This is a genomic window from Streptomyces sp. WP-1 (genome assembly GCF_030450125.1).
Taxonomy (GTDB): Bacteria; Actinomycetota; Actinomycetes; order Streptomycetales; family Streptomycetaceae; genus Streptomyces; species Streptomyces incarnatus.
This window is the reverse complement of record NZ_CP123923.1, coordinates 6,605,001-6,661,541: the sequence shown is the minus strand read 5'-3', so window position 1 is coordinate 6,661,541 and position 56,541 is coordinate 6,605,001. Positions and strand designations below refer to the sequence as shown.

Here is a 56,541-nt window from a genome sequence, read left to right as displayed (position 1 = left end):
GACCGCCGCCGAGTGCCGCGCCCGCGCAGCAGCCGGCGCCCCGCACGGACGGCAGCGCGTCACCACGGGTGGTGCAGGCACCGGCCCGCGAGGCCCTGGAGATGGTCGGCCCCTCCGGGGACCCGGCCGCCTCCCCCAAGCCCGCCGCACCCGAAGCCCCCGGCCGCCACGCGCCCGGCCACTCCCCCGCGCGTGCCTTCGCTCCCCCACCGGCCCGGCCGCCCCAGGCCCACCACCCCGCCCAGGCCCCGCCACGCACCTCCCAGCGCGTGCCCGCGGACGTCTGCGACCTGGGCCGCGAGTACGGCGGCTGGCGCGGCAACAGCCCGGAGTCGGAGATCTGCGAGCGGACGTACGGACGACACTGAACGGGCGGCGCCGGGACGACCGGCGCGCCCGCCGATGGCATCTCGTGCCGATGGCATCTCGTGCCGGTGACACCTCGCAGCGGGGGCAGCACGCGCCGGTGCACCCCGCACTGTGACATCCCCATGGCGGTGGCGTTCCCGGCGGCGAGCACCCACTGCGCTGGGCAACCGGTGCGCTGGGCAACCGGTGCGCTGGGCAACCGGTGCGGTGAGCAGGCAGCTTCAGCGGTGGGCTCCCCCGTGGCAGCATCCCCGGCAGCCGATGTCCTTTGCGGCGGGCAGCCCGGACGGCTGGCACCGCCAACGGCTGCCCCCGGTAGCAGAACAAGCATCCGCCACGGGACACGCCCGGCCGCCACACCATCACCGACCTGCCTCGGCACCCGCCCGATCCCACGACCGCACATCCACGCCGCCCGCCCCTCCCCCGGCATCGACGGGACGGCGCATCCCCCCGCACCCCATCCCGCCCCCTCAACTGGGCCTCTGCCTGGGCGGTCCCCAAGTCCCCCCGCCTCCTGGTCCCCCCGGCCCTCCTGGTCCACCTGGTCCCCCTGGCCCCTCTGGCCCCTCTGACCCACCCTCCTCCAACCGCGACTCCAGTCGCCCGATCGCCGCCCGGACGCCCTCGCCGTAGCCGTCGTCCGTGAGGGCGTCCGCGGCCGTGCGGGCATGGGCGAGTTGGGCGCGGGCGGCCTCGGTGCGGCCCAGCTTCACGTAGTCCGCGGCCAGGTTGAGGTGGAGGGAGGGGAAGAAGCCCGGCACGCCCCGGGGGCCGCCGTCGGGCAGTTCCCGGGCCGCCGCCAAGGCCCGCAGGTCCCAGGCGAGTTCGTCGGCGGGGTCGTCCTGGGTGTCGGCGAGATAGTGCGCCAGGGTGCACCGGTGCAGCGGATCCCCGTCCTCGCCGACCTCCGTCCACAGGTCGAGGAAGCGGCTGCGGGCCTCCTCGCGGTCACCGGCGTGGTGCAGCATCACGACCTGGCCGATCCGCGTCAGCACCTCGTCCAGGGCCGTCTGTTCCCGTCGCTCCGCCACCGCGTCCTCCGGCGATCGTCCGCTGTCGTGCACCGACGCTAACCGGCGCCACCCGGATTACCGGTCAGGCGGCGCCGACGCCACCGTCAGCCCAGGTTCGGGATGCGCCAGTCGATCGGCTCGTGGCCCTGGCGGGCGATCGCCTCGTTGATCTGGGTGAAGGGGCGGGAGCCGAAGAACTTCTTCGCGGACAGCGGGGAGGGGTGCGCGCCCTTGACCACCACGTGCCGCTCCTCGTCGATCAGCGGGAGCTTCTTCTGCGCGTAGTTGCCCCACAGCACGAACACCGCCGGGTCGGGGCGGGAGGCCACCGCGCGGATCACGGCGTCGGTGAACTTCTCCCAGCCCTTGCCCTTGTGCGAGTTGGCCTCGCCGGCCCGCACGGTGAGGACCGCGTTGAGCAGCAGCACGCCCTGCCGGGCCCACGGCATCAGATAGCCGTTGTCCGGGACCGGCAGGTCCAGTTCGGCCTGCATCTCCTTGTAGATGTTGCGCAGCGAGGGCGGGGTCTTCACGCCCGGACGGACCGAGAAGCACAGCCCGTGGCCCTGGCCCTCGCCGTGGTACGGGTCCTGGCCGAGGACGAGGACCTTCACCTTGTCGTACGGCGTGGCGTCCAGCGCGGCGAAGACCTCCTCGCGCGGCGGGTAGACGGGGCCCTTCGCCCGCTCCTCCTCGACGAACTCGGTCAGCTCCTTGAAGTAGGGCTTCTCCAGTTCGTCGCCCAGAACCCCGCGCCAGGACTCGGGCAGCATGGCGATGTCGGTCACGTCAACGTCCTCACGATGTCGATCAATTACCGCGTGCGGTCACTTCAGGATCCCGAACCTACAGGCGACCACTGACAACGGGCCCCGCAGGTCCGCTCCCCACCGCTCACCAGCTGGTTTTGCGGTGCAGCATCCACATCATCATGATCGTCGAGGGGTCGAGCGCCTGCTCGCCGCCGGATATGTCGTCGCTGGCCGCCACGTACTGCCGCCCCTGCCACAGCGGCAGCAGCTGGGCGTCGCCCGCGATGATCCGCTGGGCCCGCTCCATGTCGCCGACGGTCTTGGCGCGATCGCTCTGCGCCCGCGAGTGCGGCAGCAGCCGGTCGGTGATGTCCTTGGCCGGGTAGGGCGTGCCGAGCGCGTTGTGCTCGCCGGTGAAGGGCGCGATGAAGTTGTCCGCGTCGGGGAAGTCCGGGGACCAGCCGCGGCCGAACACCGGGTACTCGCCCTTCTGGTAACCGACCACATAGCTCTTCCAGGGGCGGCTCTCGAGCGCGACGGTGAACAGTCCGGAGCCCTCCAGCTGCCGCTTCAGCTCCTTGAACATCAGGGCGGTCTCGGAGCCGTAGCGGTCGGTGGTGTACCAGAGGGTCAGCGGGACCTTCTGGTGGATGCCCGCGTCCTGGAGGGTCGTCCGGGCCTTTCTGGTGCTCGGGTCGCCGTACTCGTCGAAGAAGGCGGTGGTGTGGCCGACCAGGCCCTTGGGGACCATCGAGTACAGCGGGTCGACGGTGTCCTTGTACACCTTGTGGGCGATCGCGCCCCGGTCCACGAGCTGGGCGATCGCCTTGCGCACGGCGGGCCGCCCGGCCCAGGGGTCCTTGGGGTCGAACACCAGGTAGCTGATGTCCGTGCCGGCGCCGTCCACGAGCTGGAGGTCGGAGTTGCCCTGCTGCTGGAGCGCGAGGATGTCGTCGGCGCCGAGACCGCGGTAGGTGACGTCGATCTGCTTGTCGCGCAGTGCCTTGACCATCCCGGCGGAGTCCTGGAAGTAGCGGATGGTCACCGCGTCGTTCTGCCGCCGGGCGAAGCCGTGGTAGTTGCCGTTGCCGGTGAGGACGGCCTGCCGGCCCTCCTGGTACGACTGGAGCTTGTACGGCCCCGAGCCGTCGGCCACCGGGTCCGTGCGCAGGGCGCGGGCCGGGTAGTCCTTGGGATCCACGATGGACAGGGCCGGGGTGGCCAGCACGAACGGGAAGGTGGCGTCGGACTTGCCGAGGTGGAAGACGACCTCGCGGTCGCCGGAGGTCTCCACGCTGTCGAGGCTGCCGAGCAGTCCCGCGGGTCCGGCGGGCGCGTTGATGGCGCGGATGCGGTCGACGGAGTACTTGACCGCCTCGGCGTCCAGCGGGTCGCCGTCGGCGAACTTCAGTCCGGCGCGCAGCGTGCAGCGGTAGGTGCGGCTGGAGGAGTCGGCGAAGGAGCAGCTCCGGGCGGCGTCGGGCTGGGGGGTCGTCGCGCCGTTCGGGTAGGCGAGGAGGGTCTGGTAGATGTTCCGGTACAGCTCCCAGGAACCGTCCCAGGCTCCGGCCGGATCCAGTGTGCTGGGCGCGCTGGTGGTGCCGACCACGATCGGGCCCCCCTTGCCCGAGTCCCCGTCGGACAGCAGACCGCAGCCGCCGGCGACCAGCGACACGGACGCGATCGCCGCGACTCTCCGCAGGAATCGGTTCCGGTTGAACACGCGCACGCTCCTCGATCCGCCTACCAAGGTCGGCAGACCTTACCGCAGCGCCAGCGCGCCCAACCTCCCCTGGAACATGGCCACTTGATCGAAAAGGCGATGACGTCGTTGTCATCCCGCCCGGTGTCCGATGGGCGGTGTCCCGGGCGCCGGTCCGTCCGGATTCCGGCGCCCGGGAGCTGGTGTCACACCCCGGCGTTGAGGAAGAGTCCACCGTCCACGACGAGGGTCTGACCGGTGACCCAGTCGGACTGCGCGGAGGTGAGGAAAGCCGCGGCGCCGCCGATGTCGGACGGCACGCCGAGCCGGCCCAGCGGGTAGGAGGCGGCGGCCTCCTCCTCGCGGCCCTCGTACAGGGCCTGGGCGAACTTGGTCTTGACCACGGCCGGGGCGATCGCGTTGACCCGCACCTTGGGCGCGAACTCGTGCGCCAGCTGCTGGGTCAGGTTGATCATCGCGGCCTTGCTGACGCCGTAGGCGCCGATGAACGGCGAGGGCGCGAGGCCCGCGATCGAGGCGATGTTGACGATCGCGCCGCCGTTGTCCTTCTGCCAGGCGTGCCAGGTCTTCTGGGCGAAGCCGAGGGCGGAGATCACATTGGTCTCGAAGACCTTGCGGGCGACGTTCAGGTCCAGGTCCGCGATGGGCCCGAACACCGGGTTGGTGCCCGCGTTGTTGACCAGGTGGTCGAGGCGACCGAAGGCCTCCATGGTGCGCTCGACGGCCTCGCTCTGGTGGTCGAGGTCGTGCGCCTTGCCGGCCACGCCGATGACCCGGTCGGCGCCGAGCTTGTCGACGGCCTCCTTGAGCGCGTCCTCGTTGCGGCCGGTGATGCACACCCGGTCGCCGCGTGCGACGAGGGCCTCGGCGACGCCGTAGCCGATGCCGCGGCTGGCGCCGGTGACGAGGGCGACCTTGCCGGACAGGGGCGGGAGTTCTGCGGAAGTCATGTGCGGTGTCCCCTAGTCGAGCGGTCCGCCGGCGACGTACAGCACCTGGCCGGAGACGAATCCGGCCGCCTCGCCGGTGAAGAAGGCGATGGCGTTGGCGATGTCCTCGGGCTCGCCGACGCGCTGCACCGGGATGGCGCCCGCGGCGGCCTTCTTGAAGTCATCGAAGCCCATGCCGACGCGGTCGGCGGTGGCCTTGGTCATCTCGGTGGCGATGAAACCGGGGGCGACGGCGTTGGCGGTGATGCCGAACTTGCCGAGCTCGATGGCGAGGGTCTTGGTGAAGCCCTGGAGACCCGCCTTGGCGGCCGAGTAGTTGGCCTGGCCGCGGTTGCCGAGCGCCGAGGAGGAGGACAGGTTGACGACACGCCCGAAGCCGGCGTCGACCATGTGCTTCTGCACGGCCTTGGTCATCAGGAACGAGCCACGCAGATGCACGTTCAGGACGGTGTCCCAGTCGGAGACGCTCATCTTGAACAGCAGGTTGTCGCGCAGCACGCCCGCGTTGTTGACCAGGATCGTCGGGGCGCCCAGTTCCGCGACGATCCGGGCGACGGCGGCCTCGACCTGCGCCTCGTCGGAGACGTCGGCGCCGACCGCGATGGCCTTGCCGCCGGCCGCGGTGATCTTCTCGACGGTGTCCTTGCAGGCGGCCTCGTCCAGGTCGATCACGGCGACGGCGCGGCCCTCGGCGGCCAGCCGTACGGCCGTCGCGGCACCGATGCCGCGCGCGGCGCCGGTGACGACCGCGACCCGCTGTTCAGTGGTGGACATGTGCTGTTTCTCCTCGCCCTTGAGAGATCCCGTCCGGCCCTTCGGGAGGACCTTCCGGCGCGGTGAGCGACCGCTTAGTATCTTCAGCCCACACGACGCTAGAAGCCCTGACACTCGGTGTCAACGGCTCATCCGGCCGTTGTGATCCATTACCTCACCAGGAGGTCCAGCAATCGCTCCGTCTCGGCGGCCGGGTCGGCGGTCAGGCCGGTGTGCACCGGGCCGGGCTGGACCACGGTGGAGCGGGGCGCGATCAGCCAGCGGAACCGCCGCCCGGCGTCGTCCCCGGCCGCCTGCCCGGCCTCCGCGCCGCCCGCGCAGTGCCGCTCGATCGCGCCGAGCGCCGCCCTGATCCCGGCCGCGTCGGCCGCCGGGTCCAGGGCGCGCAGCCGGTTCTCGTCCAGGTGGGTGCGGGCGCCGACGTAGCCCCGGGCGCGGCAGTAGACGGCCACGCCCGCGTTCAGGCACTCCCCGCGTTCGATCCGGGGTACGACCCTGATCAGCGCGTACTCGAAGACGTCCCGGTCGCCGCCCTGGCCGGCCCGGGTGATGTGGCGCTCGGTCACATGACCGGCCATGTGGATATGTGTCTCGCTCACTTGTCCTCCTGGATGCCGGTGCCGGTGCCGGTGATGCGCTCGGCGATGACGGCCGCGCGGGCGAGCAGCGGGCGCGCGTAGGCCCGGCGCAGCTCGTCCGGGGTGTCGAAGCCGGGTTCGCCGGTGAGCCAGGCGTCCGGGATCTCGGCGGTGACCTCGGTGAGCAGGTCCTCGGTGACGCGGGGTGCGAGGTCGGCGGCGGCCGCGGCGAGGTCGGGGGCGAAGCCGGCGAGGGCGTGCTCGGCGGCGTCGTAGGGGCGGGCCGCGGACTTCTCGGCGGCGGGCCAGTTGTGGTGCCAGATCATGGTGGCGCCGTGGTCGATGAGCCACAGCTCGCCCCGGTGGACCAGGAGGTTGGGGTTGCGCCAGGAGCGGTCCACGTTGTTGATCAGCGCGTCGAACCAGATGATCCGCCCGGCCTCCTCGGGGCTCACCGCGAAGGCGAGCGGGTCGTAGCCGAGGGCGCCGGAGAGGAAGTCCATGCCGAGGTTGGTGCCGCCGCTGCCGCGCAGCAGGTCCTGCACCTGCTGTTCGGGTTCGCCGAGTCCGAGCACGGCGTCCAGTTCGACGGTGACCAGGCGGGGCGTGCGGAAGCCGAGGCGCCGGGCGAGTTCGCCGCACACCACCTCGGCGACCAGGGTCTTGCGGCCCTGTCCGGCTCCGGTGAACTTCATGACGTAGGTCCCGAAGTCGTCGGCCTCGACGAGCCCCGGCAGCGAGCCGCCCTCACGCAGCGGCGTGATGTAGCGGGTCACGGTGACTTCCTTGAGCATCGCCCCAGGTTACTGGGGCCGGCCGCGGCGCGGGGGCGCGAGGCGGCCGAGCACCTCGTCGGTGGTCGTGACGGTGGCGACCAGGGCGAGGGTGTGGCGGATCATCGCGGCGGTGTAGTCGGCGGGCACCCCGGCGATGGCGTCGGCCGGGACGACGGCGGCGTAGCCGAGGTTGACCGCGTCGAACACCGCGTTGGGAATCGCCACGTTGGCCGAGACGCCGGTGACGACCAGGGTGTGGCAGCCGAGGTTGCGCAGCAGGGCGTCGACGCCGGTCCCGTGCAGCGGGGACAGCCCGTGCAGCCGTCGTACGACGAGATCCTCCTCGGCGACCTCGATCGGCGGCGCGACCCGCACCGCCGTGCTGCCGGACAGCTGGTGCACGGGCAGCCGTTCGGCGGCGCGGAACAGCCGGGCGTTGCGGCTCGCGCCCCGGCCGTCCGGGCGGCGCTCGGCGATCGCGTGGATCACCTGGACACCGGCCCGGTGCGCGCCGTCGACCAGCCGGGCGACATTGCCGAGGGCTCCCGAGGAGCGGGCCGCGCGGGCGAGTTCGGGCAGGGCGGCGTCCGGTCCCACCACACCCCGCTGGCACTCCACGGTCAGCAGCACGGTGCGCGCGGGATCGAGGAGGTCGCCCAGTCGCTCGTACGCCGCCACCGCGTGCCCTTCTCCGAAGCCCGGACGGTGAGGGTAACGGCCGCGCGCGGGCGAGGGAAGACGAGGGGGCCGGGCTGTTCCCTTTCCTGATGTCATGTCAGAGGATCACCGGCGGAAGGGTTTTCCGGTACGACGACGAGGGGGCCGCATGTCCGTCACTCCGCAGCGCCGGGGCCGCAGGATCATGATGTCGCCCGGCGAGCTGGACGCGTTCCTGGCCGAGGAGCGCACCTGCCGGGTCGCGACCGTCTCCGCCGACGGCGCCCCGCACGCGAGCGCGCTCTGGTTCCTCTGGGACGGCGGCGCGCTGTGGCTCTACTCCCTGGTGCGCAGTCGGCGTTGGACCCAGCTCGGCCGCGATCCCCGGGTGGCGGTGGTGGTCGACACGGGCGAGGTGTACGGCGAGTTGCGGGGGGCCGAGCTGGCGGGCCGCGTGGAGTTCGTCGGCGAGGCGCCCCGCACCGGGCTGCCGTGCCCCGAACTCGCCGCCGTGGAAACGGCGTTCGCCCGCAAGTACTTCGGCCTGGACGAGCTGCCGCACGACGGCCGGCACGCGTGGGCGCGGCTGGTGCCGGAGCGGATCGCCTCCTGGGACTTCCGCAAACTCGGCTCGCTGTGAGGCGAGTCGGAGGCTTGTAGCCCCTCCGGAGCCCGGTCAGTCGACCTTCCGCGCGGCCGTGCGCAGGGCCTCGGCCGCCGCGCGGATGGAGGGCCGGCGGTCGGCGTCGGCCCGCCAGACGACATAGACGTGCCGGCGCACCCGCTGGGTGAGCGGTACGAGGACCACGCCCTCCGGCACCGGGTGGCGTCCCAGCAGCGGGGCGATGCACACCCCCAACCCGGCCGCCACCAGCTGGAGTTGGGTGTGGGTCTCGCCCGCGCGATGGCCGACGATGGGCTCGACGCCCTTGGAGCGCAGGGTGAACATCAGCCACTCGTGACAGAACTCGCCCTCGCCCCAGGTGATCCACTCGTCCTCGGCGAACTCGGCGAGGTCCACCTCCTCGCGGCCGGCGAGCCGGTGTCCGGCGGGCACGGCGACCTCGGCGGGATCGTCCAGGAGCGGCGCCTTGACCAGTCCGTCGGGTACCGGCATCGGCTTGTTGTACCAGTCCAGGACCACCGCGAGATCGAGGTCGCCGCGCACCACGGCGGCGATGCCCTGCTCCGGTTCCAGCTCGCTGGAGCGCACCCGCAGCCCCGGGTGCTCGGCGCGCAGCGCCCGCAGCGCCACCGGGAACAGGCCCCGGGCGGCGGTGGGGAACGCGGAGAGCCGCAGCTCGCCGACGACCTGCCCGCGGTGCGCCTCCAGATCCGACTCGGCCAGCTCCACCTGCGACAGGATGCGTGCCGCGTGCTCCGAGAGCAGCCGTCCGGCGTCGGTGAGCCGCACGCCCCGGCCGTTCTTGGCGAGGAGCTGCTGGTCGATCTCGCGCTCCAGCTTGCCCAGCTGCTGGGAGACGGCGGACGTGGTGACGTGCAGCGCGTCGGCGGCGGCACTGACCGAGCCGTGCCGGGCCAGGGCGTCCAGGGTGCGCAGGCGTTCCAGGTTCAACATATAAGCGACCCTACGAGATACCCGGTGAGATTTCTCGATTGTGCTACGAGGTATGGTCCCGCATGGTTGTCGTCATGAGCACGGTCGCCGCATCCCGAACGCAGTCCCCCGCCACCCCGGAGACGCAGTCCCCCACCACCCCGGACCAGTCGCCTCCCCGCCCCCGCCTCGACTGGCGGCTGCGCTTCGGCGCCCTGTCGCTGATCTGGGGCTTCAGCTTTCTGCTGATCAAGGTGGGGACGAGCGGGTACGCGCCGTTCCAGGTCACCCTCGGTCGGCTGGTCTTCGGCACGGCGGTGCTGGTGGCGGCGATGGCCGTCAAGCGGGAGCGGCTGCCGCGCGGGGCCCGGCTGTGGGCGCACATGGCGGTCGCCGCGTTCTTCCTGAACGCCCTGCCGTTCTCCCTCTTCGCCTACTCCGAGCTGACCATCCCGTCCACGCTGGCCGGTATCTGCAACGCCACCTCGCCGCTGTGGGGCATGGCGCTGTCCGTGGTCGCGCTCTCCGAGGACCGGCCCACGCGGGTCCGGGTGGCCGGGCTCGGTCTCGGGTTCCTCGGGGTGCTGACGGTGCTCGGCGCCTGGCAGGGCTTCCACGGCCTCGACGCCACCGGCACGGCGATGGCCCTGCTCGCCTCGCTGAGCTACCCGGTGGGCTGGATCTACGTCCGCCGGACGCTGGCGGGTACGGGCAACTCCCATCTGTCGATGACCGGTGGGCAGTTGCTGGTGGCGACGGTGCAACTGGCCGTCGTGACGCCGTTGTTCACCGGAATGCCGAAGCACTTCGCCCTGGTGCCGCTGCTGGCCGTCGCCGCGCTGGGAGCGCTCGGCACGGGGCTCGCGGTGCTCCTCCAGTACGGTCTGGTCGCCGAAGTCGGGCCTACGACGGCGCAGATGGTCACGTATTTCATTCCGGTCATCGCGACCGCGGCGGGCGTGGCGATCCTCGGGGAGTCGCTGCACTGGAACACCCCGGTGGGCGCGGCGATCGTGCTCGCGGGCGCGGCGCTCACACAGGTGCGGGGGAAGAAGCGCGCCTGACGGGGTGGGGCGCGGGGGCGGCGCGCGCGGGTCGTGGGTGGCTCGCCGCGCGGTTCCCCGCACCCCTCCGGGACGCGCCGTCAGCCGAAGACACGTGACGGTGACGGTCGTACGGCCGCCTCGATCGCCCCCGCCAGCGGTTCGATGTCCGCCGGGGTCAGCGGGGACACCGTGATCCGGACGGCCGGGGGGCTGGCCAGGCGGAAGCGGGCGCCCGGGGCGACGACCCAGCCGGACTGGAGCAGGCGGGCGACGGCGGTGGTCTCGTCCGGGACCGGGATCCAGAGGTTCATGCCGGTACGGCCGCGGGCCTCGATGCCCCGCGCGGCCAGGGCGTCGATCAAGGGCTGCCGCCGGGAGCGGTACGACTCCGCCACCGCCGTACGGTCCACCGCTCCCTCGCTCCACAGCTGGGCAACCGCCCGCTGGAGCAGCAGGCTCACCCAGCCGGGGCCGAGGCGCTGCCGGCCGCGGACCCGGTCGACGGTCACCGGGTCGCCCGCGAGGACGGCGAGGCGCAGATCGGGGCCGTAGGTCTTGGCCGCGGAACGCGCGAAGGCCCAGTGCCGGGTGGTGCCCGCGAGGGGGTGCGGGGGCAGGTCCACGATGCCGTGGCCGTGGTCGTCCTCGATCACCAGGGTGTCCGGATGCGCGCGCAGCACCGCGCGCAGGGCACGCGCGCGGGCGGCGGTCACGGCCGCGCCGGTCGGGTTCTGGGCGCGGGCGGTGACGAGCACCGCGCGGGCCCCTTCGGCCAGGGCCCGGGCCAGGTCCTCGGGCGACGGCCCGTCGTCGTCCACGCCCACCGGGACCGTGCGCAGCCCCAGCGCCGGCATCAGGTCGAGGGCGCTGCCCCAGCCGGGATCCTCGACGGCGACCGTGTCACCGGGCCTGAGGCGGGCGGCGAGGACGCGCTCGATGGCGTCGAGGGAGCCCGAGGTGACGGCGAGGGGCCCCTCGGGGACGCCGTCGGCGTCGAGTTCGGCGCGGGCGACGCGGGCCAGGCCCGGGTCGACGGGGTCGCCGCCGTAGAGGACGGCCCGCCGGTCCCCCGCCTCGGCCGCGGCCGCGAGCGCCGGGGCGAGCCGGGGCAGCAGGTCCGGGTCCGGGTTGCCGGTGGAAAGGTCGCGGGCGCCCGGCGGCACCTCCACCCGCAGCTGATCGCGTCCGGTGGTCACCGGCTTGGCCCGCACCCGGCTGCCGCGCCGCCCGGCCGTCTCGATCACCCCGCGCTCGCGCAGGGTGCGATACGCGGCCGCGACGGTATTCGGATTCACCCCCAGCCGCGTGGCCAACTCCCGCATGGGCGGCAGGGGTTGGCCGGGACGCAGCTCCCCGGTACCCACCGCGCGTTCGACATCGGCCGCGATCTCAGCTGCGCCGCGGCCCTCGATCCGATACTCTCCTAGCACAAAACCTATTATGCACTAGTACAAACGCGATCGCCTGTCGGCATCGCATTGGAGGGACCGCCATGCCGGGCACGACCGCGCAGACCCAGCCCATCGCCTACACCCCGACCGACCGCACCGTGCCCACGCGCGGCGCGGACCGGGCGTCGTACGACAAGGAGGTGGTGCACGCGATATTGGACGAGGGGTACGTCTGCCATCTGGGCTTCGTGCGCGACGGCGCCCCCGTGGTGCTGCCCACGCTGTACGGCCGGGTGGGCGAGCGGCTCTACATCCATGGCTCGACGGGTTCGCGCCCGCTGCGGATGACCGGCGCCGCCGACCCGGGCCTTGAGGTCTGCCTGACCGTGACCCATGTGGACGGTCTGGTGCTGGCCCGTTCCGCCTTCCACCACTCGATCAACTACCGCTCGGTGGTGGTGCACGGCGTCGCGCACGAGGTCACCGACCCCGAGGAGCGGCGCCGCGCGCTGGACGCCCTGGTGGACCATGTCGTGGCGGGGCGCGCCGCCGACTCCCGGCCCGCGAACAAGAAGGAGCTGGCCGCGACGGCGGTGATCCGCCTGGACCTGGACGAGGTCTCCGCGAAGATCCGCACCGGCGGCGCCAACGACGAACCGGAGGACCTCGCCCTCCCGGTCTGGGCCGGCGTCGTCCCGCTCCGCAAGGGGTACGACGCCCCGATCCCGAACGCCGACCTGGCGTCCGGGATCGAGCTGCCGGACTACCTCGCCGGGGAGTGACTCCCCTTCGGCGCGGCCGGGTCGTCACCGGGACCCGCCGGACGGCCGCCCCCGCGCGGCGCCGCCTCGCTCACGGTCAGGCCCGCGACCGCCGTGAGCATCAGCAGGGTGCCGGCCACGGCGGTGACCGTGAGCCGCTCGCCGAGCAGGAGCACGGCGAGCACGGCCGCGGTCACCGGTTCGAGGAGCATGATCACGGAGACGGTGGCGGACCGGACGACGGACGCGCCCGCGAAGTACAGGGCGTACGCGAGCGCCGTGGGCACGGCGGCGATGCAGCACAGGAGCCCCAGCAGCCGGGCCGGGTGGCCGGTGTGCGGGAGCAGTCCCTCGTGCAGCGCGAACGGCAGCAGGCACAGGGTGGTCACCGCGAACGCCCGTACGGTGGTCTCGGCGGCGCCGTCGTCCCGGCCCCACCGGCGGGTCAGCAGGGTCGGGCAGGCCGGTGGAAGCACTCGATTCCACGATCGCGTTCGAGTTCGAGTTCGAGTTCGACAAGGAAGTTTCTCCGCAGAACGCACCCGAGCGGTGCGGAAGTTCGGGAGCGGCCCGATCGATCGGGTCGCGCTGACTTCGTCTGCGGGCAGCACCGTCCGGCCCGGCGCCGATCGCGCCGGGCGGGTGTCCCGGAGGCCCGCCTCAGGCGGTGGGCGGCGGAAGGACGAGCGTGGACGGCATGACCAGCACTTCAGGCGGAGGTGCGCGGCCCGGACAACGCCCTTTCCGGGCCGCCGGCGGCCACCGGTTCCAGGGACCCCTCGGCGGGCGTCGCGGACTGGGCGATGAACGCGCCGGCCAGGACGACGAGGCCGCCGAGGACCTGCGGCGCGGACAGGTGCTCGCCGAGCAGCACCCAGGCCAGCACCGTCGCGATCACCGCCTCAAGACAGGCCACCACCCCGGCGACCTGCGGGGAGAGCCGTCGTACCGACAGCACCCCGGTGACGTAGGCGACCACGGTGGCGACGAGCACGATCCAGACGAGCAGGGCGAGAGCGGGTACGGCGGTGCCGTCCATCCGCGCCGAGCCGGTGAGCGCGGACCAGTGGATCTCCCAGGGGCGGGCGACGGCGGTGAGCACGAGGGCGCCCACGATCAGGCCGTAGGCGATGACGCCCAGCGGGTCCGGCGCCCGCGTGCCCGCGTCGCTGCCCTTGTCGGACAGGATGAAGTAGCCGACCTGGCAGCAGGCGGCGGCGAGCGCGTACGCCAGGCCCAGCGCGTCGAAGCTCAGCCCCGACCAGACCTCGACCACGCAGGCGAGCCCGCCGGCCGCGAGGACGACACCGAGCGCGGCGGCGCGGGTGACGGGCCGCCGCTGCACGAACCGCACCCAGCCGAGCACCAGCGCGGGCGCCAGGTACTCGACGAGCAGCGCCACGCCCACGGGTATCCGGGAGAGGGCGGCGAAGTAGCAGGCCTGGACACCGGCGACGGCGAAGAGTCCGAATCCGAGGAGCAGCGCGGGGCGGCGGCGCGGCAGGGCGCGATGGCGCCAGGCGAGCGGCAGCATGACCAGGGCGGCGCCGGTCACCCGCAGCCACACGACGTGCAGCGGGTCGAGGCCCGATTCGATCAGCGGCTTGGCGGCCACTCCGGACCCGCCGAAGGCCAGCGCGGAGACGAGCGCGAGACCCAGCCCGACGCCTCTGCCGCCGCTGTCACTGCTCTCAGAGGTACGCACCGGCACATGATGACAGGCGGCGACAGGAGCGTCATCCTCGTTGACACCTGTCTCAGGAGATGGACGCCGGAAGGGGATCCGCGCCGGTTCGGCACGGCCTCAGAAGGCCGCGCCCTGCGCGAACTCCCCCGGACCGTCCTCGATCGGGGTGCCACCCGGGCCGAAAGCCCGCTCGGCGCTCCGGTCGGTGATCAGCGCGGAGATACGGCCGGACAGCTCGTGCGCGTCGATGCCCGCGCGTTCGAGTACCTCGACGGCCCGGCAGTCCGGGTCGGCGACGAGCGCGGCGAACAGCTCGGGCACGTCGGCCGCGTACCCGCCGCTCCGCCGCGCCCGCTCCCGGGCCCGGTGCAGGGCGGCGGCCGCCGCCGGGGACCAGTCCCCCGCGTCGCCCGTGGCGGGCCGGGGTACGACGGGAATCGCGCCCGAGTCCTCCACGCTGCCCTGCCAGCGCAGGCCGTAGCCGATGCTGCGCTGCACCAGGTAGCCGAGGAGCCGGGCGAGTTGGGGCGGCCCACCGACGACGGAGCGCACCTCGGGGTCCTGTTCGAGGAGCGAGTGCAGCAGATGGGCGGTGTCGATCTGCCGGTCGCCGTCCCGTACGGCCCGGCGGCGGGCACCGGCGACCACCGTCGCGAGCTCGACACCGAGCCCCGCGGCGTCCTGGTGCGACTGCGCCCCCTGGGCGTCGGGGGCGGGCGGACGGGCGGTACGGGAGTGCACAACCCCACCCCATCAGCCACAACGGGCCGAGTCATCCTCGAGCGGAACCATTTGGGCGTCCCACGCAGAGTGGACATCGCCGTCGGCGATCTCATCCTTGGGGAGGAGATTTCGGCCGATCCACCTCGGGGGCGCGCGCCGGTTTGCGCGCCACCACCCGCGCAACCGCCGTACGCCGTCGTACGTCACTCAGAACATGGAGGGCAGGGGCGGGTGCTGGCTCGTCGCACTGCCGGCGATCGACGGCAAGGAGTACGTGTACCGGGTCTACGCACCCCGGGACGCGCTGCTCGCCGACCTGTTCTGGCAGGCGTGGCACTGCCATGACGAGAGCGCCCTGCCGCGCGCCGGGGACCTGTTCGACGCGGCGGAGTTCCGGCACATCGGCTGACGAGGCTCGCGCTCTCCCCGCATCCTGACGGTTCATCAGTATTGAATGTTCACGGCCCTGCGGTTACGTTCCGCGACACCGTAGCCGGATTCGCCCGAACCGAAGGGGTGGTCGCATGGCCGAAGTCAGCGCGGAGGCACGCATCGAGGCGCCGGCCGACAAGGTGTGGGCGCAGCTCACGGACTGGTCGTCGTACGGGGAGTGGAACGCCACCCACACCGGCTTCCCCGCGGGCGGTCCGCAATCGCTCGCCGTAGGGGGCACGTTCCGGGAGAACATGAAGCTGATGGGGTTCCCGGCCGAGGTCGACTGGACGATCGAGGAGCTGGAACCGGCCCGGGTGTTCGCGATCCGCGGCAAGGGCCCGATGGCGGTCACCGTCGCCACCCGCTACACGCTCATCCCGGACGGAAACGCCACGCGTCTTCGCGTCGACGGCGAGTTCACCGGCGCCGCGGTGTCGCTGACGGCGGCCCGGCTCAAGGACTCGGCGACGACGGCCCTGACCGAATCGCTGCGCAAGCTGGAGGGGTTGGTCGGCTGAGACGGGCGAGCGGGCGGGCGGACGGCGGAGACACGGAGGGTGCCCCGCGGAAGCGCTCCGCGGGGCACCCGGTTCCCGTCCTCTTCTTCTCCGAGTTCTCCGAGGGCCGAGACCCTCGTACGACGGCTCAGCCCTCGTCGGCGAGGATGAGGTACAGCTTCTTGCGGGCCTCGTTGACGACGGCCAGCGCCTTCTCGCGCTGCTCCTTGGTGCCGGTCTTCCAGACCTGGCCGAAGGCTTCCATCAGCCCCATGCCGGCCTGCCGGATCTCGCCCAGTGCCTCCCAGTCGACCCCGCGCGAGGCCTCCTCCCAGGGCGCCTCCGGACCCTCCTCGGCAGCGGTGCGGCCGCTGTCGGTGAGGGAGAACAGCTTCTTGCCGCCCTCGCTCTCGCTGGCGATCAGGCCCTCGTCCTCCAGCATCTGGAGGGTCGGGTAGACCGAGCCGGGGCTGGGCTTCCAGGCGCCGCCGCTGCGTTCGGCGATCTCCTGGATCATCTCGTAGCCGTGCATGGGCCGCTCCTTCAGCAGGGCCAGGATCGACGCCCGCACGTCACCGCGCCGCGCCCGCCCCCGGGGACCGCCCCGCCCCCGGTGCCCCCAGGGTCCGAAGCCCGGACCAAAACCGGGCCCGCCGAACCCGGGCCCACCGGGCCCGAACCCGGGTCCGCCCGGACCACCCCCCGGCCCGCCGGGCCCGAACGGCCCGAACGCGGCCCGCCGCGTCTCGAACCCGCCCATGCCCCCGCCACGCCGGCCGCGACCCTCGTGCCGCTCGAATCCATGTCCACGCATGGTGATCACTCCATTCCATCGCTGATCTATTGCGTCTGCATCGCGTATCGTTCGCGATGCGTCAACGATATATCGGAACCGATCGGCTTGCCAAGCCCTCCTCGCGAAATCCGTGACCTGTGACAGCGAACGTTGATCGACTGCCAGAAAGGATTGATCAAAGTTCGTTTGTGCCTGCGATGAGTGACCACATGGCATTTTGTGTCAGCTCAGGCTGACCGCTGCGTGTTTGACCTCTCTCGGTGAAGGTTGATCGCCTCGGCGACCGTCTGGGACCGTGGTCGAACGCCTGCTAGGCCGTGCTTCAGAAGCCGATCACTTGGACTCGGCGAGGCGCGGGCTGGCCCTTGCGGCGGCGCAGAAAGCGGTGGCTCCGGAGAGCCAGAACCGACAGGATCCAGGTATGTCAGACGAATGGCCCCCGCCCGGGCACTCCTTCTATTACCGGATGAGCACCCAGCTGGACGGTGGACCGTCTTTCGACCTGGACATCACCACTCCCAGAGCCCGGTCGAGCGTGGACATCTCCACCTTCAGGGTCGGGCGCCACGGAGGGCCGGACGAAGCCGACCTCGCTTACCGTGAACGCCTCTACGGGCTGATCGGCGCCATCGTGGTCGCCGGCGGCCATGTCGAGGCGGCCATGAAGCGGCTCATACTGCTACTGAGAGACGAGCAGGGCGGCTTCTCGCTCGTCGACAAAACATGGTCCGACCTTCACAAACTGCTGGTGGCGCAATCCCGCAGGAGCATTCCACAGGCCACCGCACTCGCCGAGGTTCTTCAGTGGGGCGAGGTCAACGAGCTCAAGCGCCGCCGCGACGATGCCGTTCACGCTTCTTGGTGGAACTGGGACGGCGTGGGCGTCATGCGCTCCCGCTTCTTCAGGAAACAGGATGGCGCCAACATCGTCTGCACCCTTGAGGACCTCGAGGAGGATGCGAGGCTGCTCTTCGCGTACGCCGAGAAGCTCGACCTCCTTCTAGAAGCGGATTGGCCGCAGGCGAGACTGCCACGCCGGACCTGAGCACCTTCTCCTGCTGTTTCCGGTCGGGCCAGACCAGGGCACCTACAGGGAAAGCGCCACCACCCACGGGTGGGGGCCTGTCAGGCTGTGAGTCGTTCGGGCAAGCGGCGGCGGTAGCGCGCCCGGAGTACGTCGCCTGGTTTGGCCGACTCGCCGGGGGTGCCCGTGTCCATGCCGGAAGTATCCATCAGGTGTTGCCGAGCCGGCAGTGGGATCGCCGGTGCGTCTGCCGCCGCCCGCACCCGCCCACCGATACCGGTCTCTTCGGCGCCGCACGTCCGTTCGCTCGGCTGGGTGTCTGTGCCCGGTGCCGGGCCGAGCCTTGGACGCGGAGTCAGTCCAGCGTCTGGTTTTCGATGCGGGTCACACGATCGGGGCCCGGATGATCGACGCCGGGCACCATGGGGTTCTCGTAGTCGAACTCCACCTTGCCGAAAGAGTCGCTGGTGATTGGCGGAGGGTCGTTGTCGGCGATGATCAGTTGAAGGCGCTCACCGTATGCGTCGGCCATCGTCCGAAAGCGGCTGTAGATATCTGTAGCGCGTTGCCGGTCGGAGTCGTTGTTGCCGAAGGCCTTGCGGGGCGAGTCGATAACAAGGAGGGATGGCACGAGAACGTCGGCGTGGTCGAGACCGAAGGCAAGAAGAGTCAGGCTGTAGGCGAGGCTGACGGAGGTGGCGATGCCGCCGCCGGAGGCCTGCAAGCTCTCGAAGGGTTGTCCGTTGACCACGGGCAGGTAGGTGTCGCGGTCGATGACGGCCGTGTCGACCCACGGCAGGTTCCAGCTGGTGAGCAGTTGCCCGAATTCGGTGCTGAGGTCACCGAGCAATGTCTGGCTGGCCTTGAGCTGCTCCGACTTTTCCTTGATGTCCTTGTTGACCTGCCGCCGCTCCGCTCTGATGTCGCGGATGTCCTTGTCGATGGCGCGTACCCGGGCCCAGGAATCCCGCAGCTGGGTGATGGCGTCGATACTGGCTTTGAGCGTGGCAACGCGCGTGCTCGCATCGGTAATTGCGTCGAAGCGTGGAGCGACCGCATCGCGGGTCTGGGCGTCAAGCTGCCGACGCAAGCTGGTAACAGCGAAGTTCAGCTGCTGCGACCGCTGCCGTGAGGCTTGCAGGTGCGCCTCGTCCGACTGCTCGATGTGCCGCGCGTCCTCAAGTTGTTGCTGCAGGGCAGTGCGTGTTTCTTCGATGGCCGCCGGGTCGACGTCGGCCTCGGCGGGATCGGGCTGGAGGCAGACGATGCAGTGGTCATCTGCCACGGTCCGTGTGGTCAGGGACTGCATACAGCGCGGACAGACGACGAATTCGAACGGGGACAGCTGGTCGATGGCGGTGGCCGACCGTGCGAGACGGGATAGGTCGAGCTGGACTTGGGCGACCACCGCACGTCGTGCCTCTACGAGGTCGGCGGCCGCGGAGACTTCCTCCCCGGCCTGCCGTGCGGCGTGGATCGCGGCCTGCAGTTCCTCCCGCAGTGCGCTGTCGGCGGCCGTCTGTTCCTCCAGTTCGGTGCGGAGACTCGCCAGCGCGGACTTGGCCCGTCCCAGAGTGTCGCGCAGCTGCGCGAGCTCGGCCCGCAGCTCGTCGTCGCTGCGGGGATCGGAGGCGGCCAGGAACTGGCCGACGTTGTCGTGCTCGGCGGTTCGGGCCTTCAGCCTGTCCGTGAGCTGGCCCGCGGTGCGCTTGAGCTCCAGCAGCACGCTGTCGGTCAGCGCGAACATCAACCGGAAGAGCTCTTTGCGCTTGGGCTCGAACCAGGAGTCCAGGTGGCCGACGACCTGGCGGTCGATCTCGCGCGCCTGGAGATAGACGTAGGTGTACAGGTCGTTGAAGGTGAGGTTCTGCTGCCGCGATACTCCCTCACGGCGCGCAGCGATCTGTACGCGGGGAAAGCCAAGAGCGTCCAGCAGGTGGTCGGAGAGCGTTGTTCCACCGCTCTCCGTGTTGCGCAGGGGCAGGGTGCGCTCAAGGGCGAGGGAGTGCGGGTCAAGGAGGTCGACGGTGTCGACGGTGTCACCCCCGATGGTGCGTCGCAGGACGATGCGTTCGGTGCCGGCCACGACCTCGGCCTGGACGGACAGGACGTGGTCGCGGACGGCCGGGGTGAGCATGGCGGTGCCGCCGAGGGCGTGCTTGAAGAGCATCAGCAGGCTGGACTTGCCGGTCCCGATGGGGCCGGTGATCACGGTGGCCGGGCGGTTGAAGCGGTAGGTCTTCTCCGTCTCGGCGGTGGTGACCGTCAGGGAGAGGATGCGCAGGTCGACGGCCATGTCAGATCTCCGTCCGCCAGGGTCGGTCCACCGCGTCGGGCAGGCGGTCGTAGATGAGGTTCTTCAAAGCCGATCCTGTTTTGTTGAAATGCTTCTTGAGTAGCTTGATCCGGCTGGCGACTACTGCCCATTCCGGCGTGGCGGCCAGGGCGGCAGCGGCAGTGGCGCCTTGCTCGGTGACGCGGAATTCGGCTCGGGCCGTGTCACCGTAGGTGATCAGGCCGCGGGCGGCGAGGGAGCCCAGGATGCTGTAGTAGCGCTGGTCCCAGGGCCCGTACTTGTAGCGGGTCATCCGGCTCTCCACCGCCAGACGCTCCTCCGGGGACGGGGCGGTTCCTTCGGGCCAGGAGGCCTGACCGGCTGGCAAGAGACGCTCCAGCATGGCCGGGTAGCGCAGCAGAAAGTCGAGCTTGGCGAGCTTAGTCAGACCCGCGAGGCAGCTCTTGGCGGTGGTGAACTGCGCAATGAGCAGGAGAACTCGCGCTTCGTGATACTGGCTCTCGCGCTGCTCGGCCTGCCGCTGCCGGGTGCGCATGCGGACTGCCGCAGCCTCGAAGTCGGCGCTCGGCGTCATGACGCTTCACCGTCCGCATCGAAGTTCTCGGAGAAGTAGAAGAGGCATTCGTCGCACAGCTGGTAGGCCAGCCCCAGCAGATGCTGGTTTTTCACCAGGAATGGCGGCGGCGTGGACAGCCCGTCGACTTTGAGTCGCTGGGTGAGCAGGTCATTCATGGTGCTGCCGTACGCGCTGCCGTCCTGGATCTGTGAGCGGGCGTGGCGCTTGCACTCGAAGACGACTTCCAGTACGTCCGTGGACAAGTTCAGCAGATCGGTGTCATCTCCGGCCAGGCCGGAGCGCCGCTCGGACCATGTGGCGTACCACGCTGAGCGGAGCCGCTCCGCGAACGCCGCTTCATCCGAGGGGACCAGGCCGCGCAGCAGCTTGCGGTTGAGCTTGGCGCCCCCCGGTGCCACCAGGGGGACCTGGCCCCGTGGGAACGTGGCTAGTTGGGCCGATGCGTACGCTATCTCTGCACGGAGGACGTCGCGGGTGATGCTCCGGCGCCCAATGCGCTGCTGCATCTGCGTGCTGTAGCGGACGCGGCTCGGATCGGCGATGTAGGCGGCAAGTTGGCCGCGGTCGCTCTCATCGCGGTTGGCGCTCTCGATCCGGTCCACGATGTTCCGGTAGGTGGCCTCCGTGTCGACGTGCGCCAGCTGCAGTTGCTCGACGGCGGGTACCAGAAGACTCTGAATGTTGACGTCGGTGATGTACGCGCGCTGCGGCGGATCACACGAGATCTCTAGGACCGTGAGGAATTGTCTGACCTTGTCCGCGAAGCCTGCCGGAATCTGGATGTCTGCGAGTGGCACTTTGGGCGTTTCAGGGACGTTGTCATAGGGCTCTTCCCAGCGCACCTTCAACATCTGGCGGGCGATCGTGTCGACCATGGCCGACAGGCCGTCGGTGATTTCAGGCCCCGGCCCGCACATCCGAGTCAGGCGGTCGGCATTGTCCTTGGCTGGGCTCATGGCCGCGTTGGTGGCCAGCCGGAGCCGCACGTTCGCGGCGCACTCGCAGGCGCACCAGCGGTCGAAGAGATGGGTAAGACCGCCGCTCTTGCACAACTTGACGAGTGTCCAGGTGCCTTGGTTCTCTTCGCGGTGCTTGACCGATACGAGTTCCACGGAGCCGTCGGTGAATGCCACCACGAAGTCTTCGTGCCATTCACAGACGATGAAGTCGATCGCGTCTTGCGTGAGCATGGCCAGACAGTCCCGCGCGGCTACTTCCGCTTGGTAGCGGTAGCGGCCCAACGTATCCGAGCCGCTGTCTTCGCCCGGGGCGAGCCTGAAGATCGCGTGCGTCGAACCGTCCGGACCCGTGGCAGTTGCAGGGCGCTCGGCCCTGGTGGCTCCGCCCGACGCATCGACCATCAACGTCCCCCGCTCCCGCCCCGTATGAGGGCGCGTTCTTTTCCACGTCCACTCCGCCAACAGACGTGAAGATCCCTACCCGTATCACACTCCAGGGTCGCCGCGTAACTGTCCGTCGCGTGATCGTGTGGGAGATGTCATTTCGCTCGCCCCGCTAGCCGGTGTCCTTCAGATGCTCGCTCCAGCGATCAAGAAGCTTGCGCCACGCGGACTTCCTCGGCGCCTACGAAGGGGCCGTGGTGAAGCAGGCTCGACAGAGCGCCCTGTTGGCTGACCCGTCCGCCGACCTGGCCCCGGCGCGCGGCTGGCGACTTCACGGACGACGTACCGGCCGCTCAGGTCCGCGGGAAGCGAGGTCATCCGGCCACGTTCAGAGCACGGCCTAACTTCGTCGCGGCTGCTCAGGCCAGCCGCGGGACAACCGGTAGCACTTGCGCGAGCACCATCGCCGAGTCCAGCCGTCCTTGCGGCGGTCAATGGGTTTCTGGCACTGGCCGCACGACACCGGCCCAAAGAAGATGGATGGGTCAGTACCCCCAGACGACCATGTTCGGCAACGGCGGCTGCACCAGCGGCGAGGGGGATCGGCTAGCGACTTCGCTTCTATCGGTATGCCGCAGAACACGCATGTCCTGGAAGGCAAGGGAAGCCCGTCCCTCTCGATCAGCAGGTCCCAGCGGGAGACCTGCAGTTCGCATGTCTCCGAGCAGGTACGCTTGGCGATTTGAGGGGCTGGCGGCATGGGACCTTCGCAAGCGGCGCAATCGCGGAATGGCTGCTGGTCAGCCGCGTCCTCTTCGCGGGAACGACGTTCGATGTAGGCCACTCTGCGGCAGGCAGAGGAACAGAGCCGGTGACGTTGACCGAACTGGATCTTCATCGGCTGCCGGCAGATTCGGCAGGGTTCCACGACTGGATGCTTCTGAGGGACGCGGCATCGAGTCGAGCAGTAAACGGGCATGACGCCGAACGTGCGGGTGACCGCGAAGTCGGAGCCGCATCTCTTGCACTTGACGGTGTCAAGCGTCTTCCGTAGCTGTTCGGGGTCACGGCCGGTGACGGCGGCGATCCGTGCCCAAGTTGGACGGCCCTGATATCTGGGCGGTCCTGCGAGGAAGCGCCGCAGGTAGGCGGGCGGAAGGCAGTTGGCGCGGGCAAGGCGGGCGACGAAGGGGTAGCAGCCTTCACCGGCAATCGGCCGGACCTGGAAGGGAAGCTTGGTGATCGGCTCGCTGTCCACGGTGGGGTGGGTCACTTGTCCGCGTCCGAGAGGCCGCCGGGGTGCCTGCCACGGGAGGCGATGTCCAGGTCGACCGCCAGCAGGCCGGGCTTGGTGATCTTCTCAGCGCCGGTGAGGATGGCATCCACGGCAGCTCCGCGGAGTTGATGGGAAAGGGTGCCGATCATGCCGCCTGTTCGGGTGTGCAGGAAGCGGTCCAAGCGAGTCAGGGTGCCACGTGTGTGCTCGTGCAGCAGCAGGTTCGCCTCCATCTGCGCGACCAGGCCCTTCCATTCCTTGTTGTACGGGAAGGGGTGGGTGGCCACCGAGGTGAAGCGGGCGGCGATCTGGTCGCCGCGGGTACCGGACAGCAGGCCGCTGCCTTCGATGTCGATGCCGGCGTAGGCGAACGTCGCGGGGATGCGCTCGGAGAAGTACTTGAGTGTGTCGGACGCCTCGGCTCCCGTGCGGGTGTGCAGTGAGGTGTTGTGGATCTCATCGACCAGGACGAGACCGGTGCGGGCCTTGGTGCAGACTCCGACCACGGCTTCGGTGAGGTCGGTGATGTTGGAGCTTCTCAGGACCGGGAGCCCGAGGAAACGCGCGAACTCAGCCGCGATCATGCGGGGTGTCGCGGCGGGCGGGACGGTGATGTAGATGACCGGTATGCGCTCGTCCTGGCCAGGGTGCCGGCGGCGGTCCTGCAGCTCGTGCGCCAGCCCGAGCTGAGTCAGGGCGATCGTCTTGCCGGTGTTGGCCGGGCCGGTGACGATGAGGCCCCGACGGGCGCTGATGGCGCCCCGGTTGAGGATGACCAGGCGGCGTCCGCAGGTGACGGTGTGCCGGACGGTTGAGGTGGCGACCACCTGCAGGCGGGCATGGTGGTCGAGCCGGTCCTCGTCGTACTGATACCTGTCCTCTTTGGTCAGGGCGTCGTACTCGTCCTGCGTCACCATGGCCATCGGCTCGCTGATCGCCTCCGTGATGAACTTGCGCCAGCCGGGCAGGGCTGTCAGATAGCGGCCGAACTCGTCTTCCGGCTGGTCTGCCAGTGGCGTGCTCACGAACGTCTCCAGGGGTCCTCAAGCGGGTCGAAGATGCCCAGCGGGATCACTTCGGCCATCGTTTCCTCGTCCTCCGCCGGCGGCTCCGGCGAGGGGTGCATCTCCGGTCGCGGCGGAGGCATGGCTGCTGCCGGTGTAGTGGCCTTGGTCCGGGCCGTGACACGACGGTCCGCCTTGGACCGCTTGGCCTTCCGGTTGTTTGCCGCCGGCCGTTCAGGGCCGGCGTGGGCGCGGGTCAGCAGGGCGGAGACGGCCTCGGCGAGTTCTTCCTCCGTGGCCTTGGGCAGCTGGTGGCTGACGTGGTCCCAGGCGAGATCACCGAAGGGAACGGGCGCGCGGTTCAAGTACTTCCAGGTTGCCTGGATCCACTCGCCTTCGCCGCGGTGGTTGCGTACCCAAACGCGGGAGACATCGTAGGGGTCACGGTGGACTTCCCAGAGCCCACGCTTGGTGGTGACCCCTGAGTCGCGCCGTCGCATCGGCCCCAGCTCGGGGGCGTCGTAGGTGCGGTTATTGATCCGAATTCCGTAGGAGTTGACGGCCCGCCAGGCCGCTGGGAGGAGTTCGACGTAATCCTGGCCGCTGAGAGCGACCGGGACGTAGCCGCAGGCCTCGACCAGCGCGGCGTACTTCTGGTTCGGCGTGAACAGCCGGCCCGGATGGTCGGGGTCTCGCAGCCCCTCGTGAGGGCGGTTCTGCCAGTGGGCGACGATCCACTCGTCCAATAGTTCCTGCAGTTCGGGCAGAGCCCACAGGTTCTCGCGCTCCGGATGACGGCCACGGTGGTCGGTGTTGCGGCCGGTGTAGCCGGGGAGGAACTGGGCGAACATCGTGGCGACGGAGCCGAGCATCTTCTCGATGTGGCCCTTTTCGAAGGGCGAGCCCTTGTGCGTGGGCTGGAAGTCGATCTCCAGGAACCGGCAGGAGGCCCGGAAGTTGCGCGAGACGAACACCTTGCCGTGATCGCAGACGATCATCTCTGGGACGATCACCGGCTTGGCTGCCGCGTGCTCCAGACGCTCATCGAGGGTCAGCATCCGGGCATGCGGCAGCACCGAGCGGGACATCTTCAGCGCGTCGACCCAGCCTGGTCTCATCAGCTCCGGGGTGACCGTGCGGGCCAGCAGCACGCTGGCGTCGACGGACTTCGTCGTGGGCCTGAGCACCGCCGCGGCCAGTGTCCTGGTGGCGACGTCGATCATGCCGGTGAGTTCGACCTTGCCGACCACTCCGTTGTCGAGGCGGACTATGACGTCCAGCGGTGTGGAGTCGATCTGCATGACTTCACCCGGAGCCGACACCGTCAACTCACCGAACGGGGCCGCGGCCCCATGGGCCTTCGACCTGCGTGTGACGGCGGACCCGGTCGCATGTGTGCCTGCCGTCAGCTTCGCCACCAGTCGGTAGAGAGTCCGTCGCGAGGGCAACTCAGCCAGGTTCCCGTCATTCTCCCGAATGATCTCCCCGGTCCTCCAGATCAGGTAGGCCCCGTTGCGTGTCGAGGTCTCGACGCCCTCCTTGATCGCCTGCCGCATCGCCTCGACGACGGCGTCGGGCACGTCACCGAACTCCTTGCGCTTGCGGATCGAGCGGTGATCGACCAGCCGAGCCAGGCCGACCAGGCCTTCCTCCGTGTAACGGCGTCGCCGGAGGCCCACCGCTCCGGTCTTGATCTCATGGCCGAGGGCGGCGAGTTCAGCCGCCTTGGCCTTCTGGCGCGAGGTCACCGATGTGCCCGGTCCGTAGCCCGGTCGCGGTGGTGTGCCCGGATCGGTGCCTGGCGGCAGGCCGTGCAGAACCTCAAGGACGTGTCCTTCCCACCACAGTGCCCGCTTCATCACCTCGGGTGCGAAGGTCTCCAACAGACCGGACTGAGGCAGAGGCATGCGTTCGGGCTGGAACAGGACCTCGAAGTCCGCGGTCTCGAACAGGTCGATCAGAGCGACAACGCGGTGCGGTTCCTCGGCGTCCTCCAGCACCGCCGCCCGTGCGGTGACCTCGAGAACACCCCTCACCTGGCCCTCGAACCGGACCCTCTGGCCGACTACCAAGGCCGGCGGCCGCTTCAGGCTGCCCATCGGATTCCCTCCGTCCAGACGAGACTGTCGCTCTCCATCAGTCCTCCCGCGAGATCGGTCCTCAGAGCGCCGGACCACAACAGATGGAACAGCACCGGCAGAACCTGCAACCGGTCTCCGACCAGCCCAGCGCCCTCCCATAGCCCCATCGGTTCGCGGAAGACCTCCAAGAGGCCATTCCTCACCGCCACCGGTCGGCCGCAGCGGACCCGCCGGTATCGGGACAGCCAGCGGATGTTCGCCATGAACACCGGCTCGGGCCGCCCGACCCGCTCGAACTCCCATCCCACGGCCCTGCAGGCATGCTCGGTCGCCTCGAACGCCTGTCGCGTCGCCCCGTCCATCTCGTCCGCAGCACGGACGTCAACGACACGGGCTCGTCCGTCGGACAGCCGGACGAAGTAGTCAGGGGCATGCCGGCGCTTGCGTGTGCCGTCGTGCCAGTGCAGCCAGAACGGCTGCGAGGCGATCGCAACCACCTGAGGATCACGGTCCAGCAAGATCAGTCGGTCCCGCTCCAGCCACGACTCGTAGCCCACGTGATCCCGCAGCGTCGCCGAGTAGTACGAGCCGGCGAACCCGTGACCGCCTTTGTGCCAGCTGAACTCCCGCACCGGGTCCACAGCCTCGAACGGCGTATCCCAGCTAGACCCAAGCGATCGACGTACGAGCGCCCCATTGACGGAAAAGGCCAGGTCAAAGGACGTGAGGGCAGCCGCTTCGAACACGCCAAGAGATGCCCCCACCACGTCCCCCGCCCACCTGTACGCCGAATGATCAACCTGCGATGGCACAAACTAGCGTTGATCATCCTTCGCTGGCAATCGATCAACGATCACTGTCACAGGTCAATCCGCTCGAACCTCGTCCGCGTCGGGCATGCTGAGTCGGCCACGCAAAAGGGACGGATGAGGAGTGAGCATGCCAAACATCCCTGCTGACCTGCGGTTCGCCGAGAGCCACGAATGGGCTCGGCTGGAGGCGGACGGCACGGTGACGACCGGGCTCAGCGATCACGCCCAGCGCGCGCTCGGCGATGTGGTGTTCGTGGAGCTGACGGAGGTCGGCAAGGTCTTCGCGGCCGGTGACCCCGCCGGTGTCGTCGAGTCGGTGAAGGCCGCGTCGGACTTCTACGCGCCGGTCGGCGGCGAGGTGATCGCGGTGAACGAGGAGCTGACCGACAGCCCGGAGCTCATCAACGAGGGGCCGTACGAGGCCTGGATCTTCAAGCTCAGGCCGTCGGACACGTCCGAGCTGGACAAGCTCCTCGACGCCGCCGGCTACCGGGCGGCCATCGGCGACTGACCGCGCCCCGCCGCTCGCACCCCGGTGGCGACGGACGGCGTGAAGCGGGCCGGCACTCCTGAATTGGCCTTGGTCCGGAGGGCTGTGGAGCCGCTAGCTTCGGGGGATGCGGATTCGAATCGTGGACGCCTTCACCGACCGGCCCTTCGCGGGCAACCCCGCCGGCGTGCTCCTCCTGGACGGCGACGGCTTCCCGGCCGACGGCTGGATGCAGAACATCGCCATGGAGGTCAATCACGCCGAGACGGCCTTCGCGCACCGGCTGCCCGCAGGCGGCGACGCCGACTGGGCGCTGCGCTGGTTCACGCCGGTCACCGAGGTGGCGATGTGCGGGCACGCCACGCTGGCCACGGCACATGTGCTGCACACGACCGGCGCGCACGAGGGCCCGGTGCGGTTCGCCACCCGCAGCGGCGTGCTCGTCGCCACGCCCGCCGCGGACGGCGCGATCACCCTCGACTTCCCGACCGCGCCGCTCACCCCCGTCGACGTGCCGGACGGGGTCGCCGAGGCGCTGGGCGCGGAGCCGGTCGCCGCCTTCGACACCGGGGCGGACGTCGGTGACCTGCTGGTGGAGCTGGCGGACGAGGAGACCGTGCGCGGCCTGGCCCCGGACCACAAGGCGCTCGCCGTGTACTCCGCGCGCGGCATCATCGCCACCGCCCGCGCCGACGACCCCGCGGGAGGCTACGACTACCTCTCCCGCTGCTTCTTCCCGAACGTCGGCATCGACGAGGACCCCGTCACCGGCAGCGCCCACACCGCGCTCGCCCCGCACTGGTCCGCCCGCCTCGGCCGCGCCGACCTCACCGGCCTCCAGGCGTCCCCCCGCACCGGCCTGGTGCGCACCGGAGCGCGTGGCGAACGCACCCTGCTCACCGGCCGCGCGGTCACCGTCGTCGAGGGCGAGCTGCACGCCGGCCCGGACGTGTGACCGGAGACCGCCTCAGGCCGTCGGCAGCCAGCCCACCCTGCCCGCGAGGAGCGCGTATCCGACGAACGCGCCGATGTCGAGCAGCGAGTGGGCGACGACCAGCGGTCCGACCCGGCCCCAGCGGCGGTAGAGCCAGACGAACACCACGCCCATCGCCAGGTTGCCGAGGAAACCGCCGACGCCCTGGTAGAGGTGGTACGAGCCGCGCAGGACCGCGCCGGCCACCAGCGCGGTCCCCGGCGCCCAGCCCAACTGGCCCAGCCTGCGCAGCAGATAGCCGACGACGATGACCTCTTCGAGGACCGCGTTCTGCACCGCGGACAGGATCAGCACCGGGTACTTCCACCACACGCCGGGCAGCGCCTCGGGCACCACGGTGAGGTTGAAGCCGAGGCCCCGCGCGGCCAGGTAGAAGGCGATGCCGGTACTGCCGATCACCGCCGCGATCGCCGCGCCCCGGCCGAGGTCGGGCCAGGGCCGGGTGCGGTCGAAGCCGAGGGTGCGCAGGCTCCCGCCCTCGCGGAGCAGGAAGTGGGCGACCAGGGCGACGGGGACCAGCGCGGTGGCGATGCCGAACAGCTGCCAGGCGAGGTCGAGCCAGGGGCGGCCCGGCGCGGCCGAGGCGTTGAGGGTGGCGGCCTGGTCCTTCAGGCCGCCCGGCTTGGTCACCGAGCCGATGAAACTGATCAGCGCGGAGACCCCGCTCGCGCCCAGCGACAGCGCGAGCACGAGGATCGTCTCGTCGCGCAGGATCCGCCGCGTCCGCTGCTCCAGCTCCAGCCCGTCCCCCAACCCGGCCGCCACCTTCACCCCTGCCTCCCACACCTCACGAGCGCCTTGCGCATTGCCCGCAAGGATCGCAGAAGCACCTGGGAGAACCGCGCACCGGGCCGCCGAGCCCGACACCCGGCACCGCCGCCGGCCACGCGTGCGCCGCGAACGGCCCGCTCACCCCGTCGGCACCGCCTCCGGCAGCCCCACCGGCCACATGTGCACCGGCTCCCCCACATGCATCAGCTCGGCGTACCGCCGAGTCGTCGCGGCCAGCGCGGCCTCCCGGGACAGGCCGCCCTCCAGCGCACGGTGGAAGGTCGCGGCCTGCCAGGAGGCGCCGTTGACCCGGCGCCGGCAGCGCTCGTCGATGACACCGAGGTAGAGATCGCGGTCGGCCGCCTCGACGCCCCACGCGTCCAGCCCCGCCGAGGCCAGCGGCAGCAGTTCGTCGCGGACCAGGGTGACCGCGTCGATCTCGCCCGTGCCGCCGTACCGCCCGCGCCGGGGCCAGACGAAGCGGGCGTCGATGCCGTAGCGGCAGGCCGCGTCGAAGTTGGCCTCGGCGGCGTCGAACGGCAGCCGGGTCCACACCGGCCGGGACTCCTCGGCGAAGGCGCGCACCAGGCCGTAGTAGAACGCCGCGTTGGCGATGACGTCGGTGATGGTCGGCCCGGCCGGCAGGACCCGGTTCTCCACCCGCAGATGCGGTACGCCGTCCGCGATGCCGTACACCGGCCGGTTCCAGCGGTAGATCGTGCCGTTGTGCAGCACCAGTTCGGCGAGTTTCGGGGTGCCGCCCGCCGCGATGACCTCCAGTGGCTCCTCGTCGTCGCAGATCGGCAGCAGGGCCGGGAAGTAGCGCAGGTTCTCCTCGAACAGTTCGTACGCCGAGGACACCCACCGCTCGCCGAACCAGGTCCGCGGCCGTACGCCCTGTGCCTGGAGCTCGGGCGGCCGGGTGTCGGTGGACTGGAGGAACAGCGGTGGCCGCGACTCCCGCCACAGCTCGCGGCCGAACAGGAACGGCGAGTTCGCGCCCACGGCGATCTGCGCCGCGCTCGCCGCCTGCGCCGCGTTCCACACGTCCGCGAACCGGCCCGGCGTCACCTGGAGGTGCAGCTGCACGGAGGTGCAGGCGGCCTCCGGGACGATGGACTTGGCGGTGCAGACCAGATGCTCCACGCCCTCGATGTCGAGCCGGAAGTCCTCCCCGCGCGCGGCCACGATCTGGTCGTTGAGCAGGGTGTAGCGGTCGACCTCGGAGAGGTTGGAGGAGACCAGGTCGTCCCGGCCGAGCGTGGGCAGGATGCCGGTCATCACGATGCCCGCGTCGACCTCCCCGGCCTTGCGGTCCGCATAGGCGAGCGAGGTCCGCAGCTCCTCGGCGAGGCGGTCGAAGACGCGGCCGCCGAGCCGGTGCGGGGCTATGTTCACCTCCAGGTTGAACATCGCGAGTTCCGTCTGGAAGTCACGGCTCGCGATGCGTTCGAGCACTTGGCCGTTCAACATTTTCGGCATGCCGTCAGGCCCGGCGAGATTCAATTCGATCTCGACGCCCATGAGGTTCCTGGGGCGGTCGAATCGCTTCTCGGCCAGCAGCCGCTCCAGCCCCGTCAAGCACTTCTGGAGCTTTTCGCGATAGCGCTGGCGATCGGACAGGTCGAACTGCCCTGCCACGACCTTCTCCCCCATCTAAGTGTCCCTCCTCGGATGGGCGGGCCGGCGTTCCGGCCGCCGGGCCTCCCGGGTCAGGTGGAGTAATGCCCAGTGAAAGCGATCGATAACGTCCCGCGCCACCCGGACGCCCGCTACGCTGTCGGAATGTTCCCTGCGGCACATTCACGGGGCATGTCGCGAGCGCACCTTCGGGTGCCCCGAACGCCTCGTGAAAAACGCCGATGACTTTCGGCCGTCCGCGAGCGGAGGGTAGGGCGAGGTCAACGCCGTGTGACCGCCCGTAAACCGGGATGATTTCCGCGAATCAGCGGCCCATTCATGTCTTGTGGGGCCCGCCGCATTGGGATAGATGAAACACCGCCTGAACACATGTCGTATAAACTTCGTCCACAAGGCGGGAGGGTGGCGCCCTCGGTCCTGGTCCTGCCGCATTCCTGCCGCTCCGGTTGACGGGCGGCGGAGCGCGCCGCACCCTCGTTCTCCACCGACCGGCCCCCACCTCTCCGGCCTTCCGTGAGCAGACAGCGCCGTCCGCCCCACCTCCCTCGCGCCCCGCGCCTGTCACATGAGAGGCGACCCACCATGCCGCTTCACGTTGCCCCTGCCCCCGCGCCCGCCCTGCGCTCCGTCCTCACCGCCCTGGGCTCGCCGACCGCGGTCCGTGAGGCCCGCACCCCCTCCCTGCGTGCCGCGCAGGGTCCAGCGACTCCTGAACTCCCTTTGCCCGTCCATGTGCTGGACCGCATAACACCGCAGGGCCTGTCCGCCACCCGGCTGGCGGGCTGGCGCTTCCTGATCCGCTGCGGCGACCGGGCGGTGGCCGCGGCGGAGACCATGCTCACCCCCGACGGCTGGGCCTTCTCGCACTTCTTCGAGGGCCCGTACGTCGCCTCCACCGAGCTGGCCCTGAAGCAGGCGGAGTCGCTCCAACAGCCTTATCAGCCAAGACTGTTGTCGGTTCCCGGCCTCTACATGCTCACCCTGTGGCTGCACGGCGGCACCACCGCCGACGGTGCGGAGGGGCATCCGGCCGCCACCGATCTGCTGGTGCCGCTCGCCCCGGCACCGCCCGGCATCGCGGCGCACCGGCCGCACCCGGTCGCCGATCTGGTGCCGGTGCTGACCCTGCGGGCCACCCGGCTCCCCCTGCTCGGCTCACCGGCGGCCTGACCCGGACCCCGGACGGACTAGTCCACCTCGGCCAGGGCGAACCATCCGAATTGACAGGGTAGTTGGGCTGAACCGTCCGCCCGGGTGACGCGTCCTCAACCTGTGGGAAGCGGTGCCTCGAAATCCCTGCGGATCGAGTCCCGTGGGGCAACACTGGGTTCCGAACGACTGCATGACGGGGGACGCCATGACCACCACAGAGCGAGAGATCCCATTCATGTGCCAGCACCAGCCACCGTGCCCGCCAGCAGAGTCCGCCGACCGGGAGTCCGCCCGTCTCGTGGCGCACCACCCGGAACAGGGGTGGAGCCTGCTGTGCAACGGTGTCCTGTTCTTCGAGGACACCGGTGAGCTGCTGCCCGACGGTCGCGTCATCGCCCCGCACCGCCCGCTCGGGGCGGACGAGGTGATGAGCGCCGCCTGACCGAGGCGGCGCCGCGAGGACGGCGAGGACCCGAGGGGCCGGCCGCACCCATCCGGTGCGGCCGGCCCCGACGCGTCCCCGGCTGGTCGTATCCCCGCCGCGGGGGTGGGATGGAAGGAGACGGCGCGGGACACCGGTGAGGAACGGTGAGTCATGTCCGGTTACGACGCCTCGGCGGTCGGACGTGTGGTGGTCGGGGTGAGCGGCTCCCTGGGCAGCGTCACGGCGCTGCGGCGGGCCGGGGCGCTCGCCCGCCGGCTGGGGGCCGAGCTGTGGCCGGTGCTGGCGTGGGAGCCGCCGGGCGGCGATCCGGCCACCCGCCGCTCGCCCGCCGCGGCCGTGCCCGACGAGGAGTGGCAGCGGCTGGCCGGGGGCCGGCTGATCGCGGTCCTGGAGGAGATCTTCGGCGACCGGGGGCCCGGGGTGCCGATCCACGCCCTCGTCGTCCGCGGCACCCCCGGCCGGGCGCTGGTGGCGATCGCGGACCGCGAGGACGATCTGCTGGTCGTGGGCGGGGGCCGGCGCGGCCTCCAGCGCGCCTTCTCCGGCCGGGTCCGCCGGCACTGCCTCGCCCACGCCGGCTGCCCGGTGCTCGCCGTACCGCCGTCCCCGCTGGAGTCGCAACTGGTCGCGGTCCACCGGCGCAACGCCTGGCATCTGCCCATGGACACCCGGGGACTGTGAGCGCCCGGGCCTCGCGCGAGAGCCCCGTGAGCAGACCCCGCCGTGCCCCGCATAAGCCCCACCGAGGTCCCGACGAGGCCCGTCGCGACCCACCCAGGTCCACCCGAGGTCCCGCCCGAGGTTCCCCGCCGGGTGGCGCACGCCGTCGTAGGAGACCCGTCAAGAATCCGGCCCCACCCATCAGAGCGCCGTCAAGGCATTGTGCCGTTCGCCCCGCGACTGTCTAACGTCGAGGTCATGGAGCACAGCGACGACACACGGGCCCGGGTGACGAGCCCGCAGCCACCACCCACCGCCACCACCGTCGCGTACGACCACGAGTGGGCCGGCGAGGTGCGCACCGCCGTGCGCTGCGCCGCCGCCCTGCTCGCGCTGCTGCTGTTCATCGACGGCGCGGCCGGCTCCCTCACCTGGTGGCGGGGCCTGCTCTGGTCCGCCGTGGCCCTGCTCCTGCTGCTCGTCCTGTTCCCGGCCAAGGTGTCCGCCGGTGACGGCTGGCTGGCCAGCAGGCGGCTGCTGCGCGCCCGCCGGGTCCATACCGATCTGCTGGTCGCGGTGCGCCCGCTGGACGGCGTCAGCCAGCGGCTGGTGCTGCGCGACCTGCTGGGGAACCGGGTGGAGATCGACCCGGAGGTGCTGGTGCGCAACCCCGCCGTGTGGCACCGGCTCGACGACGGCGCCCGCCACTCCCTGGCCGGCGGCACCCTGCGCTGCGGCACCACCGACCTCGAACAGCTCGCCCGCCGACTGGACCGCGAGACGGCCCTGGCGGTCTTCCGGGCATCCGGACTGGAGTGACCGTGCCCCCGACGAACCCCGCGCGCGATGACACTCGGTGGCCGCTGACCCCCAGGGGGTGCCCCTCGCCACTCGATCGGCCCAGCTCCCGGTGACCCGCTCCTGCCTCGGCCTCTTGATGCGCCACTGATGGCACCGCGCCATTCTTAACGCAAGATTGACGCCTCCCCAGCCCCGATCCGGAGGCCCAGGCGTCACGCTCTGCATACGCTGGTGCCGCCGTCCGTGGGATGGCCGAAAAAGAGCTGAGCCCCACATCAGGAGCGCCCCGATGGCCACGACCGAACACCCTCCCAGTACCGGTCGCCTGCGCGCCTGGATGCTGGAGGGCCTGTCCGACATGGGCAAGAGCGGAGGCCACACCGGACCGCACGCCCAGCCGGAGCCCCCGCACAAGGGGCAGCGCTGGTGGCGGGTGATGTGCCTGACGGGTGTCGACTACTTCTCCACCCTCGGTTATCAGCCGGGCATCGCGGCGCTCGCGGCCGGTCTGGTCTCCCCCATCGCGACCATCGTGCTGGTGCTCGTCACCCTGGCGGGCGCGCTTCCGGTGTACCGGCGGGTGGCCGAGGAGAGCCCGCGCGGCGAGGGCTCCATCGCCATGCTGGAGCGGCTGCTGTCCTTCTGGAAGGGCAAGCTGTTCGTCCTGACCCTGCTCGGGTTCGCGGCGACCGACTTCCTGATCACCATCACCCTGTCCGCCGCCGACGCCTCCACCCACCTGGTGGAGAACCCGCATCTGACGCACGCCCTCGAAGGCAAGCAGATGCTGATCACGCTGCTGCTGGTGGCGCTGCTCGGCGCGGTGTTCCTCAAGGGCTTCCTGGAGGCCATCGGCGTCGCGTTCGCCCTGGTGGGCGTCTATCTCGCGCTCAACCTGGTCGTGGTGATCGTCGGCCTGTACCACGTGCTCACCGCCGAACACGTGGTCACGGACTGGACCAACGCCCTGACCGTGCAGCACGGGAACGTCTTCGTGATGATCGGCGTGGCCCTGATCGTCTTCCCGAAACTCGCCCTCGGTCTGTCCGGATTCGAGACCGGCGTCGCCGTCATGCCCCACGTCAAGGGCGACCCGGGCGACACCGAGGAGCACCCCACCGGCCGGATCCGGGACACCAAGAAGCTGCTGACGACCGCCGCCGTCATCATGAGCTGCTTCCTGATCACCAGTAGTTTCATCACCACCCTGCTGATCCCGGAGAAGGACTTCAAGCCGGGCGGCCCGGCCAACGGGCGTGCGCTCGCCTATCTCGCGCACCAGTACCTCGGCGGCGCCTTCGGCACGGTCTACGACGTCTCGACCATCGCCATCCTGTGGTTCGCCGGCGCGTCCGCCATGGCGGGCCTGCTCAATCTGATGCCGCGCTATCTGCCCCGGTACGGCATGGCCCCGCACTGGGCGCGCGCGGTGCGCCCGATGGTCATCGTCTTCACCCTGGTCGCGTTCCTGGTGACCTGGATCTTCGACGCCAACGTGGACAAGCAGGGCGGCGCGTACGCCACCGGTGTGCTGGTGCTGATCAGCTCCGCGGCGATCGCGGTGACCATCGCCGCGCGCAAGGCGGGACAGCGCCGCTGGACCGTCGGCTTCGCCGTGATCTCGGTGGTGTTCCTGTACACCACGGTCGTCAACGTCATCGAGCGTCCCGACGGTGTGAAGATCGGTGCCTGCTTCATCGTCGGCATCATCCTGGTCTCGCTGCTGTCCCGGCTGGCCCGCGCCTTCGAGCTGCGCGTGACCAGCGTGACGCTCGATCCCCTGGCGGAACGATTCATCAGGGACATGGCCAGCCGCAAGATGCGGTTCATCGCCAACGAGCCCGGCCACCGGGACAAGGCCGAGTACCGCGACAAGGTCGAGCAGATCCGCGCCGACAACGACATGCCGGAGCAGGAGGACTTCGTCTTCGTCGAGGTCACGGTCACCGACCCGTCCGAGTTCGAGGCGGGCCTGACCGTGCGCGGCGAGGTCCTGCACGAGCGCTACCGGGTGCTGACGCTGGAGTCGGCGTCCATCCCCAACGCCCTGGCGGCGCTGCTGCTGCATGTCCGGGACGTCACCGGCTGCACCCCGCACATCTACTTCGAGTGGACCGAGGGCAGCCCGTTCGCCAACTTCCTGCGCTTCTTCCTGTTCGGGCAGGGCGAGGTCGCGCCGGTCACCCGGGAGGTGCTGCGCGAGGCGGAGCCCGACCGGGAGCGCAGGCCGCGTGTGCACACGGGCTGAGCGGCGCCCTATCGTTCTCGGCATGCAGTCCTACACGATCGGCCAGGCGGCGCGGCTGCTCGGCGTCAGCCCGGACACCGCCCGCCGCTGGGCCGACGCGGGCCGGGTGGCCACCCATCGCGACGAGGCGGGGCGGCGGCTGATCGACGGCCGTGACCTCGCCGCGTTCTCCGTCGAACTGGCCAGGAGCGGCAGCGGCGAGGAGGAGGCCTCCCACACCTCCGTGCGCAACGCCTTCCCCGGCATCGTCACCGCCATCAAGCTGGGCGACGTCGCCGCCCAGGTGGAGATCCAGGCGGGTCCGCACCGGCTGGTGTCCCTGCTGACCCGGGAAGCCGTGGAGGAACTCGGCCTGGAGGTCGGGGTGGAGGCCACGGCCCGGGTGAAGTCGACAAACGTCCATATCGACCGCGTCTGACCGACCGCGACCGACCATACCGACCGATCGCCTCCGGCCGTCTCCCCCCACACCACGTCTCAGGGGACCGCCGCCACCTCCACCGGCGCGCACCGGTAGCTTCCGTCCACCCGGATCGCCGTGATCCCGCTGATGTGCCGGGCCCCGCAGCGGTCCTGGGGCAGCACCAGTTGGGGGCCGGCCGCGTCCAGGGGGGTGCCGTCGATGCTCACGCCCAGCAGGACGGGCGCGTCGGCGAAGTCCGGGTCGATCTCGGCCCAGGACAGCAGCGCGTGGTGGCCGTCGGTGCCGCTGACGGCGATCAGGAAGCGCAGCCGGTCCTTGCGGCGGGCCGGGTCGAAGCCGGGTCCGGCGTCGGCGAGGACGTCGTACAGCCGGGGCCCCGTGAAGCGGTGGTGCTGGGTGCCGCTGGTCGCGCACTCGAAGCTGACGGCCACCTGGTGCTGTGGCCAGCGCAGCAGGTCCGGCACGGTCAGCCGGGAAGGGCGTACGAGATCTCCGCTCAGGGCGAGTCGGGCGAGTGTCACCTGCGACCATCTCCGGCAGGACGGTACCCGCGGCGGAGCACCGTACAAACGCACATGCCAGCCACACCGCGCAAGATCGCAGCTCATGCGATGTGACAAGGGACGTACAGGTGGCAGATGCGGCAGTATCATCGCGGCACGGCAGGTTCGTACAACCGTGCCAGGGCGCGACAGTCGTTCCGCACAACACGAGGAGCAGAACCGTGATGACCCCTTCCGTGCGCCGGACCCGGCGGATGCTTCAGCTGGCCGGTGCGGGAACCGCCGCCCTGTTGACCCTCAGCGCCTGCTCGTCGTCCTCCGGGTCCTCGAACTCGGCGTCGGACACGTCGGGTTCCGCCTCCCCCAAGCTGTCCGGCACGGTCACCGTGTTCGCCGCCGCCTCGCTCCAGGAGAGCTTCACCGCCCTCGGCAAGGAGTTCGAGAAGCAGCACCCGGGCACCAAGGTCACCTTCAGCTTCGGCGGCAGCGACACCCTCGCCGCGAGCATCACCGGTGGCGCCCCGGCCGATGTCTTCGCCGCCGCGAGCCCCAAGACCATGGCCACCGTGACGGACGCCAAGGACGCGGCCGGCGCCCCGGTCACCTTCGTACGCAACCAGCTGGAGATCGCCACCCTGCCCGGCAACCCCGGCAAGGTCGCCTCCCTGAAGGACCTCACCAAGCCCGGTCTGAAGGTCGTCCTGTGCGACAAGACCGTGCCCTGCGGCGCCGCCGCCCAGAAGGCGCTCACCGCCAGCCACCTCAAGCTCACCCCGGTCTCCTACGAGCAGGACGTCAAGAGCGCCCTGAACAAGGTCGAGCTGAAGGAGGCCGACGCGGCGGTGGTGTACAAGACCGATGTGCACGCCGCGGGTGACAAGGTGGAGGGTGTGGAGTTCCCCGAGTCCGCCAAGGCCGTCAACGACTACCCGATCGCCCTGCTGAAGAACGCCAAGAACGCGGAGACCGCCAAGGCGTTCATCGCCCTCGTGCGGTCCGCCGAGGGCCAGAAGGTGCTGAACGGGGCCGGGTTCCTCAAGCCGTGACCCCGCCCGAAGAGCCCGGCGCCGCGACCGGTCCCCGCACGGACCGGCCGCGGCGCCGCCGTGTCGGTACGGGCAGGGCTGCCGGTGAGGGCAGGGGTACGGCGCCCCGTCGCATCCGCGTGGCCGGCCGTCGCGGTGTCCCCCTGCCCCTCCTCCTGCCCGGTGTCCTGGCCCTCGCCTTCCTTCTGCTGCCGCTGCTCGCGCTGCTCGTCCGGGCCCCCTGGCGGAGCCTGCCGAGCCAGCTGACCAGTACCGAGGTGTGGCAGGCGCTCCAGCTGTCCCTGGTCAGCGCCACCCTGGCGACCGCCGTCAGCCTCGTGCTCGGCGTGCCGCTGGCCTGGCTGCTGGCCCGCACGGACTTCCCCGGGCGCGGTCTGGTGCGCGCCCTGGTGACCCTGCCGCTGGTGCTGCCGCCGGTCGTCGGCGGTGTGGCCCTGCTGCTGGCGCTGGGCCGCAACGGCGTCATCGGCAAGTGGCTCGACGCCTGGTTCGGTTTCACCCTGCCGTTCACCACCACCGCGGTGGTGCTCGCGGAGGCGTTCGTCGCGATGCCGTTCCTGGTCATCAGCGTGGAGGGCACCCTGCGCGCCGCCGACCCGCGTTTCGAGGAGGCGGCCACCACGCTCGGCGCCTCCCGTTTCACCGCGTTCCGCCGGGTCACGCTGCCGCTGATCGCGCCGGGTGTCGCGGCGGGCGCCGTACTGGCCTGGGCGCGGGCGCTCGGCGAGTTCGGCGCGACGATCACCTTCGCGGGCAACTTCCCCGGCCGCACCCAGACCATGCCGCTCGCGGTCTACCTCGCCCTCCAGAACGACCCCGAGGCCGCGATCTCGCTGAGCCTGGTCCTGCTGGCCGTCTCCATCGCGGTGCTGGCGGGACTGCGCGACCGATGGCTGACAGGGGTGTGACATGACGGGAGGACGGCGGACCACGCCCACCGAGCGCACCGCATCCACCGGACAGCCACGGCCGAAGGATCCCGCACGTATGACCGACGACGCCCCGGACCTCGACGCCCGGGAACGCGACGCCCAGGCCTCGGAACCGGCGGACCGGCAGGGGCTCGACGCCCGGCTCGTCGTGGACCGGGCCGGCTTCCGGCTGGACGTGGCCCTGACGGCGGCGCCCGGTGACGTGGTCGCGCTGCTGGGCCCCAACGGCGCGGGCAAGACCACCGCGCTGCGCGTCCTCGCCGGTCTGGTGCCGCTGAGCGAGGGCCATCTCCGGCTCGACGGCACCCCGTTGGAGCGCGTACCGCCGGAGTCCCGCCCGGTCGGCGTCGTCTTCCAGGACTACCTCCTCTTCCCGCACCTGTCCGCGCTGGACAACGTCGCGTTCGGGCCGCGCTGCCAGGGCCTGGGCAAGGCGGCGGCGCGTGCGCTGGCCGCGCGCTGGCTGGAGCGCATGGGGCTGGCCGAGCACACGGACGCGAAGCCGCGCCGGCTGTCCGGCGGCCAGGCCCAGCGGGTGGCTCTCGCCCGCGCCCTGGCCACCAAGCCCCGGCTGCTCCTCCTGGACGAGCCGCTGGCCGCGCTCGACGCCCGTACCCGGCTGGAGGTCCGCGCCCAACTCCGGCGCCATCTGGCCGAGTTCGAGGCGGTCGCCGTCCTCGTCACACACGATCCGCTGGACGCCATGGTGCTCGCGGACCGGCTGGTGGTGGTGGAGCACGGCCGGATCGTCCAGGAGGGCGCGCCCGCCGACATCGCCCGCCGCCCGCGCACGGACTACATCGCCCAGCTCGTCGGCCTGAACCTCTACCGGGGCGAGGCCGCGGGCCAGACGGTACGACTGGACGCCGGGCCCTCGATCACCATCACCGAGGAGCTGTCCGGACCGGCCTTCGTCGCCTTCCCGCCCTCGGCCGTGACCCTCTTCCGGGACCGGCCGACCGGGCTCGGCGCCCGCGATCTGTGGCGCTGCGAGGTGGCCGGTCTGGAGACGCACGGCGATCAGATCCGCGCCGATCTCACCGGTGAACTCCCGCTCGCCGCCGACCTCACCACGCTCGCCGCCGCCGACCTGGAACTCCAGCCCGGTGCCGCGGTGTGGGCGACGGTCAAAACGACCCGGACCCACGCATACCCCGCCTGAGCCGACGGGCGCTCTACGGTGGGTGCCCATGACCCTGAGCATCCGCAACCAGCTCCCCGGCAGCGTCACCGCGGTCCACCCGGGCGAGGCCATGGCCACCGTCGAGGTCCGGCTGGAGGGCGGCCAGCACCTCACCGCGGCCATCACCCTGGCGGCCGCCGAGGACCTGGCCCTCGCCCCCGGCACTCCGGTGCGCGCCCTGGTGAAGTCGACCGAGGTCTCCGTCGCCACCCGCCAGGTCGAGGGCCTGTCGATCCGCAACCAGCTGCCCGGCACGGTGGTCGGCCTGACCACCGGCGCCGTCATGGCGACCGTGCGGATCTCCGTCCCGGGCGGCGAACTGACCGCCGCCATCACCCGGGACGCGGCCGTCCAGCTGGGCCTGTTCGTGGGCTCCGACGTGGTCGCCCTGATCAAGGCGACCGAGGTGGCCCTGGAGACGGTGTAGGCGACCGAGGCGCCCGTGCTCCCACCGCCCCAGTGCTCAGCCCCCTCCTCACGCCTCAGCCCCGCACGACCGACCCTCACGGCTCAGCCCCGCACGACGGCCGAGGGCCCCGCCGGATGACCGGACGGGGCCCTCGGGGCACGGCTGGGGCGCGGTCAGTCCTCGTACGCGTCCAGCGGCGGGCAGGAGCAGACCAGGTTGCGGTCGCCGAACGCCTGGTCGATACGGCGCACCGGCGGCCAGTACTTGTCGGCCACCGAGACCCCGGCCGGGAAGACGGCCTCCTCGCGGCTGTAGGCGTGCGTCCACTCGCCGCCGAGCGCGCCCGCGGTGTGCGGGGCGTTGTGCAGCGGGTTGTCCTCGGCGGGCCACTCGCCGGAGCCGACCTTCTCGATCTCCGCGCGGATGGCGATCATCGCGTCGCAGAACCGGTCCAGCTCGATGATGTCCTCCGACTCGGTCGGCTCGATCATCAGCGTGCCGGCCACCGGGAACGACATGGTCGGGGCGTGGAAGCCGTAGTCGATCAGGCGCTTGGCCACGTCGTCCACGCTCACGCCGGTCGCCTTGGTCAGCGGGCGCAGGTCGATGATGCACTCGTGCGCGACCAGGCCGCCGGGGCCGGTGTAGAGCACCGGGAAGTGCGGCTCCAGGCGCTTGGCGATGTAGTTCGCGGAGAGCACGGCCACCTGGGTGGCGCGCTTGAGGCCCTCGCCGCCCATCAGCCGGACGTACGCCCAGGAGATCGGCAGGATGCCCGCCGAGCCCCACGGCGCCGCCGAGATCGGGCCGACGCCCGTCTCCGGGCCGGCCGCCGGCTGGAGCGGGTGGTTGGGCAGGTACGGCGCGAGGTGCGAGCGGACCGCGACCGGGCCGACGCCGGGGCCGCCGCCGCCGTGCGGGATGCAGAAGGTCTTGTGCAGGTTCAGGTGCGAGACGTCGCCGCCGAAGTGGCCCGGCTTGGCGAGGCCGACCAGGGCGTTCAGGTTGGCGCCGTCGACGTACACCTGGCCGCCGGCCTCGTGCACCCGGGCGCAGATGTCGGCGACGTGCTCCTCGAACACACCGTGCGTGGACGGGTAGGTGATCATCAGCACGGCCAGCTGCTCGCGGTGCTGCTCGATCTTGGCCCGCAGGTCCTCGACGTCGATCTCGCCGTCCTCGGACGTCTTGACGACGACGACCTTCATGCCGGCCATCACGGCGCTGGCCGCGTTGGTGCCGTGCGCGGAGGACGGGATGAGGCAGACGGTGCGCTGCTCGTCGCCGTTCGCGCGGTGGTAGCCGCGGACGGCCAGCAGACCGGCCAGCTCGCCCTGGGAGCCGGCGTTCGGCTGGAGGGAGACCTTGTCGTAGCCGGTGACCTCGGCGAGGCGGTCCTCCAGCTCGTGGATGAGCGTGAGGAAGCCGGCGGCCTGCTCGGCGGGCGCGAAGGGGTGCAGCGCGCCGAACTCGGGCCAGGTGACGGGCTCCATCTCGGTGGTCGCGTTGAGCTTCATGGTGCAGGAGCCCAGCGGGATCATGCCGCGGTCGAGCGCGTAGTCGCGGTCGGACAGCCTGCGCAGGTAGCGCAGCATCGCGGTCTCGGAGCGGTGCTGGTGGAAGACCGGGTGGGCGAGGAAGTCGTCGCCGCGCAGCAGCGTCTCGGGCAGCGCCTCCCCGGCGGTCTCGTCGAGCGCCGCCAGGTCGGCCTGGACGCCGAAAGCGGACCAGACACTCTCCAGGTGCGCCCGCGTGGTGGTCTCGTCGCAGGCCAGGGAGACATGGTCGGCGTCGGCCAGGTGCAGGTTGACGCCCTTGTCCCGGGCGGCGGCGACTATCTCGGCCGCCCTGCCGGGCACGCGCGCGGTGACGGTGTCGAAGAAGGCGCCGTGCGTGATCTCGACGCCGCCGGCCTTCAGGCCCTCGGCGAGGAGCGTCGCGTAGCGGTGGGTGCGCCGGGCGATGGTCCTGAGGCCCTCGGGGCCGTGGTAGACGGCGTACATGCCGGCCATGACGGCGAGCAGCACCTGCGCGGTACAGATGTTGCTGGTGGCCTTCTCGCGGCGGATGTGCTGCTCGCGGGTCTGGAGGGCCAGCCGGTACGCCTTGTTGCCGTCGACGTCGACGGACACGCCGACCAGGCGGCCGGGCAGGCTGCGGGCGAACTTCTCGTGCACCGCCATGTAGCCGGCGTGCGGACCGCCGAAGCCCATCGGGACGCCGAAGCGCTGGGTGGTGCCGATGGCGATGTCGGCGCCCAGCTCGCCCGGGGAGGTCAGCAGGGTGAGGGCGAGCAGATCGGCGGCGACGGTGACGAGCGCGCCCAGCCCGTGCGCCTGCTCGATCACCGGCTTGATGTCGCGTACGGCACCGGAGGCGCCGGGGTACTGGACCAGCACGCCGTTGATGTCACGGGCGGCGATCTCGGCCGGGATGCCGTCGCTCAGGTCGGCGACGACGACCTCGACACCGGTCGGCTCGGCGCGGGTCTGGATGACGGCGACGGTCTGCGGCAGGGCGTCCGCGTCGACCAGGAAGAGGCCCTTCTTGTTCTTGCCCATGCGCCGGGACAGCGCCATGGCCTCGGCGGCCGCGGTGCCCTCGTCGAGGAGGGAGGCGCCGGAGGTGGGCAGACCGGTGAGGTCGGCGACCATGGTCTGGAAGTTCAGCAGGGCCTCCAGGCGGCCCTGGGAGATCTCCGGCTGGTAGGGGGTGTAGGCCGTGTACCAGGCCGGGTTCTCCAGGACGTTGCGCAGGATGACCGGCGGGGTGAAGGTACCGTAGTAACCCAGGCCGATCATGGAGCCGAGGACCTGGTTGCGGTCGGCGAGCGAGCGCAGCTCGGCCAGCACCTCGGCCTCGGTGCGGGCGCCCGGCAGGTCGAGGGCGTCGGCGTTCTTGATCACGTCCGGGACGGCGGCGGCGGTCAGCTCGTCCAGGGAGCCGTAGCCGACCTGGGCGAGCATCTTGGCCCGCGCCTCCTGGTCGGGCCCGATGTGGCGCTGTTCGAAGGGGATGCCCGCTTCGAGCTCGGAGAGCGGAATGCGATGGGCGGTCATGGCGGAGGCCTCCTGGTCTGACGACCTTCGAAGGGCACCACGGCGTGGGTGCCCGTACGGCCTCCCCCTCTGTCATCTCAACCTGAGAGCTTCACCGGGCACCTCGCGGCGCCGGCTTTCACCGTCGGTGAGGGCGGAAGCCGTCGACACCCGCCCTGCTTTCCAGAGTGACCTCGTCCGTGCGGTACGTGAGCCTGAGAGATTCCGGGGAGGATTTGCTCCTTCGGCGCCTCCGAGGTGGGTCGGAGGACTCTCCCGCACGGGGTCAGCAGCCGCAATCAGACTACCAGCGAGGTCAACGGCCGGATTCTCAAGTGGCCGCCGCGATGAATGTGCTCTTTCGTAGTGCTTACGGATGAGTTGCGACCAGTGGAGGGAGAGGGGCCGTGCAGACCGACATCGATCCGCGCAACCTGATCGGCCGCAAGGCGTTCGACCGCAATGGCACCAAGATCGGCACGATCGACGAGGTGTATCTGGACGACGCCACCGGCATCCCCGAGTGGGCGGCCATACGCACCGGCCTCTTCTCCCGCGACGCGTTCGTCCCGCTGGAACCGAGCGAGCTGGTCGACGGCACCCTCCATGTCCCCTTCGACCGCTCCCTGATCAAGGACGCCCCCGACTTCGGCGTGGGCCGCCATCTCTCCCCCGAACAGGAACTCCAGCTCTACCACCACTACGGCCTCGACGTGGCCCCGGACGCCGCCCCGGACCACGACTTCGGCAAGCTGGCGGGCTCGGAGGAGACATAGCCCCGGTGGCCAGGGAGCTTGGACGACGAGAGCGCTGCCGTCGAGCGGCGGGGCGAGCCTGGACAGGCAGCCGTTCACGGTCCTGGTGAACACGGGGTGGCGGGTGCCGGGACGACCAGGGGCAGGGGGTCCGCGGGCTCCAGCGCGGGATCCGTGACGAGGAAGGTGCGTATCCGGCCCGGCGGCGACTGCGGTGTCTCGAAACGCACTGTCACCCGGCCCACCCCGCTCCCCTGCACCCACCCGTGCCCGTGCTCGGCGTGCCGCACGTCCTGGCCGGCCCGCCAGTGCGGCAGGACCGGCTCCCGGGGCACGACGACCGGCTCGGCCACGGCCTCCTCCGGCACCGGTTCCGTCTGCGAGGACGCCTGGGCGAACAGGTCCTCCTGGGTGTAGTCGGCGAGCCCGGAGACGCCGACACCGAGCAGGCGCACCCCGCCCGTCGTGTCCACGGAGTCCAGCAACCGCTCGGCGGCCTCCCGCACGACCGCCGGATCGTCCGTGGGCCCCCGCAGCGTCTCGGAACGGGTCAGCGTCGAGAAGTCGTACCGCCGCACCTTCAGTACGATCGTCCGCCCGGACAGCCCCGCCTCGCGCAGCCGCCGCACACACCGGTCCGCCAGCCGCCGTACCTCGACGCCGATCCGCGGCCGGTCATGGATGTCCACGTCGTACGTGTCCTCGACCGACACGGACTTGGCCTCCCGCTCGGCCACCACCGGCCGCTCGTCCCGCGCCAGGGCCATGGCGTACAGCGCCTGTCCATGGGCCTTGCCGAGCAGTCGGACGAGTTCGTCCTCGCCCGCCTCGGCCAGTTCCTCGACCGTCGTGATCCCGGCGCGCCGCAGATGGTCCCCGGTGGCCGGGCCCACTCCCGGCAGGGTCCGCACCGGCAGCGGTCCCAGCAGGGCCCGCTCGGTGCCCGGCTCGATCAGCACCAGGCCGTCCGGCTTGGCCTGCTCGGAGGCGATCTTCGCGAGCATCTTGGACGCGGCGAGCCCGACGGACCCGGTGAGCCCCGTGACCGTACGGATGTCCGTGCGCAGCCGGGCGCCCGTGCGCCGCGCCGAATCCGCGTCCTCCGCCGCGCCCGAGGCCGCCAGGTCCACGAACGCCTCGTCCAGGCTCAGCGGCTCCACCAGCGGCGACAGCGCCCGCAGCAGTGTCATGACCTGTTCGCTGACCGCCCGGTACAGGCTGAAGCGCGGCACCAGATACGCCGCGTGGGGCGCCAGCCGCCGCGCCTGGGCCATGGGCATCGCCGAGTGCACCCCGAAGGCCCGCGCCTCGTACGACGCCGTGGCCACCACCCCGCGCGGCCCGAGCCCGCCCACCACGACCGCTTTCCCGCGCAGGCTCGGCTTGGATGCCTGCTCCACCGAGGCGTAGAAGGCATCCATGTCGAGATGCAGGATCGTGGGCGCGTTTCTCACATCTCCGATGCTGCACCACGGCACTGACAATCCGGCGGCGCCCGGCGGCCCGTCGGGTCAGCGGCGGTTCAGACCGCGCGGTTGCGGCGCCGCGCCAGCTCGTCGGCCGGGTTGTGCCCGACCAGCGTCTCGCCCGTGTCGATGCGCTCGCCGTGCAGCTGGGACAGGGCGTTCTCCACGTCCCGCCACACCACGCCGACCGCGATCCCGAAGATGCCCTGGCCGCCCTGGAGAAGCGCGTGCACCTCGTCGGGCGAGGTGCACTCGTACACCGTCGCGCCGTCGCTCATCAGTGTCATGCGCTCCAGATCGCGGAAACCGCGCTCCCGAAGGTGCTGCACGGCCGAGCGGATGTTCTGGAGCGAGACCCCGGTGTCCAGGAACCGCTTGACGATCTTCAGGACGACGACGTCCCGGAAGCTGTACAACCGCTGGGTGCCCGATCCGTACGCGGGCCGCACACTCGGCTCGACCAGGCCCGTGCGCGCCCAGTAGTCGAGCTGTCGATAGGTGATGCCGGCCGCCGCGCAGGCCGTGGGCCCCCGGTAGCCGATCTCCTCGGACGTCATGGCCGCCGCCCCTTCGCCGCCCGGCACCGCCGTCGGCCGCTGCGGAGCGTGATCCACCGCGCTGCTGTGAACCGGGTACGGACCGCTCTCCCCGTAACCGCGCACGGGAGCACCCCCAGCCGTACCGTCGCCGCTGGTTCTCACGCCGACCTCCGTCCTTGACCTGCCTTCTCGACGGTAGGCAGTCACCAGGGGTGCGTCAACGATCGCCACACTCGGCACGCCGAGTGATAATCACCCAAGGAGTGGTTTCCCGTGTCCCACCGCGGGGAAAGGCTAGCCGAATGCCCTCGCGGGAACCGGTAGGACGCTCTCAATCGCCGGTGGCAATTGCCCCGCGATCCGGCCGCGTCCGGCCGCCGACCGACCCTCCGAAACCCCGGCCGCGCAGGCCAGGGCCCCTATGAGCCGCTCGTGCGCGACCGCCGCCTCACTGGCTGCTGGTGCCGAAGTCCTCGGGCGAGATCTGGTCGAGGAACTCGCGGAACTTCTCCACCTCGTCCTCCTGCTCGTCCGGGATGGCGATCCCCGCGTCGTCCAGCACCGTGTCGCTGCCGTAGATCGGCGTGCCGGTGCGCAGGGCCAGCGCTATGGCGTCGGAGGGGCGGGCGCTGACCTCGACCCCGCTGGCGAACACCAGCTCCGCGTAGAAGACGCCTTCCCGCAGATCGGTGATGCGTACTTCGGTCAGCTCCTGGCCGACGGCCTCCAGCACGTCCTTGAACAGGTCGTGGGTCAGCGGCCTGGCCGGGGCCATGCCCTGCTGGGCGAAGGCGATCGCCGTCGCCTCCCCCGGCCCGATCCAGATGGGGAGGTAACGGTCGCCTCCCACTTCGCGCAGGAGCACGATCGGTTGGTTGGAGGGCATTTCGACCCGGACACCTACGACATCGAGCTCGTTCACACAGCAACCCTAGGCCGTGCCCGGGACGTTTGGGTAGTCGGGCCCCGAGCGGCCGTCCGATCCGGCCCCCGCCGGCCCGCCCCCGGATCAGGGAAGACGCACTCCGAGGGCGGTCTTCACGAGGGCCGCGTGCAGCTTCATGGTGAGCGCCGCCAGCTCCTTCGTACGGGCCTCGGCGAGCGCTCTGGTCTGCGGGTTGCGGTGGCGCTTGAGCGGGGCCACCACCTGCTCGACCAGCCCGGCCTCCCGGTCGGCGGCCGCCTTCATCACCCGCAGATGGCGGGGCTCGATCCCGAAGCGCCCCAGTTCGGCCACGAGAGCGGCCACGGTGACCGCCTCCGCGTCGTACGTACCGTCGGCGAGCGGCACCAGGAGTCCGTACGACTCCCACTCCTCCAGCTCGGCCTCGCCGATGTCCGCGGCGGCCAGCAGCTCGGACCGGCCGACCCGGGCCACGGTGGGCCCCTCCTGCACCTCCAGGACGTCGTCCCCGGTGCGCTGGCGCCCGACCACGGGCAGCGGGACGGCCTCGCCCCGCGCCATGGCGTCCAGATGCTCGCGGATCACCTTGAGCGGCAGATAGTGGTCCCGCTGCATCCTCAGGACATGCCCGAGGCGCTCCAGGTCACCGGGGCTGAACTTGCGGTACCCCGAGGGGGTCCGCTGCGGCTCGATGAGCCCCTCCGCCTCCAGGAAACGGATCTTGGAGATGGTGACTTCGGGGAACTCCTCGCGCAGCGCGTTCAGCACCGTGCCGATGCTCATCAACCCGCTGTCCCTGGCGGCGGTACCGCTTCCGGCACCGCCGCTCGGTGTGTGAAGCATGGACCTTCCCTGGGTTACCCCCGGAACGTGTCCGGGGGCGGGTCAGATGCCCTGCCGGCTCGGGTGGAACACCAGCCGGTACTTGCCGATCTGCACCTCGTCACCGCTGTGCAGGGCGACCTGGTCGATCGGCTCACGGTTGACGTACGTGCCGTTCAGGCTGCCCACGTCGGCGACGGTGAACGAACCGTCCGGGGAGCGGCGGAACTCCACATGGCGACGCGAGACGGTCACGTCGTCCAGGAAGATGTCGCTCTGCGGATGACGGCCGGCCGTGGTCAGGTCGCCGTCGAGCAGGAAGCGGCTGCCCGAGTTCGGGCCCCGGCGCACCACCAGCAGGGCCGAGCCCGCCGGCAGCGCGTCCACCGCGGCCTGCGCCTCGGGCGACAGCAGCGGCATCGGCGTCTGCCCGGTCGCCTCCGCGTCGTAGGCCTCCAGACCGGAGATCGAGATCGTGGACGTCGTCTCGGACGCGCGCTCGGGCACGGCTCCGGGACGCAGCGGCGCACCGCAGTTGGAACAGAAGCGGGCGTTCTCCGCGTTGCGGTTACCGCACCTCGTACACACCAGGGCCGACATGGACGGATCCTCCTGCCGCGGCTGCCCCGCCGGGGCATTGGACGCGTACGGGCCGGGAGCAAAGTCTCCACCCGTACTTGAGGTTGACGGTTGCCCGAAACCTATGCCGCGGGACTGGGCAGGGTCAACTGACGGCGCGCCCTGGCCTCCCGAAATGTCACCGCCCGGACCAGCCACCTGGTCCCGGAACAGCGGCCGCTGACCCTGTGCGTCAGGCTGTGCGCGATGACGAGCGGTCGCGTTGTCGCCACCCTCTCGCGCGCTCTTGCCGAACCACTTCGCAAACAACTTCACGGGCGATTCCCCTTGACCGAAACAGACCCGCCCGTGGGGCAGGACGAACCCTGATTGCCGACACCGGCCGACCCGGACACCCTCACAACGTCCGTGCCCACCAGACAGTTTCCACCACGCGTCACCTCGTCGGTGCGCCGACCCCCCGCAACCTCATGCCCTTGCCGGACCGCCCCCATGCACCGCCGGTTCACTGGGAGGACGACCGAGCGTAGTCAGGCTGCTTCGCCTGTCGCAAGGCGTCCACGACGATCTTGCCCGACTGTGCGACGGAGACCGTGGCCTGCTCCTTCTCCAGAGTCTGCACCACGCCTCCCGGGATGTTCAGCGCCGGTTCGAGATCCTGCGGCTTGCCGATGACCTTGAAACGATAAGGGGCGTTGATCTTGTTCCCGTCCACGCTCACGCTCTTGCCGGCGTCCGCGAAGTAGGTGTTGGCCACCACGCGCACGCCGTTGACCTGGATCGCCTCCGCGCCGGCCGCGCGCAGCTCCTGGATGGTGTCGAGCAGCATGTCCGACTGGACCGTCCCCTTCGTGTCCTCGATCGTCATGGTGATGCCGGGACCCTGAGCCGCCACGGTGCCCGCCAGGATGCCGAGTTGCCGTTCCTTCTCGGCGGTCTGCCTGCGTGCCTCCGCGGCCTGGTCGGAGCTGCTCTGGAGCTCCGACCGCTGCTTTTCGAGTCCCTGCTTCTCGTCCTCAAGACGCTGAGTACGCGAATCCAGTTCATCCAGGATGCGAACAAGATCTTCTTGGCGTGCGCCGCGCAGCGCGCTGTCGGTGTCGCTGTTGGACGCCACCTGGACGGCCAGGCCGAACCCGAGGCCGAACAGGAGCAGGGCGACGATGAGTTGGGGCCGGGTCAGACGCGGCGGCCACAGGCCCTTGACGAGCCGCCGGCGGCCGGTCAGCGACGCGTCGTCGGGGCGGGGCACCGGCCGCTGCCCCGCCTCGGGCCCGGGGGTGGGCACCTCGGCGGGCAGCTCCTTGCGCAGCCGGTCGCCCGGCCGGGCCGCGTGCTCGCCGTGCGCGTGACCGTGGTGGTGGTGATGGTGGCCGTCGTTGTGCTGGTTGTCGCTCATCGCCTCAAGCCCGGAAGACGTGGCGCCGGATCGCCGCGGCGTTGGAGAAGATGCGGATACCGAGGACGACCACGACGCCCGTGGACAGCTGCGCGCCCACGCCCAACTTGTCGCCCAGGAACACGATCAGGGCCGCCACGACCACGTTCGACAGGAACGACACGACGAAGACCTTGTCGTCGAAAATGCCGTCCAGCATGGCCCGCAGACCGCCGAAGACGGCGTCCAGCGCCGCCACGACGGCGATCGGCAGATAAGGCTCCACGACCGCCGGAACCTCGGGCCGGACCAACAGGCCGGCCACGACTCCCACGACGAGGCCCAGTACGGCGATCACGATGTGCCCTTCTCCGTCTTCTCGGTGTTCTTGCTGTTCTTGCTGCTCTTGTCGTTCTTGCTGTTCTTGGCGTCGACGCTGTCGGGGACCGGCCGCGCCGTACGTACGATCACACTCGGCGCGGCGGGCAGCCGGAGGTCGTGCTCGGTGGAGATGGTGGCGCGGATGCCGTAGTTCTGCTCCAGGGCGTGCAGATACAGCCCGTCGCCGCTGTTCTGGAAGTCGCTGCTCAGCCGGGGCCCGTCCCCCACCGCCAGCACGGTGTACGGCGGCACGAGCGGCCTGTTGTCGACCAGGATGGCGTCTCCGGCGGCCCTGATCGCCGACAGGGCGGTCAGCCGCTGCCCGTTGACGGAGACGGCCTCGGCACCGGACGCCCACAGCCCGTTGACCACGCGCTGGAGGTCACGGTCGCGCACCCGGCCGGTGTCGGAGAACCCCGCGGTCTCCCGCGGGTTGGTGCCGTCGCCGCCGGTACTGGCCTCCTTGGCGTCGTTCACCACGAGCTTGACGCCCGGGCCGTGCACCTCGGTGGCGCCCGACAGCATGCCCACCAGGTCTGCCTCGGCGCTGCCGCCGCTCGACCTCAGCGCGGCCCGCTGGCGCGCGCTGACATCGTCACGCAGCTTGTCCACGCCGCCCTGGAGCTTGTCCGCGTCGGCGGTCTCCTGGTCGACGCGGTCGATCAGCTCCTGGCGCTCCTTGGCCACCACGGGCGCCGCCACCCGCGCCTGTGCCGCCCCGACGGTCACGACCAGGGCCGCGAGGACGAGGCCGCCCGCGAGGCCCAGTTTCGCCCTGAGGGTCTTCGGCAGGCCGCCCTCGCCCCAGGACTTCTTCCGGGCGGCGGCCTCGGCGTACCCGTCGTCGAGGCTGTGGTCCATGACGTTGGTGATCAACGACATGGAGGCGTCCAGGCGGCGCGGCCGCGTGGCGCTGCTCCGAACGGGGGGTTGCTGCGGCATGCCGCACATCGTCGCATGTCACGCGCGATACTCCGAATGGCCCCACCGGCGTGCCGGACGGGCCCCCTCGGGGGGCACCTGTCCGGCACGCACGCGTGCGGCGGTTCTACGGCCCTGACCAGCGCGCGGCGCCGCCGAGCCGTCGTACGGCCTACCGTCCGGCGCTGTCCACGATGCCCGACCACTCGTCCAGCAGGGCCTGCGCGGAGGCGTCGTCGGGGCCCTCGGCCCACAGATGGGTGACCGCCTCGGCCGGGTCGGGCAGCACCATCACCCAGCGCCCGTCGGACTCCACGACCCGCACGCCGTCGGTGGTGTCGACCGAGCGGTTCCCGGCCGCCTCCACCACCCGGCGCATCACGAGACCCTTGACCGCCCACGGCGTCGCCAGGTCCCGCTTGAGGACGTGTGCCCGCGGGATCCGCGCGTCGATCTGGCTCAGGGTGAGCTGGGTGCGCGCCACGAGCCCGATCAACCGGACGAACGCCGCCGTACCGTCGAACACGCTGCCGAACTCGGGGACGATGAAGCCACCCTTGCCGTCACCGCCGAAGATGGTGCCCTCCGCACCACCCACACGAGTGAGGTCGTCCGGCGAGGTCGTCGTCCACTCGACCTGGGTGCCGTGGTACGCGGCCACCTGTTCGGCGATGCGGGTCGTGGTGACGGGCAGCGCCACCCGGCCGCTGCGCCGCTCCGCTGCGACCAGGTCCAGCATCACCAGCAGCGCCCGGTCGTCCTCGATGATCCGGCCCTTCTCGTCCACGAGCGACAGCCGCTCGCCGACGGGGTCGAAGCGCACGCCGAACGCGGCGCCGGAGGACGCGACGATCTCGCCGAGCCGCACCAGGCCGCTGCGCCGCATCTCGGCGGTCTCGGTGGGCCTGGATTCGTCGAGACCCGGGTTGATGGTCAGCGAGTCCACCCCGAGCTTGCCCAGCAGGCTGGGCAGCACCAGGCCGGCGCTGCCGTTGGAGGCGTCCACGACGACCTTCATGCCGGACTCGGCGATCCCGCTGGTGTCGACATTGCGCAGCAGCGAACCGGTGTACGAGTCGAAGACGCTGGAGGGGAAGTACAGGTCGCCGATCTCGCCGGGGAACGCCCGCCGGTACTCCTGGCGCGCGAACACCCGGTCCAGCTTGCGCTGCCCGCCCTGGGACAGGTCGGCGCCCTGTCCGTCGAAGAACATGATGTCGACCGAGTCCGGGACGCCGGGCGTGGTACGGATCATGATGCCGCCGGCGCTGCCCCGCGCGGTCTGCTGCCGGGCCACGGGCAGCGGCACGTTCTCCAGGTCGCGTACGTCGATGGCGCTCGCCTGCAACGCCGAGATGACCGCGCGCTTGAGCGCACGGGCGCCTCGGGAGTGGTCACGGGCCGTGGTGACCGTGGAGCCCTTCTTGAGGGTGGTCGCGTACGCGCCGGCGAGGCGGACGGCCAGTTCGGGGGTGATCTCCACGTTCAGGATGCCGGAGACGCCGCGCGCGCCGAAGAGCTGCGCCTGGCCCCTGGACTCCCAGATGACCGAGGTGTTGACGAAGGCGCCGGCCTCGATCGTCTTGAAGGGGTAGACCCGCACATTGCCCTGGACGATCGATTCCTCGCCGATCAGGCATTCGTCGCCGATGACCGCGCCGTCCTCGATCCGGGCGGCCCGCATGATGTCGGTGTTCTTGCCGACGACGCAGCCGCGCAGATTGCTGTGCTGGCCGACATAGACGTTGTCGTGGACGACCGCCTTGTGCAGGAAGGCACCGCTCTTGACGACGACGTTCGAGCCGATCACCGAGTCCTCGCGTATCTCCGCGCCGGACTCGACCTTGGCGTAGTCGCCGATGTAGAGCGGTCCGCGCAGAACGGCGTCGGGATGCACTTCGGCACCCTCGGCCACCCAGACGCCCGGGGAGATCTCGAATCCGTCGATGTCGACGTTGACCTTGCCCTCCAGGACGTCGGCCTGGGCCTTGACGTAGCTCTCGTGCGTGCCGACGTCCTCCCAGTAGCCCTCGGCGACAAAGCCGTAGATCGGCTTGCCCTCCTTCATCAGCTGCGGGAAGACATCGCCGGACCAGTCGACCGGGACATCGGGTTCCACGTAGTTGAAGACTTCGGGCTCCATCACGTAGATGCCCGTGTTGACGGTGTCGGAGAAGACCTGTCCCCAGGTCGGCTTCTCCAGGAAGCGTTCGACCTTGCCTTCCTCGTCCACGATGGTGATGCCGAATTCCAGGGGGTTGGGCACGCGGGTCAGACACACCGTGACGAGCGCGCCCTTCTCCTTGTGGAAATTGATCAGCTCCGTGAGATCGAAGTCGGTCAGGGCGTCACCGGAGATGACGAGGAAGGCATCGTCCTTCAATGCCTCTTCGGCGTTCTTGACGCTTCCGGCGGTACCGAGTGGCTTCTCCTCATTGGCGTAGGTGAGCTCCATACCGAGCTCTTCGCCGTCACCGAAGTAGTTCTTGACGAGCGAGGCAAGGAACTGCACGGTGACGACGGTCTCGGTGAGCCCGTGCCTTTTGAGCAGCCGTAGCACATGCTCCATGATCGGGCGGTTCACCACGGGCAGGAGCGGCTTGGGCATGCTTGAGGTCATGGGGCGAAGGCGGGTGCCTTCACCTCCGGCCATCACTACGGCCTTCATGTCGGAAGCGTCCTCCTCTGAGAGACGACGGTCTAGCCGACTTCACCCGTCCAGATTGTCCCGCACTTTTGCACCGCGGGCCATTGAGGCGCTACGTCAGGACAATCGCCGAGCTCAATCGGCCATGGCGTCCGCACGCACCAATCGGCGGACTTGCACCACGTAGAGCACTCCTGCCCACCAATAGAGGGTTGTACCCCATCCGGCGAACGCCCATCCGAAAACTGCGGCCAGTGACGCGATCCAACCACTGCCGTCGCTGAGGAGCAGGAGCGGGAAGGCGTACATGAGGTTGAACGTGGCCGCCTTCCCGAGGAAGTTGACCTGGGGCGGCGGGTAGCCGTGCCGGCGGAGGATGCCGACCATGACCAGGAGCATCAGCTCCCGGGCGAGCAGCAGGGCGGTCAGCCAGACCGGGAGGATCTCCCGCCAGGTGAGGCCGACCAGCGTGGAGAGCACGTAGAGCCGGTCGGCGGCCGGGTCGAGGAGCCGGCCCAGGCTGCTGATCTGGTTCCAGCGCCGGGCGAGCTTGCCGTCCAGGTAGTCGCTGACTCCGCTGAAGGCCAGCACAAGCAGGGCCCAGCCGTCGCTCTTGGGGCCCCCGAACTCCGGCCTGAGGATCAGCCACAGGAACAGGGGGACGCCGACGAGCCGCGCCATGCTGAGGATGTTGGGGATGGTGAGGACCCGGTCTGTCTGGACACGGGTCTCCTGGACCTCCACCCGGGGGCCTCCTGTGGGAAAACGAGCCGACGATGCACCCTGACTTTACCCCAACGCAAAAAAGCTCCGGCTCTCGGGCTGGTGCCCAAGAGCCGGAGCTGTAAAAGGAGTTCGGCGGCGTCCTACTCTCCCACAGGGTCCCCCCTGCAGTACCATCGGCGCTGAAAGGCTTAGCTTCCGGGTTCGGAATGTAACCGGGCGTTTCCCTAACGCTATAACCACCGAAACACTATGAAACTATCAACCGGCACTTTGGTTGTTCGTGGTTTCAGAACCAACACAGTGGACGCGAGCAACTGAGGACAAGCCCTCGGCCTATTAGTACCGGTCACCTCCACCAGTTACCTGGCTTCCAGATCCGGCCTATCAACCCAGTCGTCTACTGGGAGCCTTACCCCATCAAGTGGGTGGGAGTCCTCATCTCGAAGCAGGCTTCCCGCTTAGATGCTTTCAGCGGTTATCCCTCCCGAACGTAGCCAACCAGCCATGCCCTTGGCAGAACAACTGGCACACCAGAGGTTCGTCCGTCCCGGTCCTCTCGTACTAGGGACAGCCCTTCTCAAGACTCCTACGCGCACAGCGGATAGGGACCGAACTGTCTCACGACGTTCTAAACCCAGCTCGCGTACCGCTTTAATGGGCGAACAGCCCAACCCTTGGGACCGACTCCAGCCCCAGGATGCGACGAGCCGACATCGAGGTGCCAAACCATCCCGTCGATATGGACTCTTGGGGAAGATCAGCCTGTTATCCCCGGGGTACCTTTTATCCGTTGAGCGACGGCGCTTCCACAAGCCACCGCCGGATCACTAGTCCCGACTTTCGTCCCTGCTCGACCCGTCGGTCTCACAGTCAAGCTCCCTTGTGCACTTACACTCAACACCTGATTACCAACCAGGCTGAGGGAACCTTTGGGCGCCTCCGTTACCCTTTAGGAGGCAACCGCCCCAGTTAAACTACCCATCAGACACTGTCCCTGATCCGGATCACGGACCCAGGTTAGACATCCAGCACGACCAGACTGGTATTTCAACGACGACTCCACCCACACTGGCGTATGAGCTTCACAGTCTCCCAGCTATCCTACACAAGCCGAACCGAACACCAATATCAAACTGTAGTAAAGGTCCCGGGGTCTTTCCGTCCTGCTGCGCGAAACGAGCATCTTTACTCGTAGTGCAATTTCACCGGGCCTATGGTTGAGACAGTCGAGAAGTCGTTACGCCATTCGTGCAGGTCGGAACTTACCCGACAAGGAATTTCGCTACCTTAGGATGGTTATAGTTACCACCGCCGTTTACTGGCGCTTAAGTTCTCAGCTTCGCCCCACCGAAATGGAGCTAACCGGTCCCCTTAACGTTCCAGCACCGGGCAGGCGTCAGTCCGTATACATCGCCTTACGGCTTCGCACGGACCTGTGTTTTTAGTAAACAGTCGCTTCTCGCTGGTCTCTGCGGCCACCCCCAGCTCAAGGAGTAAATCCCATCACCGAGTGTGGCCCCCCTTCTCCCGAAGTTACGGGGGCATTTTGCCGAGTTCCTTAACCATAGTTCACCCGAACGCCTCGGTATTCTCTACCTGACCACCTGAGTCGGTTTAGGGTACGGGCCGCCATGAAACTCGCTAGAGGCTTTTCTCGACAGCATAGGATCATCCACTTCACCACAATCGGCTCGGCATCAGGTCTCAGACACATGGCATGCGGATTTACCTACACACCGTCCTACACCCTTACCCCGGGACAACCACCGCCCGGGATGGACTAC

Annotated in this window: 52 protein-coding genes, 2 rRNA genes, 2 pseudogenes and 1 riboswitch (2 of these 57 running past the window's edge); of the genes and pseudogenes, 20 read left to right on the top strand and 36 right to left on the bottom strand. The window is 70.2% G+C overall.

Annotated elements, in window-relative coordinates; translation table 11 throughout:
- Positions 1-368 carry the 3' portion of a hypothetical protein gene (locus QHG49_RS29590; RefSeq protein ID WP_236576232.1) on the top strand. It extends 94 nt beyond the left edge of the window, so 368 of the gene's 462 nt are visible here — the last part of the coding sequence; the start codon falls outside the window, past its left edge; its stop codon occupies positions 366-368.
- A 474-nt stretch (positions 369-842) separates the two neighbouring features.
- Here QHG49_RS29590 and QHG49_RS29585 read toward each other — a convergent pair whose 3' ends face one another.
- From QHG49_RS29585 to QHG49_RS29550, 8 genes are all read right to left on the bottom strand, one after another.
- A complete protein-coding gene (locus tag QHG49_RS29585; RefSeq protein WP_301491888.1) occupies positions 843-1,403 on the bottom strand; it encodes a hypothetical protein in 561 nt (186 codons plus the stop codon).
- Between the two features lie 86 nt (positions 1,404-1,489).
- On the bottom strand, positions 1,490-2,173 hold the full coding sequence (locus tag QHG49_RS29580; protein WP_145486193.1) for a uracil-DNA glycosylase: 684 nt from the start codon (positions 2,171-2,173) through the stop codon (positions 1,490-1,492).
- Positions 2,174-2,279: 106 nt separating this feature from the next.
- A complete protein-coding gene (locus QHG49_RS29575; RefSeq protein ID WP_301491885.1) occupies positions 2,280-3,860 on the bottom strand; it encodes an ABC transporter substrate-binding protein in 1,581 nt (526 codons plus the stop codon).
- A 185-nt stretch (positions 3,861-4,045) separates the two neighbouring features.
- On the bottom strand, positions 4,046-4,810 hold the full coding sequence (locus tag QHG49_RS29570) for an SDR family oxidoreductase (RefSeq protein WP_145486195.1): 765 nt from the start codon (positions 4,808-4,810) through the stop codon (positions 4,046-4,048).
- Positions 4,811-4,822: 12 nt separating this feature from the next.
- Positions 4,823-5,584 carry a 3-oxoacyl-ACP reductase FabG gene (fabG, locus tag QHG49_RS29565; RefSeq protein ID WP_145486196.1) on the bottom strand — a complete coding sequence of 254 codons (762 nt, stop codon included), beginning with the start codon at positions 5,582-5,584 and terminating at the stop codon, positions 4,823-4,825.
- Between the two features lie 149 nt (positions 5,585-5,733).
- Entirely contained in the window at positions 5,734-6,183 is a 450-nt protein-coding gene (locus tag QHG49_RS29560; protein WP_145486197.1) for a DUF3037 domain-containing protein, read from the bottom strand.
- Positions 6,180-6,956 (bottom strand): HipA family kinase, encoded by a 777-nt coding sequence (locus tag QHG49_RS29555; RefSeq protein WP_159699389.1) that lies wholly within the window; start codon positions 6,954-6,956, stop codon positions 6,180-6,182. Before QHG49_RS29555 ends, QHG49_RS29560 begins: the two co-directional genes overlap by 4 nt.
- A 9-nt stretch (positions 6,957-6,965) precedes the next feature.
- Entirely contained in the window at positions 6,966-7,616 is a 651-nt protein-coding gene (locus tag QHG49_RS29550) for a cysteine hydrolase (protein ID WP_301491883.1), read from the bottom strand.
- Positions 7,617-7,764: 148 nt separating this feature from the next.
- On the opposite strand from QHG49_RS29550, the gene QHG49_RS29545 reads away from it, so the two are divergent.
- Positions 7,765-8,235, top strand: a complete 471-nt coding sequence (locus tag QHG49_RS29545; RefSeq protein ID WP_301491882.1) for a pyridoxamine 5'-phosphate oxidase family protein — start codon at positions 7,765-7,767, stop codon at positions 8,233-8,235.
- A gap of 36 nt (positions 8,236-8,271) precedes the next feature.
- On the opposite strand, the gene QHG49_RS29540 is transcribed toward QHG49_RS29545, so the two are convergent.
- Complete coding sequence (locus tag QHG49_RS29540) at positions 8,272-9,174, bottom strand: LysR family transcriptional regulator (RefSeq protein ID WP_159699398.1); 903 nt, start codon at positions 9,172-9,174, stop codon at positions 8,272-8,274.
- A gap of 74 nt (positions 9,175-9,248) precedes the next feature.
- Here QHG49_RS29540 and QHG49_RS29535 point away from each other — a divergent pair, with 74 nt between their 5' ends.
- Positions 9,249-10,217 carry a DMT family transporter gene (locus tag QHG49_RS29535; RefSeq protein WP_301491881.1) on the top strand — a complete coding sequence of 323 codons (969 nt, stop codon included), beginning with the start codon at positions 9,249-9,251 and terminating at the stop codon, positions 10,215-10,217.
- 80 nt (positions 10,218-10,297) lie between these two features.
- Here the strand turns inward: QHG49_RS29535 and QHG49_RS29530 are convergent, their stop codons facing one another.
- Positions 10,298-11,629 carry an aminotransferase class I/II-fold pyridoxal phosphate-dependent enzyme gene (locus QHG49_RS29530; protein ID WP_301491880.1) on the bottom strand — a complete coding sequence of 444 codons (1,332 nt, stop codon included), beginning with the start codon at positions 11,627-11,629 and terminating at the stop codon, positions 10,298-10,300.
- Between the two features lie 62 nt (positions 11,630-11,691).
- Between QHG49_RS29530 and QHG49_RS29525 the strand changes: the two genes are divergently transcribed.
- Entirely contained in the window at positions 11,692-12,372 is a 681-nt protein-coding gene (locus tag QHG49_RS29525) for a pyridoxamine 5'-phosphate oxidase family protein (protein ID WP_301491879.1), read from the top strand.
- Here QHG49_RS29525 and QHG49_RS29520 read toward each other — a convergent pair.
- The 3 genes and pseudogenes from QHG49_RS29520 to QHG49_RS29510 all read right to left on the bottom strand — a co-directional run.
- Positions 12,354-12,806 (bottom strand): annotated as a pseudogene (locus tag QHG49_RS29520) (DMT family transporter); the annotation flags it as partial. The gene QHG49_RS29525 and the pseudogene QHG49_RS29520 overlap by 19 nt on opposite strands.
- 254 nt (positions 12,807-13,060) lie before the next feature.
- Positions 13,061-14,062 (bottom strand): DMT family transporter, encoded by a 1,002-nt coding sequence (locus tag QHG49_RS29515; protein WP_301491878.1) that lies wholly within the window; start codon positions 14,060-14,062, stop codon positions 13,061-13,063.
- Between the two features lie 93 nt (positions 14,063-14,155).
- Positions 14,156-14,779: a Clp protease N-terminal domain-containing protein gene (locus tag QHG49_RS29510; RefSeq protein WP_244320236.1), complete on the bottom strand. Its 624-nt coding sequence runs from the start codon at positions 14,777-14,779 to the stop codon at positions 14,156-14,158.
- Between the two features lie 196 nt (positions 14,780-14,975).
- On the opposite strand from QHG49_RS29510, the gene QHG49_RS29505 reads away from it, so the two are divergent.
- Both QHG49_RS29505 and QHG49_RS29500 read left to right on the top strand, forming a co-directional pair.
- A complete protein-coding gene (locus QHG49_RS29505) occupies positions 14,976-15,170 on the top strand; it encodes a hypothetical protein (RefSeq protein ID WP_145486206.1) in 195 nt (64 codons plus the stop codon).
- Between the two features lie 115 nt (positions 15,171-15,285).
- A complete protein-coding gene (locus QHG49_RS29500) occupies positions 15,286-15,714 on the top strand; it encodes an SRPBCC family protein (RefSeq protein ID WP_301491877.1) in 429 nt (142 codons plus the stop codon).
- 127 nt (positions 15,715-15,841) lie between these two features.
- Here QHG49_RS29500 and QHG49_RS29495 read toward each other — a convergent pair whose 3' ends face one another.
- Positions 15,842-16,507, bottom strand: coding sequence for a PadR family transcriptional regulator (locus QHG49_RS29495; RefSeq protein WP_301491875.1), 666 nt, complete (start codon positions 16,505-16,507; stop codon positions 15,842-15,844).
- Between the two features lie 448 nt (positions 16,508-16,955).
- Here QHG49_RS29495 and QHG49_RS29490 point away from each other — a divergent pair, with 448 nt between their 5' ends.
- Positions 16,956-17,534: a hypothetical protein gene (locus QHG49_RS29490; RefSeq protein ID WP_301491873.1), complete on the top strand. Its 579-nt coding sequence runs from the start codon at positions 16,956-16,958 to the stop codon at positions 17,532-17,534.
- A gap of 334 nt (positions 17,535-17,868) precedes the next feature.
- On the opposite strand, the gene QHG49_RS29485 is transcribed toward QHG49_RS29490, so the two are convergent.
- The 6 genes from QHG49_RS29485 to QHG49_RS29460 form a co-directional block, all read right to left on the bottom strand.
- Entirely contained in the window at positions 17,869-19,809 is a 1,941-nt protein-coding gene (locus tag QHG49_RS29485; RefSeq protein ID WP_301491871.1) for an AAA family ATPase, read from the bottom strand.
- 1 nt (position 19,810) lies between these two features.
- Positions 19,811-20,383: a hypothetical protein gene (locus QHG49_RS29480; protein WP_301491870.1), complete on the bottom strand. Its 573-nt coding sequence runs from the start codon at positions 20,381-20,383 to the stop codon at positions 19,811-19,813.
- Positions 20,380-21,747 carry a dsDNA nuclease domain-containing protein gene (locus QHG49_RS29475; RefSeq protein WP_301491869.1) on the bottom strand — a complete coding sequence of 456 codons (1,368 nt, stop codon included), beginning with the start codon at positions 21,745-21,747 and terminating at the stop codon, positions 20,380-20,382. Before QHG49_RS29475 ends, QHG49_RS29480 begins: the two co-directional genes overlap by 4 nt.
- A 1,251-nt stretch (positions 21,748-22,998) precedes the next feature.
- Positions 22,999-24,030 (bottom strand): ATP-binding protein, encoded by a 1,032-nt coding sequence (locus tag QHG49_RS29470; RefSeq protein ID WP_301491867.1) that lies wholly within the window; start codon positions 24,028-24,030, stop codon positions 22,999-23,001.
- Positions 24,027-26,108, bottom strand: coding sequence for a Mu transposase C-terminal domain-containing protein (locus QHG49_RS29465; RefSeq protein WP_301491866.1), 2,082 nt, complete (start codon positions 26,106-26,108; stop codon positions 24,027-24,029). Before QHG49_RS29465 ends, QHG49_RS29470 begins: the two co-directional genes overlap by 4 nt.
- Positions 26,096-26,836, bottom strand: a complete 741-nt coding sequence (locus QHG49_RS29460) for a TnsA-like heteromeric transposase endonuclease subunit (RefSeq protein WP_301491865.1) — start codon at positions 26,834-26,836, stop codon at positions 26,096-26,098. The genes QHG49_RS29465 and QHG49_RS29460 overlap by 13 nt, the downstream gene beginning before the upstream one ends.
- 193 nt (positions 26,837-27,029) lie before the next feature.
- On the opposite strand from QHG49_RS29460, the gene gcvH reads away from it, so the two are divergent.
- Positions 27,030-27,413: a glycine cleavage system protein GcvH gene (gene gcvH / locus QHG49_RS29455; protein ID WP_159699419.1), complete on the top strand. Its 384-nt coding sequence runs from the start codon at positions 27,030-27,032 to the stop codon at positions 27,411-27,413.
- Between the two features lie 106 nt (positions 27,414-27,519).
- Positions 27,520-28,347 carry a PhzF family phenazine biosynthesis protein gene (locus QHG49_RS29450; RefSeq protein WP_301491863.1) on the top strand — a complete coding sequence of 276 codons (828 nt, stop codon included), beginning with the start codon at positions 27,520-27,522 and terminating at the stop codon, positions 28,345-28,347.
- 12 nt (positions 28,348-28,359) lie between these two features.
- Here the strand turns inward: QHG49_RS29450 and QHG49_RS29445 are convergent, their stop codons facing one another.
- Together QHG49_RS29445 and QHG49_RS29440 are read right to left on the bottom strand one after the other, a co-directional pair.
- The gene (locus tag QHG49_RS29445) at positions 28,360-29,157 is read right to left on the bottom strand and encodes a CPBP family intramembrane glutamic endopeptidase (RefSeq protein WP_145486211.1); all 798 of its coding nucleotides are present in this window, start codon (positions 29,155-29,157) and stop codon (positions 28,360-28,362) included.
- A gap of 138 nt (positions 29,158-29,295) precedes the next feature.
- Positions 29,296-30,813 carry a glutamate--cysteine ligase gene (locus QHG49_RS29440; RefSeq protein ID WP_301491862.1) on the bottom strand — a complete coding sequence of 506 codons (1,518 nt, stop codon included), beginning with the start codon at positions 30,811-30,813 and terminating at the stop codon, positions 29,296-29,298.
- 567 nt (positions 30,814-31,380) lie between these two features.
- On the opposite strand from QHG49_RS29440, the gene QHG49_RS29435 reads away from it, so the two are divergent.
- The 6 genes from QHG49_RS29435 (at position 31,381) to QHG49_RS29410 (ending at position 36,522) form a co-directional block, all read left to right on the top strand.
- The gene (locus QHG49_RS29435; RefSeq protein ID WP_301491861.1) at positions 31,381-31,968 is read left to right on the top strand and encodes a hypothetical protein; all 588 of its coding nucleotides are present in this window, start codon (positions 31,381-31,383) and stop codon (positions 31,966-31,968) included.
- Positions 31,969-32,185: 217 nt separating this feature from the next.
- The gene (locus QHG49_RS29430; protein ID WP_145486255.1) at positions 32,186-32,392 is read left to right on the top strand and encodes a DUF5999 family protein; all 207 of its coding nucleotides are present in this window, start codon (positions 32,186-32,188) and stop codon (positions 32,390-32,392) included.
- Between the two features lie 153 nt (positions 32,393-32,545).
- Positions 32,546-33,076 carry a universal stress protein gene (locus tag QHG49_RS29425; RefSeq protein WP_159699428.1) on the top strand — a complete coding sequence of 177 codons (531 nt, stop codon included), beginning with the start codon at positions 32,546-32,548 and terminating at the stop codon, positions 33,074-33,076.
- 237 nt (positions 33,077-33,313) lie between these two features.
- The gene (locus QHG49_RS29420; RefSeq protein ID WP_145486215.1) at positions 33,314-33,874 is read left to right on the top strand and encodes a hypothetical protein; all 561 of its coding nucleotides are present in this window, start codon (positions 33,314-33,316) and stop codon (positions 33,872-33,874) included.
- A gap of 271 nt (positions 33,875-34,145) precedes the next feature.
- Complete coding sequence (locus QHG49_RS29415) at positions 34,146-36,104, top strand: amino acid transporter (protein ID WP_301491858.1); 1,959 nt, start codon at positions 34,146-34,148, stop codon at positions 36,102-36,104.
- 22 nt (positions 36,105-36,126) lie between these two features.
- Positions 36,127-36,522, top strand: a complete 396-nt coding sequence (locus tag QHG49_RS29410; RefSeq protein WP_159699431.1) for a molybdopterin-binding protein — start codon at positions 36,127-36,129, stop codon at positions 36,520-36,522.
- Positions 36,523-36,581: 59 nt separating this feature from the next.
- Here the strand turns inward: QHG49_RS29410 and QHG49_RS29405 are convergent, their stop codons facing one another.
- Complete coding sequence (locus tag QHG49_RS29405; protein ID WP_236576235.1) at positions 36,582-37,049, bottom strand: molybdopterin-dependent oxidoreductase; 468 nt, start codon at positions 37,047-37,049, stop codon at positions 36,582-36,584.
- A 206-nt stretch (positions 37,050-37,255) separates the two neighbouring features.
- On the opposite strand from QHG49_RS29405, the gene modA reads away from it, so the two are divergent.
- From modA to QHG49_RS29385, 4 genes are all read left to right on the top strand, one after another.
- Positions 37,256-38,077, top strand: a complete 822-nt coding sequence (gene modA / locus QHG49_RS29400; RefSeq protein ID WP_159699437.1) for a molybdate ABC transporter substrate-binding protein — start codon at positions 37,256-37,258, stop codon at positions 38,075-38,077.
- Positions 38,074-38,985, top strand: coding sequence for a molybdate ABC transporter permease subunit (gene modB, locus QHG49_RS29395; protein WP_370530519.1), 912 nt, complete (start codon positions 38,074-38,076; stop codon positions 38,983-38,985). The genes modA and modB overlap by 4 nt, the downstream gene beginning before the upstream one ends.
- 79 nt (positions 38,986-39,064) lie before the next feature.
- Positions 39,065-40,171: an ABC transporter ATP-binding protein gene (locus QHG49_RS29390; protein ID WP_301491854.1), complete on the top strand. Its 1,107-nt coding sequence runs from the start codon at positions 39,065-39,067 to the stop codon at positions 40,169-40,171.
- Positions 40,172-40,199: 28 nt separating this feature from the next.
- Positions 40,200-40,619, top strand: a complete 420-nt coding sequence (locus tag QHG49_RS29385; protein ID WP_301491853.1) for a molybdopterin-binding protein — start codon at positions 40,200-40,202, stop codon at positions 40,617-40,619.
- A gap of 155 nt (positions 40,620-40,774) precedes the next feature.
- Here the strand turns inward: QHG49_RS29385 and gcvP are convergent, their stop codons facing one another.
- Positions 40,775-43,660, bottom strand: a complete 2,886-nt coding sequence (gcvP, locus tag QHG49_RS29380; protein WP_301491852.1) for an aminomethyl-transferring glycine dehydrogenase — start codon at positions 43,658-43,660, stop codon at positions 40,775-40,777.
- Between the two features lie 172 nt (positions 43,661-43,832).
- Positions 43,833-43,928: riboswitch (glycine riboswitch) on the bottom strand.
- Positions 43,929-44,046: 118 nt separating this feature from the next.
- Between gcvP and QHG49_RS29375 the strand changes: the two genes are divergently transcribed.
- Entirely contained in the window at positions 44,047-44,415 is a 369-nt protein-coding gene (locus QHG49_RS29375; RefSeq protein WP_145486224.1) for a PRC-barrel domain-containing protein, read from the top strand.
- On the opposite strand, the pseudogene QHG49_RS29370 reads toward QHG49_RS29375, so the two are convergent.
- The 12 genes and pseudogenes from QHG49_RS29370 to QHG49_RS29315 form a co-directional block, all read right to left on the bottom strand.
- Positions 44,340-45,848 (bottom strand): annotated as a pseudogene (locus QHG49_RS29370) (DNA polymerase IV). The gene QHG49_RS29375 and the pseudogene QHG49_RS29370 overlap by 76 nt on opposite strands.
- A 68-nt stretch (positions 45,849-45,916) precedes the next feature.
- Positions 45,917-46,561 carry a MerR family transcriptional regulator gene (locus tag QHG49_RS29365; protein WP_145486226.1) on the bottom strand — a complete coding sequence of 215 codons (645 nt, stop codon included), beginning with the start codon at positions 46,559-46,561 and terminating at the stop codon, positions 45,917-45,919.
- A 286-nt stretch (positions 46,562-46,847) separates the two neighbouring features.
- Positions 46,848-47,321, bottom strand: a complete 474-nt coding sequence (locus tag QHG49_RS29360) for a bifunctional nuclease family protein (protein ID WP_026253112.1) — start codon at positions 47,319-47,321, stop codon at positions 46,848-46,850.
- 87 nt (positions 47,322-47,408) lie between these two features.
- Positions 47,409-48,146 carry a MerR family transcriptional regulator gene (locus QHG49_RS29355; RefSeq protein WP_159699452.1) on the bottom strand — a complete coding sequence of 246 codons (738 nt, stop codon included), beginning with the start codon at positions 48,144-48,146 and terminating at the stop codon, positions 47,409-47,411.
- A 42-nt stretch (positions 48,147-48,188) separates the two neighbouring features.
- Positions 48,189-49,019: an FHA domain-containing protein gene (locus tag QHG49_RS29350; protein ID WP_186337863.1), complete on the bottom strand. Its 831-nt coding sequence runs from the start codon at positions 49,017-49,019 to the stop codon at positions 48,189-48,191.
- A gap of 190 nt (positions 49,020-49,209) precedes the next feature.
- Positions 49,210-50,103, bottom strand: a complete 894-nt coding sequence (locus QHG49_RS29345) for a DUF881 domain-containing protein (RefSeq protein ID WP_301491843.1) — start codon at positions 50,101-50,103, stop codon at positions 49,210-49,212.
- A gap of 4 nt (positions 50,104-50,107) precedes the next feature.
- Positions 50,108-50,440 (bottom strand): small basic family protein, encoded by a 333-nt coding sequence (locus tag QHG49_RS29340; protein WP_003988855.1) that lies wholly within the window; start codon positions 50,438-50,440, stop codon positions 50,108-50,110.
- Entirely contained in the window at positions 50,437-51,345 is a 909-nt protein-coding gene (locus QHG49_RS29335; protein WP_301492961.1) for a DUF881 domain-containing protein, read from the bottom strand. The genes QHG49_RS29340 and QHG49_RS29335 overlap by 4 nt, the downstream gene beginning before the upstream one ends.
- 211 nt (positions 51,346-51,556) lie before the next feature.
- Positions 51,557-54,052, bottom strand: a complete 2,496-nt coding sequence (locus QHG49_RS29330; RefSeq protein ID WP_145486231.1) for a mannose-1-phosphate guanyltransferase — start codon at positions 54,050-54,052, stop codon at positions 51,557-51,559.
- A 114-nt stretch (positions 54,053-54,166) separates the two neighbouring features.
- Entirely contained in the window at positions 54,167-54,775 is a 609-nt protein-coding gene (locus QHG49_RS29325; RefSeq protein ID WP_046421542.1) for a CDP-alcohol phosphatidyltransferase family protein, read from the bottom strand.
- Positions 54,776-54,884: 109 nt separating this feature from the next.
- Positions 54,885-55,001, bottom strand: a 5S ribosomal RNA gene (rrf, locus tag QHG49_RS29320).
- 72 nt (positions 55,002-55,073) lie between these two features.
- Positions 55,074-56,541: ribosomal RNA gene (locus QHG49_RS29315) — 23S ribosomal RNA — on the bottom strand (it continues 1,652 nt past the right edge of the window).

Bases quoted from the DNA above. Each gene is read 5' to 3' on its own strand.
- QHG49_RS29425 (WP_159699428.1), top strand. From the start codon at position 32,546: ATGTCCGGTTACGACGCCTCGGCGGTCGGACGTGTGGTGGTCGGGGTG.
- QHG49_RS29415 (WP_301491858.1), top strand. From the start codon at position 34,146: ATGGCCACGACCGAACACCCTCCCAGTACCGGTCGCCTGCGCGCCTGG.
- QHG49_RS29570 (WP_145486195.1), bottom strand. From the start codon at position 4,810: ATGACTTCCGCAGAACTCCCGCCCCTGTCCGGCAAGGTCGCCCTCGTC.
- QHG49_RS29345 (WP_301491843.1), bottom strand. From the start codon at position 50,103: ATGAGCGACAACCAGCACAACGACGGCCACCATCACCACCACCACGGT.
- QHG49_RS29430 (WP_145486255.1), top strand. From the start codon at position 32,186: ATGTGCCAGCACCAGCCACCGTGCCCGCCAGCAGAGTCCGCCGACCGG.
- QHG49_RS29385 (WP_301491853.1), top strand. From the start codon at position 40,200: ATGACCCTGAGCATCCGCAACCAGCTCCCCGGCAGCGTCACCGCGGTC.
- gcvP (WP_301491852.1), bottom strand. From the start codon at position 43,660: ATGACCGCCCATCGCATTCCGCTCTCCGAGCTCGAAGCGGGCATCCCC.
- QHG49_RS29435 (WP_301491861.1), top strand. From the start codon at position 31,381: ATGCCGCTTCACGTTGCCCCTGCCCCCGCGCCCGCCCTGCGCTCCGTC.
- QHG49_RS29490 (WP_301491873.1), top strand. From the start codon at position 16,956: ATGAGCACCCAGCTGGACGGTGGACCGTCTTTCGACCTGGACATCACC.
- QHG49_RS29420 (WP_145486215.1), top strand. From the start codon at position 33,314: ATGGAGCACAGCGACGACACACGGGCCCGGGTGACGAGCCCGCAGCCA.
- gcvH (WP_159699419.1), top strand. From the start codon at position 27,030: ATGCCAAACATCCCTGCTGACCTGCGGTTCGCCGAGAGCCACGAATGG.
- QHG49_RS29495 (WP_301491875.1), bottom strand. From the start codon at position 16,507: ATGCGTGGACATGGATTCGAGCGGCACGAGGGTCGCGGCCGGCGTGGC.
- QHG49_RS29440 (WP_301491862.1), bottom strand. From the start codon at position 30,813: ATGGGGGAGAAGGTCGTGGCAGGGCAGTTCGACCTGTCCGATCGCCAG.
- modA (WP_159699437.1), top strand. From the start codon at position 37,256: ATGACCCCTTCCGTGCGCCGGACCCGGCGGATGCTTCAGCTGGCCGGT.
- QHG49_RS29410 (WP_159699431.1), top strand. From the start codon at position 36,127: ATGCAGTCCTACACGATCGGCCAGGCGGCGCGGCTGCTCGGCGTCAGC.
- QHG49_RS29525 (WP_301491879.1), top strand. From the start codon at position 11,692: ATGCCGGGCACGACCGCGCAGACCCAGCCCATCGCCTACACCCCGACC.
- QHG49_RS29450 (WP_301491863.1), top strand. From the start codon at position 27,520: ATGCGGATTCGAATCGTGGACGCCTTCACCGACCGGCCCTTCGCGGGC.
- fabG (WP_145486196.1), bottom strand. From the start codon at position 5,584: ATGTCCACCACTGAACAGCGGGTCGCGGTCGTCACCGGCGCCGCGCGC.
- QHG49_RS29355 (WP_159699452.1), bottom strand. From the start codon at position 48,146: ATGCTTCACACACCGAGCGGCGGTGCCGGAAGCGGTACCGCCGCCAGG.
- QHG49_RS29475 (WP_301491869.1), bottom strand. From the start codon at position 21,747: ATGGTCGATGCGTCGGGCGGAGCCACCAGGGCCGAGCGCCCTGCAACT.
- QHG49_RS29390 (WP_301491854.1), top strand. From the start codon at position 39,065: ATGACCGACGACGCCCCGGACCTCGACGCCCGGGAACGCGACGCCCAG.
- QHG49_RS29505 (WP_145486206.1), top strand. From the start codon at position 14,976: ATGGAGGGCAGGGGCGGGTGCTGGCTCGTCGCACTGCCGGCGATCGAC.
- QHG49_RS29480 (WP_301491870.1), bottom strand. From the start codon at position 20,383: ATGACGCCGAGCGCCGACTTCGAGGCTGCGGCAGTCCGCATGCGCACC.
- QHG49_RS29465 (WP_301491866.1), bottom strand. From the start codon at position 26,108: ATGGGCAGCCTGAAGCGGCCGCCGGCCTTGGTAGTCGGCCAGAGGGTC.
- QHG49_RS29535 (WP_301491881.1), top strand. From the start codon at position 9,249: ATGAGCACGGTCGCCGCATCCCGAACGCAGTCCCCCGCCACCCCGGAG.
- QHG49_RS29540 (WP_159699398.1), bottom strand. From the start codon at position 9,174: ATGTTGAACCTGGAACGCCTGCGCACCCTGGACGCCCTGGCCCGGCAC.
- QHG49_RS29555 (WP_159699389.1), bottom strand. From the start codon at position 6,956: ATGCTCAAGGAAGTCACCGTGACCCGCTACATCACGCCGCTGCGTGAG.
- QHG49_RS29500 (WP_301491877.1), top strand. From the start codon at position 15,286: ATGGCCGAAGTCAGCGCGGAGGCACGCATCGAGGCGCCGGCCGACAAG.
- QHG49_RS29485 (WP_301491871.1), bottom strand. From the start codon at position 19,809: ATGGCCGTCGACCTGCGCATCCTCTCCCTGACGGTCACCACCGCCGAG.
- QHG49_RS29330 (WP_145486231.1), bottom strand. From the start codon at position 54,052: ATGAAGGCCGTAGTGATGGCCGGAGGTGAAGGCACCCGCCTTCGCCCC.
- QHG49_RS29545 (WP_301491882.1), top strand. From the start codon at position 7,765: ATGTCCGTCACTCCGCAGCGCCGGGGCCGCAGGATCATGATGTCGCCC.
- QHG49_RS29335 (WP_301492961.1), bottom strand. From the start codon at position 51,345: ATGTCGTTGATCACCAACGTCATGGACCACAGCCTCGACGACGGGTAC.